This window comes from Pseudomonas sp. NFACC13-1 (genome assembly GCF_900104425.1).
In the GTDB taxonomy this organism is placed as follows: domain Bacteria; phylum Pseudomonadota; class Gammaproteobacteria; order Pseudomonadales; family Pseudomonadaceae; genus Aquipseudomonas; species Aquipseudomonas fluorescens_AA.
Map to the genome: position 1 here is coordinate 1 of NZ_FMXV01000034.1, position 57,671 is coordinate 57,671.

A 57,671-nucleotide genomic window follows, 5' to 3' on the forward strand; every position below is an offset into this window, starting at 1 on the left:
ATCCAGCAACTGATTGAACTGAGTTCATTGCTGGCAAACCGAGTGCTGGATAACGTCGACCCACACTAGTCGCTACAGCATCAATCCCGTGGCGAGGGAGCTTGCTCCCTCGTTACGGATCGCCTACACCTCAAAAGCATGCATGTAACCCGCTGCCGCCTTCGCGAGCAGGCTCGCTCCCACAGAGAATTGGTGGAGGGCGTCTGTTCGGTGGAACTCTGCTTTACTATTTTTCAGGTGTGCTGCGAGTTAAGAAAAAATCAGAAAAACCGCCTCAACTGAAGATTTTCTTGGCCCACTTAAGAAAATCCTGACCAAGGGCAGAGAATTAAGGATTTGCCACGGATACGCGGCTGGACGCATGTGGACTACAGGAATCGTGAAAGGCATCGACGATGCGGTCGAATGAACCTCAAATCACCTTAGCGACATCCCGACTGACATAACGTCTGTTTCATTCTCCCCATGATGAATCTCCCTCTAGCCGCGGACTGCAACCGGCCATATGAGATCACGTGCCTTCTCTGCGACCTGAATGAATGCCTATCGGATAGGCAGCAGAGCGCCAAAGGCCATGAAAAACCCACCACACACTCGATTGAAGCGCCGCCCAGCCCGCGCCATCCAAGGGCGCACCCGGTGGGCTGCACTGGCAACTAACCATTCAACTGCAAACTCCACGACGGCATAGGTCAATGCCATGACCGTTGCCTGCAGCACTAAGTTTTTATGCGGATCGATGAAGGGCGTGATGAACGCTGTGAAGAGCAATAGCGCTTTGGGATTTGAGATGGCAGACAGCAATCCTTGGCGAAACAGAGACCAATCGCTCAATTTGGGAATCGCTTCCAAAGAGAGCGCTACCGGCTCTGATCGCCAGAGATTGATGCCCAGCCAAATCAAATACAGTCCGCCAACGATTTTCAGAGCAGTAAGCCAGACGAGAGACGTCATTAGCAGAGCGCCCAGCCCCAGAACGCAAAGTGCGATCATCCCGACAAAACCGATCACTCCTCCGCTGATGGTAAACAGCGTCTTCCGGTTGCCATGAAGCGCTCCATGGGTCAGTACGAGCAAGGCGTTGGGGCCGGGAACTACCGCAATGCCAGCGCAGGTGAGTAGATACAGCAACCAAGTATCGATTTGCATGGTTTCTCCAGATTGAAGTCGACAGTGCGGCATACAAAGCATGGAGCAGCTACAACTGGACGGAAAGCGCATATTCTGGCAATCAACCATTCGAATATCGAATAGAGGACGTGAGATGGCTCTTGGGGATTTGCAGATCGACTGGCTCAAGTGCTTTGTTGCAGCGGTGGATTCCGGATCACTGTCGAGTGCTGCCAGCGAAGTCCATCGATCTCAGTCTGCGGTCAGCATGCAACTCAAGAAGCTTGAAGCTGCCCTGGGGAAGCAGGTACTCATCAGAGGGCCTAGACACCTTCAGTTGACCGAAGACGGCCAACTGCTCTTGGGCTACGCCCGACGCATGCTTGCGTTGCATGCAGAAACACAGGCGGCCTTTCGGGACGATCATTTGACCGGGCTGATTCGGCTGGGCGTCGCGGAGGATTACGCCGCGCATTACCTCACACCTGTCTTGAAACGCTTCGCTCCTCGGCATAGTGGCGTCGACATTGAACTGACGTGCGAGCAGTCGACCGCCCTCATTCCTCGCATCAACAGTGGAGAACTCGATCTGGCCTTGGTTTCGCGTGATGATTCAAGACGGGGTGCATTCATTTTTCAGGAAACGATGGTCTGGGTTGGCGCGGCGCCATTTGAGTTGTGGCGCAGAGATCCACTTCCTATTGCTGTCTATGATTCCGCTAGCCTGGCACGGCGCAGTGCCGTTGAAGCACTCAACAAACAGGGTCGGCGATTCAAGGTGGTCTACAACAGCTCAAGTCTGGCCGGTCAGATTGCTGCGGTCGAAAGCGGGATTGCTGTTGCTGTGCTGACCAAGTGCACAGTACCTATGCATCTTCAAATCCTGGGGCCAGAACATAATCTCGGTCCGCTGGAACCAATGGATGTTGCGGTTTACCGGAGCAAAGCGTCGCAGGGGTCCAGGGCAGTTGATAGTCTGCGGGGCTTTCTGATCGAAAACCTTCGTAACCACACCGCTCCAACGAGCTGACTGACGACCGCCCACGTCCGGTCAAACACAGCCGTTCCTGTGCGGCAGGTATCGGCCAAGAGCGGACGTTTCGAGCAGAGAAATAAATCTGTTCTCTTTTTCCAATGGACATCACCGCGGCGTACGCAGGGCTATCGCGTGGTGCGCGCAGCGCTCTCTACAAAGGCACCTGAGCACTTGGCGCCGCGCAATGAGGCGAAGCACGGACTTCGCGTACGCATAAGGTTATGCCTGAGCCAATGCATTAATGAACCACTCGTAGAGTGCCTGTGGGTGGTATTGGGGAAAATACACAACTAGCGCGGTTGTAGTTACAAGCACAAGCACCACCAACAGCCCGGTAAGTAGCGTTACCAACGTCGAGAGAGGTGGATTGGGCGGGCCGTATTTATTCATCGCTTTACGCCCCGGAAGCATGATGAGCGGAAGCGTTATCACAAAGCCGATAACAGGGACCAAGCAGAGAATTCCCCATATCGGACTCCAGCCTAGATCACGTGCCCTGCGTACCAGTAGAGACACGTCGAGCAGGATGGCAGGAACGACAACGGTGACACCGACTATCAGCAAAACCACCAGTTCATGGCGCAACCCCACCATAAAGAACGCCAGCAAAATGCACGGAAGAACCACCGCCAAGGGCACATGAATCAGCCAGAAGCGCGCCAGAGAAATACGCCCGGAAAAATCTAAAATCCTGGGTTTTGAAAACGTGACAACCTCGTCGTCAATCAGTTGGGCGTCGCCCGGTTGGTATGGGTTTTCGATTTCGCCGCTGATGCTGCCGAAAACGGGTTCTATTCTTGCCATTTAGTGCTCTTCCCTGTGTTTGATGGCGCTATTCATGTCACAACGTTTACGCCTCGTATCTAATCGAAGGCCAGCATCAAACTCAAGCAAAGACGCTATCGTGCAAGGGGGCTGTGTGCACCACAGCATGTGTGGGTCTGTCACATGGTGGGCGCAGTACACTTATGACAGCGAATTGATCCGTGGTGCTCTCCGGTACGCCATTGGTGAACCGTATACGCTGGATCTCGATTCCATCATTTATCGACGCCACCACCCATATGACGGCTGCGCCGTCGAGCGGGAGCAAGTTCACTCGCCACAGGAGATGGGTGGCGGCTGATACATCTGCGAGGAGTGAAAGGCTGTCATCGCGAGCAAGCTCGCTCCCACAGAGGATTGGTGGTGGGTGCCCAGTCAAGACACGTCTTGGACCCATCGACAATCACATCGCAATAAAATAACCATAATTCATATTATGAACCACAATTGACTAAATGGTTTTTAAGGTAGACGATGGTCCATCTCTTCTACTTCGGAGGAGCTTTCCCAGAGTCATTCCCTATGAACGATGTTGAAAAGGCCGAAACGGTCTCCTACACGCTGCGTAATTTGAGCAGCAGCCTGGACAGGACCATTGCCGCTGTCGCCAATACCCTTGGCAAATCGAAAAACGCCTTGATCCTGGAGACCTTGGAGCGGGAGTTCTACGCCTACATCTCCACCTACGCCCGGTCGAATCTGCTGGTTTCGGCGATGGATGCCGAGCTGGCGAAAAAGTTCGGCATCGAGATTCTTTCGGAATGGTATGAAAGCGACCACACCATTCGGTACGACCGCTACCTCAGCGGCGAACTCAAACTGGACAGCATCGATAAGGTGGATGCTATGTTCAAGGCGAACCTCCCATTGCTTGAACTGCGTGCCAAGCAACTTATAGACAAAGGTTACTTCCGGCTGCCACGGGGCATCTCTTTGACGTTTGCCGTGTTCATTGAGATCGCCAAGCAAGATGAGGCTCTCGTTCACAAGATCTACAGAGGGGCGTTCGGCAACACTGAGGATTTCTACGCGTCCTTGAACGCAATACGTGCAGCCCTTTCGCTTCCCGCTATCAAACCTGAATAGCCAATGCCCAGGGGGCTTCCCCCGTTAACCCGCGCATTCGTTCAGCTAACAAATGAACAAGGAAATATGACGCATGCTCCTCGATCACCTGAGTGAAATTACTGACAACCAGCACTACCTTGTAAAAACCAGCATTCATTACGACGAGTACCTACACGCGCTGAATAAAATCCTCAACTCGCTTCAAGCTAAGATAGGCGAGAAACCAGTCAAGCGTCTCATCCGAGATAAATTGCAAGTTCGCGCCGGGGTTTTTAACGAGAGTCAATATATACAGGCTGCTTGCGAGCTAACAGCCATGAGTGATTTTATCGACTACCCCAATGCGGCATTCGTCTACGAAGATAAAGTCACGTCGCCTAAAGATGTTGACTTCAGCGTAACTGTAAAAGGGGAAAAATATAATCTCGAAGTAAAATGTGCCTCTTACAAAGATGAAGTACGCCACCCTGACGAAGTGACGCTTACCTTTTCAAACAGAATGCCCCACAACGCACTCCGCGAGCAGGCGCTTAGAGAAGCGCGTGAGCGCTTGATGCCTCAAGGCAAGACAGTGAAAGAAGGGAAAAATCTAGATAACGTAATGAAGGATTTTCTGGAAACCACCCAAGCAAAAGTCAAGGAATGCAGAGTCGAAGACACCAACATATTAATTGTGTGCTGTCACAAAGAGATCGACATGCAACTGTGGCGTGGCTACCTGTTTGGTGAGGGTGGTTTTTTTACCGAAGACAGTCCAATTGGTCATGAACGATTCGATCTCGTGGATTTTGTCTTGCTCACCAATATCTACAACCGACATTTCAACTACTTCAATGACCCTAGGGTATCCAATCACTGGCGCCTTTCGTCCTCTTTCAATCTGTTGTACCCCAATAGATTTTCAAAGAAAAGCAAGTCCATAACCAAAGAAAATGGACGGAAAAAATTAAATGAGTTAAATGAGATATTTCCCAACCACAATGTAAAATTTGAAGACTTCCTAAAAAACCGGGACGATGTTCCTTCCGGAGAAAATGAAGCAATGAAGCATATTCTCGGCGTTGCTTGGTACGCCGACAAATTCAAGACCAACGGCGTTTTCTATTTTCAACAGAGCTGATCAAAAAATCTTGCATGATCAAAAGTATTATCCATTACAAGCAAAACCACTTGAGCACCTCTAGATGGCCTCTATCCCTGACGTTTTCATTATTGAAACACTCGACCCTGACGATGAAGGCAATGGTCGCTTCGAAGGCAGCGTGATTTCTTCAGTTTTGAGGCTACACGAAAAAAAACCAATATACCGCTATGTCAGGACACGAGATCAGTTCATCGAAGCCGTTACAGAGTTCGGGAAGTCGGGATATCGGTACCTGCACATCTCTGCTCATGGGAATGAAGATGGATTGTTCACGACCAATCAGAATGAGATCGGCTATACGGATCTTGCAAAAATACTAGAACCTCACCTGAAAAAACGTCGCCTGTTTCTATCCGCTTGCTCCATGATCCATGACAAGTTTTTATCTGCACTTTTCTCTACTACAAAGTGCATCTCAGTCGTGGGCCCTCGTGAAGACATCTATTTTTCGGACGCAGCTGTCACTTGGCCTGCCATTTACCACCTTATGTTTTCAGAAAACACTGACGGCATGGATAAATCACATCTTAAAGCACAGCTCACCCACATCCGCGCTCTTTTTAAAATCGACCTGGCTTACTACTCAAAATCAAAAAATAAATGCGGCTATACCCACAATCTCTAGTCTGATTAGCTCCCCATGCCCCAACCCCGCGCACACCCGCGCCAACAAGGGGCGATTTACGGTCAAACCTTTTGGCCATTTCGATCCCCTTTTGGCCTCTCCTGCCGTTCTCTGAAACGCCGCGCGCCGCAAGACTGTGTTCAAACCGACCAGCCTTGCGGAGAACAAAAAAATGCTGACGATCTACTCAGACGATCACCACCTGCACCACGGGCGTTGCGAGTTGATGGATGGGCAATTGATGCCTTGCTTCGAGATGCCGTCCCGGGCCGATCATGTGTTGGAGCGGGTCAAGGCGCAGGGGCTGGGGCCGGTGGAGGCGCCGCAGGATTTTGGCCTGGGGCCGATCCAGCGCATCCACAGTGCGGCGTACCTGGAGTTTTTCAAAGGCGCCTGGGACCGCTGGGCCAAGTACAACCGCGACGGTGATTTGTTGCCCTTCACCTGGCCGGCGCGAACCCTGCGCTCGGTCATCCCCACGAGCCTGCACGGCCAGTTGGGTTATTACAGTTTCGACGGCGGCGCGCCGATTACCGCCGGTACTTGGCAGGCGGCCTACAGCGCCGCGCAAGTGGCCCTCACCGCTCAGGCGGACATCCAGCGCGGCGCGCGCAGTGCCTTTGCGTTGTGCCGCCCACCGGGGCACCACGCCGCCGGCGATTTGATGGGCGGTTATTGCTACCTCAACAACGCGGCCATCGCCGCCCAGGCCTTTCTCGACCAGGGCCATCGGAAGGTCGCGATCCTGGATGTGGATTACCACCACGGCAACGGCACCCAATCGATTTTCTATGAGCGCAGCGACGTGTTGTTCGCCTCGATCCACGGTCACCCAGAGGCGGAGTTTCCGTTCTTTTTGGGGTATGCCGACGAGCAGGGCGAGGGCGACGGCGAGGGCTTCAATTTCAACTACCCTTTGCCAGCCGGCTCGGGCTGGGACACCTGGAGCGCGGCGCTGGAGCAGGCCTGCGGGCAAATCCGGGGTTACGACGCCGATGTCATCGTCGTGTCCCTGGGTGTCGACACGTTCAAGGACGATCCCATCTCGCAATTCAAGCTCGACAGCCCGGATTACCTGGCGATGGGCAAGCGCATCGCGGCGCTCGGCAAGCCGACGCTGTTCGTGATGGAAGGCGGCTACGCGGTGGCAGAAATCGGCATCAATGCCGTGAACGTTCTTGAAGGTTTCCAAAGCGCCCCATGAGGAATCACAGCATGAATAGACTCAAGCGTTTTATGGCCCCAGCCGTGTGCGCCGCGCTGCTTTGCGGCGCTGTCCAGGCCGAGGAGCGCACCTTGCGCGTCTACAACTGGTTCGACTACATCACGCCCAAGGCCTTGGACGATTTCAAGGCGCAGAACAGCCAGGTCAAGCTGGTCTACGACATCTTCGACACCAACGAGGCCCTGGAGGCCAAGTTGCTGACGGGTAACTCCGGCTATGACGTGGTGGTGCCGTCCAACGTGTTCCTCGCCAAGCAGATCGAAGCCGGGGTGTTCCAGCCCCTGGACCGCAGCAAGCTGCCGAACTGGAACCACCTCGATCCCAAGCTGATGAAGCTGATCGAAGCCAACGACCCGGGCAACAAGTTCGCCGTGCCCTACATGTACGGCACCATCCTGATCGGCTTCAACCCGGACAAGGTCAAGGCCGCCCTGGGCGACAACGCGCCGGTGGACAGTTGGGACCTGATCTTCAAGGAAGAGAACATCAGCAAGCTCAAGCAGTGCGGCGTGGCGCTGCTGGATTCGCCGTCGGAGATCCTGCCCTTGGCCTTGCAGCACCTGGGCCTGGACCCCAACAGCAAGAAGCCGGCGGACTACGCCAAGGCCGAAGCGCTGATGATGAAGATTCGCCCGCACGTCACCTATTTCCACTCGTCCAAGTACATGGCCGACATCGCCAACGGCGACATTTGCGTGGCCGTGGGTTACTCCGGCAGCTTTTCCCAGGCGGCCAACCGCGCCAAGGAGGCCAAGAACGGCGTGACGGTGGACATGCGCCTGCCCAAGGAAGGCGCGCCGATCTGGTTCGACATGCTCGCCATTCCCAAAGGCGCCGCCAACCCAGGGGACGCCTACGCCTTCATCAACTATTTGCTGCAACCGCAGGTGATCGCGCCGGTCAGTGATTTTGTCGGCTATCCGAACCCGAACAAGGACGCGACCGACATGGTCGACCCGGCGATCCGCAACAACCCCAACCTGTACCCGACCGAAGCGGCCATGACCACGCTCTACACCTTGCAACCGTTGCCACGGGATGCCGAACGGGCGCGGACGCGGGCCTGGACGCGGATCAAGTCCGGTCAGTGAGTTCATCAAGCTAAACAGAAAACCTGTGGGAGCGAGCTTGCTCGCGAAGACGCCGGCACATTCAACATCACCGGCGCCTGATACACCGCTTTCGCGAGCAAGCTCGCTCCCACAGGCGTTATCCACGTCCCATACATAGTTACCACCTTCCCCGTTTTGAGCCGCCCTAGCATGGAAAACCCCGAGCGTTTCGCTCCGGGAACGCCATGGATCACAAGACAGGGAGACTCAGATGACATCTACGTCTAACACCAGGCCCAAAGCCGACCCCAAGGAAGCGGTGTACAACCAGTTGCTCGCAGGGCCCACCTATCCAGAGGTCGCGGCCGTGCTCCTGAGCGATGGCCTCAAGAAGCTCTACCCCACGCTCAACCTCGATCCGCACAATACCTTGGTCGGCGAACCGTCCTGGGACATTGTCGATGACGAAATCGTGCGGCGCCCGACCCGCTACGAAACCCTCAGCGAGATGCTGGCCGGGCTGGTGAACGAAAAAAGCGACCCGCTGCTGCTGATCGAAGGCTTGCACTTCCTGACCCAATTACCGCTCACCGAGCCCGAAGTGCATTTGCCGGTGCGCATCGACCAGATCGGGCGCCTGCTCAACGAACTGGTACCGGCCATGCTGACGGCCTGTCAGGAGCAGCAACTGGCGTATTGGAATGCGCCGCAGGGCGAGTCCGGCCCACTCTGGCATGAACTCTCCAATACCTTGCGCAAGGCCTGGGATGTCGGGCGCATCAAGGGCTGGACGGCCACTGAATGCGCCATGGCCCGGCAATTGTTCCATTACCCCGACCGCAAGGACCGTAAGGACAACGACACTTATGACAGCCACGCGTACCTGATCGACATCGATAACGTCGATGGCCCTGAGGTCAGACGCCTGGGTGACACCTCGCTCGTGGTGCTGATCGGTACGGTCGATAAAAAGGAAGTCATCCTGGCCTACTCGCTCAACAACGGCTACGAGAAGTTCGATTCGCGGCAGGCTTTTGGGGAGTCCTTGCCGTCCCACTTCGTTCCGGGCAGCTACCGGAAACTCCAATGGCGGCTGTACGAGCCCGACGGCAATATTTTCGATCACAAGGCCTGCGGGATCATCGCCGAGCAAGTCAGGATACTCGGGACCTTTCCGCAAACATGGGCGATCTACGAAAACACATCGCCCGCGGCCAACGAAGAAACGGACGACGATGCGCTCGTGGCCTTGTTCCAGAAACAAATGCCCGATTGGTTGTTGGGGGCCTCGCCGACCGACCAGATCCTGTTCGCCCAGCACATGAAGCGCCTGTCGATATTGAATCAGGTCCATGCCGGCAAAACCTACCTGGATGAGATTCCTCCCCTCAAGGAATATGCGCTCGGCCTGCTGAGAAAGCGGATGGTCTCGAAGCATGCCGACGCCTCGAAGCTCGACCTGGAGGCCATCGAGATCGAGGTGCGCAGCCCCGTGGTCTGGGGCACCTTCGTGGTGCCCGGCAAGATCGAGACCACCCGGTTCAGCCTTGTCGAGCTCGCCTTGCAAAACCTCATCGCACTCCCCCTTGGCGACAAGATCGTCAAGTTCGTGGACGACACCGAGTTGCCCGACTGGATGACCGTCGAGTACGTCGAGAGCCTCATCACCCAGGTCGACATCGGCCGTGTCTACCCCGAACTGATCAAGCAAAAGCTGCTCGACGATCCGGCAGAGTCGAGGCGCCGCGAAAAGCTCTACACCTCCCAATTACGCATCCAGCTCCCGATGCTCGCGCTGGAATGCAAGATCCGTGGCCTGGGTCACCTGGACGATCGGGGCTACCGCTACGTCGCCGCACTGATGCAGCCCGAAGAAGCCAACCGCAAGGTGGACGGAAAAACCATCGTCCTGCGCAGGCTGGCCTTCGTGCCCGAGCTGCAACTGGGCGACGCGGAGGATGTCGTGGCCAACATGTTCATCATCGGCCCCGAGGATTCGAGCGCAGGGCCCTGCTTGCTATACCGCCCCATGATGCAGCCGCAGTTGAGCCAGTACCCGGCGTTCAGCAACCTGTTGTACGCGATCAGGCAAACCCCTTCTTTGCGTCAATCGGTGCTGGCGTGGTTGCCCGATGGGGTGCGCGACGATTACGGCCGGTTCGTCTTTCCTGACTTGCTGCCCTCCCCTTGGAGCATCGTGGCATTCGTGGCCGCCCCGTTGACGTCATTGGCCAATAGCGGCCCCGTCAGGTTGACCGACAAGACCCTCGGGGCGGATTTCCTGCCGCTGTTGTTCAAGGCCAACGCCGATGCCCTGGTGGAGCTGGCCGATCGGCAAGCGGTGTCCAACCGTGAAAATCGCTGGGAGACCTTCAAGCGGACAGGCTGGCTGATTTTCAACCTGGTCTTGCCTTACCTGGGGACCACCGTCGGCACCGCGGCCTGGCTCTGGCAGATCATGGACGACATCGACAAGCTGACGCAGCGCAACGACGAAGCCAATCGCCCGGCCAAGTGGGAGGCGTTCGCCGATCTGCTGCTGAACATCGCATTGGCGATCATCACCCACGCCATCGACCGCGCCAGGGCCGCCAGGAATTCGGATCGGGCACAGCCATCAAAGGAGGTGCGCGAACTCGAGAGCCTGCCAAAACCCGAACATCAACTGGTGATAGAACAGCTCGAACCGTTGTCGAGCACGGCGCTGCCAGCCGAACACTACGAGGCTATCCGTTCCAGTGGCGCCTTGATGGGACGCTCGAGGGAAAGCACCCGGCTCCTGGACGCCTTGAGCATCGACGAGCCCGCAGATCCCGGGCAACTCCAGGCCGAAGGCGCGCTAAAAGGGCTCTACGAACGAAGCGGGAACTGGTACGCAAAAATGGCGGGGAGCTGGTTCAAAGTGAAAGTCGAAGGCGAATCGGTCTCTATCGTCGACGGGAAAGATCCCACCCGCGAGGGGCCGCCCTTGATCAATGATACCCACGGCACATGGCATATCGATACGCGCCTGCGATTACGCGGCAGCGGCTCCAAAGGCGTCCGGCAAAAAGTCATCGCCGACGCGCAGCGACGCCGGACCGAGCTGCTGGCCTCCTTGAACCGGTTCGAAGAAAAGAAGCCGCAGAACCAGAAACTGCTGACCATGCAAGCCAAGGAAATGAACGAGGCTGCGGGGCCGGCCAAGGAAATAAAGCGCGACGAATATGTCGACCTGCTGAAAACACAGCGGGAAAACTACGAGAAAGCGTTGCGGACACTGATGGAATGGCCGCTCTTCCAGTCAAGGCCCGACTACGCTCGCACCCGGCTCGGCTACCTGAACGCGCAGATCGATTTCACCTTCGCCGAAATGGAGGCGCTCCAGGAACGATTCATACCGGCCTTGACCAAGGCCAAGGGCATGATCACCTCCGGGGTCGAGGTGCTGGAGCAACAGCACATCGACGCCGCCGAGAGCATGATCAGCGTCGGCGACGACATGATCGAACGCCTGGACTACATGGAAACGCGCTTCACCGAGCTGAAGACTGTGGGCTACGAAGGCTTCGAATTTGTCCATCGACACCGCAAGAAGATGCCGCTCTACACGGGCGCCGACCTTCGTATGATCAAGCTGGATATGTATCGCCATCTCTGTCTGTCGCTGGAAAGCGTCGAGTCGATGCCCGAAGGCTGGGAGGCGCTCAACCAGGTCGTCGATAACGCCACGGTGGCGTTCCAGAGCCTGCGTGACGCGATCGATGAGCGAAGCGTGATCCGGCTGGACGAGCGAATCGACGCATTCGGCAGCCTGGCCGAACAGTTCGCCGCCATCGGCGAGCACCTCCAATACCTGGGTAACGAATACAAGGGCAGCGTGCAGCCGCTACAACTGGCGCGACTGCGCTCGGGGATCGCCACGCTGGAGCAATGGACGCTGCGTCACCTGGGAGCCGCCTTGGAGGAAAGAAAGAATCAGCGAAGCTCGGGGGCGCCTTACGAACAACGGCCCAGGCCTCGGAAAAAATTCATCCGCGCGCGCTTCTGGGGCCTGGTCAGTGGCGAGCCGCGCTTGTCCAAGCTCATGGAGGAAACGGACTGGGTCGATGTGAAAAAACCTTTCTCGGGGGAGATCATCGTCACGTTCCACCGCAAGGAAACCGGCGAATGGATTCCCCACCTGAAGCCCGATGCGGCACCGGCCGCTGTGCCGGCGTTGAACATCAGCGTCGCCAAGGGCAATGACCTGATCAACGGCCTGGCGGCGTTCAAGGCGCAGATCGCAGAAACCGCAAAGACCCCCACCCAAACGCCCACCGGGCTCGGGATGATCCTCAACGCCCACGCCGGCAGGATGGAGAAAATCAGCGCGGCAATCAAAAAAGCGCTCGACCAGGCGCAAGGCGTGGCCTCCAACGAAACGTTCGAACTGCCGGCAGAGCAACGACGCGCGGCGGAAACCTTGCGCGCGCAACTCGAAAGGGAATCGAGCGCCCTTTACATCCTGGGCTTCGACACGGTCTTGAATCTCATCAAGCAACGCCCGCCGACCATGAGCAGCATCCTGTGGCTCAAGAGCCGCAACCAGATTTCCATCACCAAACAAAAGAGCCGTCAACGCATCAAGACCCCACCCCACGGCTATCTCGACCGATACGAGATCAAGGATGTGAAGACCAATAAAACCCTCTGGTTCGCGGATTTCCGTTACTCGAAAAGCTGGGTCCCCGCCTACGCATTTCTTTCTGCACGCTTGAAAACCATCGAGCAAGCCAGCCAGGAAGCCGTCGATGTCGAAGACACCCAGTCCCTCACCCAGCGTCAACTGGTCGACCATTACCGCAGCGAAATTGCCGTGGACCAGGCCAAGGAAGTGTTCTTTCATAAAGCCCGTTCATGAACCAAGGCCGGGGCATTTGCCGATGCTCCGGCCCCTCAAAGTGCCCAGGTTTTCTCCAGGCTCGCCAGTGCGGCAGCGATCGCTGCGGGCGGCACGGCCGCGAAGCCCAGCACTAGCCCGGCCCGCACCTGTGTCGAGGCCGTGGTCGGCAACCAATAGCTGCTCAAGCCATTGACTTCAACCCCCGCCGCCGTCGCCTGGGCAATCAGTTCGCGTTCCCGGGCGAGGCTGTCCACCGGCACCGTGACATGCAGCCCGGCCACGACGGTCGGCAAGGTGCCAACCCCTGGAATGTCTTTGGGCCAACCCGCCAGCAGCGCGTCCCGTCGGACCAGCGCGGCCCGCCGCATGCGCCGGATGTGGCGCTGGAAATGCCCGGCGGCCATGAACTCGGCCATTACGGCCTGGGTGCTGACTTCGGAATGGCGCACGTCCACGGCGCGACGCCGGGCGAAGGCGTTGACCAGGCCCGGCGGCAGCACCAGGTAGCCCAGGCGCAGGGCCGGGAACGCCACTTTGCCGAACGTACCGACGTAGAGCACCCTCCCCTGGCGATCCAGTGCCGCCAAGGGCGCCAGGGGCGCGCCGCTGTAGCGGTACTCGCCATCGTAGTCATCCTCGACGATCCAGCCGTCGTTGCGCTCGGCCCAGGCCAGTAGTTCCAGGCGCCGTGGCAGGCTCATGACCACCCCGGTCGGGTATTGATGGGACGGGGTGACGTAGGCCAGCCGGCAATGGCTCAGCCCACCGAGCGCCGTGCAGTCCAGGCCCTCATCATCGACCGGCACGCCTCTGACGTCGGCACCGGCGACGGCGAACGCATGCCCGGCCGCGCGATAACCGGGATTTTCCACCGCCACGACGTCGCCCGGGTCCACCAGCAGCTGTGCACAAAGGCTGATGCCCTGTTGTGCACCACTGGTGATCACAATTTGTTCAGCCGTGCAGTGCAGCCCCCGGGAGCTGCGCAGGTAAGCGGCGATCAGCCCGCGCAAGCGCGCATCCCCTTGGGGGTCGCCATAACACAGCTGTTGCAGATCCGGCTTGCGCCAGAAAGCCGCGTTCAGCTTGGCCCAGACGTCGAAAGGGAACAGATCGAAAGCCGGCACACCGACCCTGAATGCTCGCGGCGGGCCACTGGGCGGCTGGGGTAAATGGTGGTTTTCGACCCGATTCAGCGCATCGCTGTGGATAACTTCACTGGATGGAATCACAGGCAAATCGAGCCAATCTGTGGATAAGGCTGTGGATAAGCCTGTTGAAAACCCTGTGGATACTTTTGTGGATATGTTTTTCAGCGGCAGGGTCGTCGAGGACAGTTTCGCCACATAAGTACCGTCCCCTACCCGCCCTTCGATGAAGCCCTCGGCGTAGAGCTGATCGTAGGCCCGCACCACGCTGTTGCGCGAGATCGACAAGGCCGCCGCCAGGTCACGGCTGGCCGGCAGGCGCGTGCCGCTGGCCAGGCGTCCGTCCAGCACCCGGGCGCGCAACGCCTGGTAAAGCTGGCGGCTGAGCCCCTGGCGGCGATCCAGCTCGATGCCAGCGGGATTGAACGACAGTGGCGGCACGACGTTGTGCATGGCAGCCCTCGCGAATGGACCTATCGAATTGGCTAGAAGTGGCTCTTACAACAGACCAATAGCCTGCCTAGGATGCTCCCATTCGCCAAGGAAAATCATCATGTACAACCCCAAAGCCTTTGCCGTCGAAGACTTGCCCCAATTGCACCAGATGATGGGCGATTGCCGCCTGGCCGTGCTCGTCACCCACGGTGAACACGGTGTGCAGGCCAGCCATCTGCCGCTGTTGCTGGACACGCAACAGGGGCCGAACGGCACCCTTTACGGGCATATGGCCCGGGCCAATCCACAATGGCGCGACTTGCAAGCCGGTGCCGAGGCCCTGGTGATATTCGCCGGTGCCGAGGCCTACGTCAGCCCGGGTTTCTACCCGAGCAAGGCCGAACACGGCAAAGTCGTGCCGACCTGGAACTACGTGGCCGTACACGCCTACGGCAGCGCTGAGGTGTTCAGCGACGCGCAGCGCCTGCGCAACCTGGTCGGCGCCCTCACCGACCGCCACGAAACCGCTCGCGAGCAGCCGTGGAAAATCGACGATGCACCGCCGGAGTACATCGACAGCATGCTCAAGGCCATCGTCGGCTTCGCCCTGCCCGTCCAGCGCCTGGAAGGCAAGCGCAAGCTCAGCCAGAACCGCAGCCCCGCGGATGTCGCCGGGGTACGCAGCGGTCTTGCCGCCAGCCCCGACCCGCAGGACCAGACGCTCGCGCGGCTGATGCCTGATCCATCGTCCAAGGAGTGAACATGAGCCAGATTGAAATCCGCCGCGTCAGTGCCAACGATCACGCCGCGTGGCTGCCGCTGTGGCAGGCCTACTTGCGTTTCTACAACACCGAGCTGCCAGAGGCGGTCTGCCAAAGCACCTGGCAGCGCTTGCTCGACGACCGCGAGCCAACCCACGGCGCCCTCGCCTGGAACGGCGACACGGCAGTCGGCCTGGTACATTTCATCTACCATCGCTCGAACTGGAGCATCGAAAACTCCTGCTACCTGCAAGATTTGCTGGTGACAGAACCGAGCCGCGGCACCGGTGTGGGTCGCCAGCTCATCGAATTCGTCTACGCCGCCGCCAAGGCCGATGGCTGCTGCAAGGTGCACTGGTTGACCCACGAAACCAACGCTACGGCGATCCAGCTGTACGAGCGCATCGCCGAGCGCCCAGGCTTCATTCAATTTCGCAAAGCCCTTTAAGGAGCACCCCATGTCGTTTTCACTCGCTGATTGGAAAGGTGTCCCGGCGCCGTCTGCGCAGTTGCTCGAAGGGCGTTTCATCCGCCTGGAAAAACTCGATCCGGCGCGGCATGCCGACGGCTTGTGGCAAGCCCTCGAAGGCCCCGGGGCCGACCCGAAACTCTGGGATTACTTGCCCTATGGCCCGTTCAAGGATCGCGGCGCGTTCGATGCCTGGCTGAACAACCACGCCGCCAACACCGACCCGTATTTCTTCAGCGTGATCGACCGCGCCAGCGGCGAGGTGCAGGGCATTCTCAGCCTCATGTCCATCGTCCCGGCCCAGGGTCGCATCGAGATCGGCCACGTGACCTTCGGCGCACCGATGCAGCGCTCGCCGAAAAGCACCGAGGCGGTCTACCTGTTGGCCAAGGAGTCTTTCGCCCTGGGTTACCGCCGGCTGGAGTGGAAGTGCAACAACGGCAACGCTCGCTCCAAATACGCCGCCGAACGGCTGGGGTTCACGTTCGAAGGCGTGTTCCGCCAGCACATGGTGGTCAAGGGCCAGAACCGAGACACCGCGTGGTATTCGATGCTGGATTCGGAATGGCCCGCTATCGGCGCCGGGTTCGAGCGCTGGTTGAGCGACGAGAACCAAAGCGAGGGCGGCCAGGTACGTAGCCTGGCAGAGTGTCGCTCAGCCTGATGAATGATTGCCACCGCGCATCCGTTCGCGGTGGCGATCATTCAAGACGGCCTATCAGGACTCAGGCGGCTTCCTCGTGGCCAGGAACGGCTTGAGCACCTCGGGCGTCACCCCTCTTCGGGCATACGGCCAGGCCCATTGCGGTATGGCCCCATGGGCATTCACATAACTGGCGAAATTCAGCCGGCTGTGCCCCGCGTCCGCCCCTGAAAAATTGAAATTGTAGAGGAAGTACTGGGCTTGCCTGTCGCTCATGCTGTAGGCATCCAGAATCAGCCGATGTGCCTGCGCCTCGTCCTGGGTCAGGCTGTCGATCAAGGCGCTCGCGAACGTTGACTCGCTGTCGAGCGCACCGGGTCGGCCCAGCACGAACCGGATGTTGTCGTTGCTGAAGTGCGGCCCCATCAGATCCTGCCAAATGCTCCGGGCGCTTGCGCGCGTGATCCCGCGCATGGCGAGAATGGACCACCATAGGTCCGGCCTGTCGAACAGGACAGCGATCCGGCTATTGGAAAACGGCTGGCCCGGCGTACTGAACAACCTGGCGACAGCAGACAAGTCGCTGTCCCTGACGTATCGGGCCTCCAGCATATAGCCGGAGAACTCCAGCAGGGCCTTGCGATGCGTGAACAGGTTTTGCAGATTCCAATCATCGAACGGCTGCATCCAACGGATATCGACGCTGCCGTACAGCTCCAATTCGTCATAACGGCCCGTGAGATATTGGGCAATGAGTTCAAGCCGCGCCTCGGATAAGCCTGGGGTGCGTATCCATTGCGAAAGCAGGTTCAAGGGGAACAGCCCGCCCAGGTTGGAAGCGATCAAGGGGGACTTGAGCAGGATGGTCGCCCGCCTCGACAAGATAGGGAATCGTTGGAGGGCGACGGTCAGCAGGTCGACCAGGTCCTCGGCCCGATCGTATTGGATGAATTGCGCCAACAGATCTTCATCGTCGAACATGCTGCGGCCGGTTTCCTCCTTGAACCTTGTCCCGACCTTCTTCAAGTCGCTGCTGTCCACCAGATAGGCACCGTTGAGCGTGTTTTCGAGCTGTTCTTCGCTGAGATGACCATGCACGGCCTGGTCGTAGCGGACGTACGCCATGCTGTTCTTGGGGTGGTGATCGGTCAGGTCCCGGGCCTTGACCCCGTATTCGAGCATGATATGGAGCACGTCCTGGGAGAACATGAGGAATTCATTGTTGAGCAGTTCGGCCACTTCCGTAGGCTCGACAGGCGCCAGCAGCGTGTCCTCGAAAAAGCTCCGCAAGGACTGATCGTTCTGGGTGTAGTAGGGAATGCTGCTCAGCACCGGTCGCCCTGGAGCCCGGGGGGACAGGAAACTGCCGATGTGGCGCAGCATTTCCGGCGGCAAGGCGGCGTCCGATGCATGGTTCAGCAGCCTGCGCGCCATGTCGTCTGCATGCAGGTGCAAGAGCCTCAGCAGCGGTTGAAACAGGTTATGCGGGTTGCGCGTCCCGTAGACAATCTGGCTCAGGTCGAATACCGCCCCCTCGCCCAACAGGTTCTCCAAGGAACGGGCATTATCAACGAGCGCCTGCTGCAACCCGGTGGGCTGCGTCACCAGGTAATTGTTCAGTTCCGGGTGCTGATCGATGTAGGCGGCGGCTTCATTGCGCAGTCCCTGCATCGAAAACCTCGGCTGCGCCTGCCCGTCGTTCAAGCCCCGCGCGAGGGCGTTGAAAAAGCAATCGCCGTCGGCCGCGAACGTGACGTCCGTATCGTCGGCCAGCCTCAAGGTGTAATGGTTTTCCCCCGTGCGTATCAACACCACGTCGGTGCTTGACCTGAGCGGATGCGTGCCCGATGGGTAGCTGCTTTCGTACTGCCCTGGGGTGAAACGCACGGTCCAATCCCGGTGCCCATGGCGTCGGTCGATGATCAGCAAGCTGCGATTTCGCGGCCAACTCGCAATGCGGGTGATGAACGAAGGCACCAGTTCCATGATCTGGACGTCCCATACCCCCGGCGTACGGATCAGGTCGGAAACGGCGCGAAGCGATGGCGCCGATTGCTTGGGATCTGAAGGACCCGGCTGGGGAGAGCCTTGCGACGGCCGCTTGCCTCCTCCGCCCAGGCCATAACCTACGGCGCGCCACTCGCCATCGGGCCCACGGGCCACCGTGCTTCTCATCACGCCACTGGAGCGGATGCTCAACCCCGTGGCCGGGTCGACGATGGTGGCCTCGGTGGCCTTCAGCGACGTATGGTCGTGCACCCGGAACACCGTCCCATCGGGTTGCCGTACATACACCTGGCGCGTGACGCGGCCCGTGGCGACATCGGTGATGGCGGGGCGATAGAAGCCCCGGGCATCCGCTGACAGCCCACGGAGCAATGCGGTATCCGTCACGGCATAACGGCGATACAACGCGTCCTCCAAGGGCAATCCGAGCAGCGCTTCAGTCGAGTTCTGCCGAGCCGCTGCCGGCAGGAAAGTCCCCTGGCCTCGCACCTTGAATGGCACACCGCCGAGGCCTGGCGACCGTCGGGTGTTCGCCACCGCGTGCACGAACATCAGCGTGTCCAGGTGCGTGGGCACGGCACCGGTCTTGATCACCAGCAAACCCGTCTTGACCGCACGCGTCAGCATCTGGAAACCGGGGATAAGCAGCAGGCCTGCCAGGTCCATGACCAGCTCCACCACCATCATCGCCAGCCTCATGGCGGTTTGGTGGCTGATATCCCGGTTGCTGTTGGAGCGGTGATCGGCATGGGCGCTGTGGAAATTGACGTGGGCCCGGTGAAATTCTTCGAGGAAATGGCCATTGATCAGGTACCCACGGACCAGGGGGCGACCGCGATGTTGCCCCAACGCACGCTTGATCTCCTCCGGGTCGAGGATGGACATGCGCGAACGGAAGTACGTGCGCCATTCTTCTTGTTGCAGCAACCCCGTGACGCCGTCGCTCAGGTCCGAAAACTCATGGAAGTCATCGCCATGAGGGCTGTCCGGGAAATAGACGCCCACAGTTCCCGTAATCTGCGGCCCCGGCTGGTCTGAAAGAATCAGCACGCCATCGATGCTGATCGCGTTGCCCGTCGTGCCATGCTGCAAACCGACGGTGCCGCCCAAGAGAAGTCCGTAGACGCGCACGCTGCGCCCGCCGACCGATGCGCGCTTGGCGGCGGTGGGCGATTGCAACAGCGCCTCCAGCCAGCCCGCGACCCGCTTCTGCGCCTTCGGTGGGCTGGCGTCGGGATTGATCACAGTCGCCTTGAACACATCGTCGCCCCGCAGCCCGGCCGCGTAACCTTTGAACTCGAGGTTGGCCAGGTACGCCGCCTGCCAGGCCGCCTTGTAGTGCGGCGTATTCATTTGTTCGCGAAGCAGGGTTTCATAGCGGCCACCGGCATCGATGCTCGACGCCATCCGGGCCAGTTCGCTTCCGGTCACCGTGATCAGGAAACCGCTTGCCGGGTGCCGGACACGTTGACCATGCCGGTCGACCAAATCAACGGCCAGCACTTCTCTCATTGCGTTCGGGTACTGCGGTGCACGCAGATTATCGAGCATTAACTGCGTCAGGCTGCTGGTCCGGGACTGCCTCGGATTGGCCCGATCGCCGAAGAACAGCTTGACCATGGTCCGGTCCGGATCCGGCTCTATGCGCGGGTGGATGCTTTGCTGAAGGTATTGCCGGATCTTCTGGCGAGTGAACTGCACCAGCGTCGGGACACCGCTTCCAAGCGCATAGACGGCCTGGAATACCCGGTCTTCGAGCTGGCGATAGCGGGCCTGTTCGGCCCGCGTCGCGGCTTTGTAGAAAGCCGGGCGACGATTGTCCACCAAGGTTTCCTGGCGGGCCGCCAGTGGCCCGGTCAGGGACAACATAGGCAAGCCAAGGGCAGCTTCGGTTCGCTGGGCAAAGACATCCACCGGCACCGTTGCGTTGTCCGGTGCAGTCAACACCGCCTCCAGGGCGGCACTTTGCATCTGCAGCAAGTCCGCTGCCGCCGCCTCGAACACATGCCCGGCCAGTTCAGAGGACATATCCCGGATCGAGCGTTCCTGGCCGTCATGGAGCGGACGGACGTTGTCGACCAGGTCCTGGAAAGAATGAAATCGCTGCAGCCCGCGTTCCAGGGAATACAGGAACAACGAGGGCCGATCGGTGAACTTGATCACCATCGCCGCGGGCCATTTCTGCGGCGAAACCGTGCCCTGGTCGAGCAGGACGGCATAGACATGGGGAATGGGCGCCCGTAGCAGCCGGTTCCTGTCAGCCTGGGAAGGATGGGTGGTGATGAGGTCCAGCAGGCGATCGTCATCGGCCTGCTGGATGCGCGCAGCTTGGGTGAGTGGAGCGGCAGGATCCCGATCCGCTTTATACAAGTTGAACAGGTGCAGGAATCGTTGGGAAAGCAATTGGGCGAGGACCGCTTCAGCCGTGGACGGTGCGGTCGCCTCGCTGGCGTCGCCCCGGTTCTTGCCCAGGCGAAAGCGCGCCAGTTCGTCACGGAACTGACGTATTACCCGTTCGTTCGCGGTGGGCCGGGGAAAGTGGAACACCGACTCCAAGGCCCGTAGCATCTGCGCGTCCGGTTGCCGGGCGAATACACTGTCGGCCTCCTCCAGCGAGTCCGGACGGGTGAAGAAGCCGACGCCACCGTTCGTGAAATCAGGCGCCGTGTCGCTGAGCAAACCGTTGCGCAGGACATCGGTGAAACGCTCCGAGGACGTCAGGGCGCGATCACCGGAATGGTCCGTGGTAAAGCGGTTCACGTAGCAGTTATCCGGATCGATATCCGCGAGCTGCGATGGGCGGAATCTGTCGGCGGGAATCTTCGCCTTGAGCAGGCTGACCAGCAGGTTCCCAAGCACCCCGTCGAACGTGGGAAGGCCTGCAAACAACCGGGTGAGTTGAATCTGGTTGTTGTCCAGCAACTCCAGTTGCCTGAGTTGCACCCTTGCCTGGGCACTGAGCGGTTCGCCCTGGGGGACGACGGCGTTGGCCGGATCGCCTTTGGAGAAAGTAGCCATCTGAATGGTCCGGTTCTGATTGAAGAATCCGGACCCTATCGCGCCGTCGCCGCCCAAACGGCATACATATTTATAGCGTGGCTAGGCAGCCTGGCGAAAAACGTAATCCAACGTGTCGCCCTCTATCGATGGCCGTGGGGCCGGCCTGGCGTGAGGGCAGTTACCCGCCAGACGGCTCAGCCCAGTTGCTGCGCCAATACCGCAATATGCTCCGGCCCGATCCCGCAGCAGCCGCCCAAATGGCTGGCCCCGCGCTTGCGCCAGTCCGCCGCCCATTGCAGGTAACCCGGTGGATCGAGGTCTTCGCGCAGCGGGTCCAAACCGTCGTTGGCGGTCGCTTCTTTGGGTTGCGGCGGAAAGGCGTTGGCATAGGCGCCGATGTGGATCGCCACGCCCAGGCGCTCGAAGGTTTCGCGGGCAGCGTCAATCGCCGCGCCGATCACTTCCGGCTGGCTGCAGTTGAACAGCAGCACCTCGACGCCCAGTTCGGCCGCCACCGCCGCGGCCTCTGCCACCGGTTCGCCGGAGCGCAGGCGCGGCACTTCATCGGTGTCTTCGTCTTTCAGGGTGAACGACAGCCAGAACGGCTTGCCGTCCTTCGGCAAACCGGCGTGAATCGCCCGCGCTTCGACCGTGGAGCTTTGGGTCTCGGCCAGCCACAAGTCGATATGGGGGGCCAAGCCGTTTACCAGGGGCGTCAACAGTTCACTGGCGCGGGAAGCGTCGAACAGGTCCGGCCGATAGGAACCGAACAGCGGCGGCAACGACCCGGCCACGCGCACCGCTTTGCCTGAGGCCTGCACCGCCCGCTGCGCCAACTCGCCAGCCAATGCGGCCAGGGCCTGGCCTTCGGCGGCGAAACGCGCTTCGCCAATATGGAACGGCACCACCGCATAGCTGTTGCTGGTGATCACGTTGGCGCCGCTGGCAATGTAGGCCGCGTGCACGGCCTCTACCGCCTGGGGCGCTTCGCTCAAGGCCAGGGCCGACCACTCGGGCTGGCGGAACGGCGCGCCCCGGCGTTGCAGTTCGCGGCCCATGCCGCCATCGAGAATGACTGTCGTTGCTGCGCCCATATGCGATTCACTCATAAGCTTATGAAAAATACTCACTACCGGAGTTGTTCTTATAACTATTTAATACGCACCATTCAGAGAACTACAACTTATTTTTCTAACAGGCCCCTCACATGAAACGACAACCATTGCTGGCCTTGGGCCTGACGCTGCTGGCCGCCTCTTCGCAAGCGTTTGCCGGTGCCACACTGGATCGCATCGAACAGAAAAAAGAACTGGTCGGCGTGTTGATGGAAAGCTATCCGCCCTTCTCGTTCCTCAACGATCAGAACCAGCTCGACGGGTTCGACGTCGACGTGGCCAAGGCCGTCGCGCAGAAACTGGGGGTGAAGCTGCGCCTGGAGACGCCGTCCTGGGACGTGATCGCGGCCGGTCACTGGAGCGGGCGCTATGACATCTGCATTTGCTCCATGACACCGAGCAAGGCCCGCGCCGAAGTGTTCGACTTCCCGGTGCAGTACTATGCTTCGCCCGCGGTGATCGTGGTCAACGCCAAGGACGACCGTATCCAAGGTGCCAAAGACTTGAGCGGCAAGAAAGTCGGCCTGACCAGCGCCTCCAGCTACGAAAGCTACCTGAACAAGAACCTGGTGATCGAAGGCGCCGAAGATACCCAACTGAGCTATCCGTTCGAGGACGTGCAGGTCGCCCCGTACGACACCGACAACGTGGCGTTCCAGGACCTGGGCCTGGGCGCCGGGGTGCGCCTGGACGCGGTGCTGACCAACCTGGTGACGGCCCAGCCGCGCCTGACCGAAGACAAGCGCTTCAAGCTGGCCGGCCAGCCGCTCTATTCCGAACCGAACTCGGTGGCCATCGAAAAAGGCGACGCCCAGTGGGACAGCAAGGTGCGTGAAGTCTTCGCCCAGTTGAAACAGGACGGCACCTTGAGCAAACTCTCGCAAAAATGGATCGGCGCCGACATCACCCAATGACTTCTTTTCCACCCCCTCAGCCACCGCCATCGGTGGCTGAGTCACGCCTGCAGAAAATCTTCGGTTTCCGCACCCGGCTGTATCTGACCTGGGCGGCCATGCTGGTGCTGTTCGCGAGCTTTTTCCTGAGCTTCGACCTGAAGTTCTCCATCATCCTCGACAAACTGCCGAACCTGCTGGGTGTGCACCTGGCACCCAATGGCTTTCTGCAGGGTGCGGTGCTGACGTTGTTCCTGTGCCTGTGCTCGATCGTCGCCTCGTCATTACTGGGCTTCATCACCGCCCTGGCGCGGCTGTCCAGCAGCGCGGTGGCGTTCGGCATCGCCAGTTTCTACGCGTCGTTCTTTCGCGGCACGCCCCTGCTGATCCAGATCCTGCTGATTTACCTGGGCCTGCCACAACTGGGCGTGGTCCCGGGCGCCATCGCCGCCGGGATCATCGCTCTGTCGCTGAACTACGGCGCCTACCTGAGCGAAATCTTCCGCGCCGGCATCCTCGGCGTCCCCAACGGCCAACGCGAAGCCTCCCTCGCCCTGGGCCTGAGCGAAACCGTGATCTTCTGGCGCGTCACCCTGCCCCAGGCCATGCGCACCATCATCCCGCCGACCACCAACCAATTCATCTCGATGCTCAAGGACTCTTCCCTGATCTCGGTGATGGGGGTCTGGGAGGTGATGTTCCTGGCGCAGTCCTATGGTCGTTCCAGCTATCGCTATATCGAGATGCTGACGACGGCGGCGATCATTTACTGGTTGATGTCCATTGCGCTGGAGCTGATCCAGGCGCGGATGGAGCGGCATTATGGGAAGGCGTATCTGAATAACCGCTGAGCCGTTGCCAGAGTCGCCGGTATGACTCACCCACGGCCCGGTACAAAAACCTGTGGGAGCGAGCTTGCTCGCGATAGCGGTGAGGCAGTTTGCGGTGATGTTGGCTGTGCCGGCGTCATCGCGAGCAAGCTCGCTCCCACAGGAAATACGCGTTCGTTCCTGACCATGCAACGAGCCTAGGCGAGGTGCCTGCTCCGTCAAACGCCGGTCAAATAGAAAGGTCCGTGCGGGCTGTAAGGCAAAGCTTCGAACCATGAAAGCCAACGAACCGCCACGCTGATCACAGCATGAGCAGCCTACAGATTTCATCCGCTGAATCTTGCCCGCGGCGAGAAAGTGGCTGGCATCGCCGCCCAGGTGGAATTTTTAAAGTGCGACCTCTTCCATCAGAGGTCCCATTCGATGCCTACCCAACACCTGTTTCTGCCCCAGCATCTCGCGCTGGCAATTGCCTTGGCACTTGGTTGTGTCGAGGTTTCGATGGCACAGTCCGTTGACGGGCCACCCCGTCCATTCGAAACGACCGCCGAAATGCAGGCTCGCCTCAAGGCGTTCGCAGCTACGCCGGGCATCCATATCAAGCGGGTCACCAACGCCCAGGAAATGCCGCTGTCGCAGGACGACGGCGACGATCTGGTGCTTGTCAGCAGGCAGGGCGAACTCGTCGGGCTCACCGACGGTGGCGGCGGTGCCAATGTCTTGCAACTGGAGATCGCCAAAGGCGGCGAGTTAGGCGAGATACGCAATATCCAGGATGTATATTTGAAGCGAGGCGAATGGTCAAACGGCAAGGATTTCGACAGCCGCAGCCTGATTGATTCGAACGCCAAATTGATCAACACCGGCCGTATCGGTGGCGCGGTTCACGTTCTGGGTGAGTTCGCTAATCAGGGCTCCGTCGCCGGGCCGGTCTTCGTGGGGAAAAAGGCCAGGTTCAGCGGCAGCGGAACGGTCGACGCGCTGGACGTGGCGGGCTCGATGGAAGTCGGCCCTGACATGGGCGCCCCTTCAGTGGTCAACGACCTCAGGTTTTCCAAGGGCGCGACGCTGGTCTATGGCGTCGACGCAAAGAAAGGCAGCGCCACGATCAAGGTCGGCGGTACCGCTATCCTGGACAATGCCATCTTGAAAATCGCAGCCGTACCGGACGAATACATCGACACGAGCAGACACATCGTGATCGACGCGGACAAGGTCGAGGGGGAATTCGGGAAGATCGTCAATGACCTTGCGTACATGACGGCGACAGTGGACTACACCACAGGAAAACAGGTCGGCCTGACCTACACACGTAACAATGTCCCGCTCGAACAGGCCGCGACCACTGATAACGGCCAGGCACTTGCAGCCAGCATCCTGGCGCCGGCCCCAGAACCCGTCGTCACGACAACGGCCCCAAAACCGCCAGCCACCACCGAGCCGCAACCCCACCCCATCACACCCAAGCCCGCGGAACCCGCAAAAATCGCCAGCGCCACGCCCACGCCCGCCAGCCAAGCGCAAACCACCCAACCGGCCCCCAAGCCCAACGCCGCCATCAACGCCCTGCTCGGCAGCAACCTGGTCACTGCCGCCAATGCCCTCGACCAGTTGAGCGGATACGACACCGCCGACCTGGGCAACGCTACCCTGAGCAGTGTCGCGCCCATCAGCACCGGGATACTCGCGGCCATTGGCCAGAACACTTCGCAGGGCACCCATGGCAATGGGCAGGCCTGGGTCCAGGCCATCGGCAACAGTGGCCGCATCGGTAAGCATCTGGACGACTACGCGCTAAAGCATTCGACAACAGGTTTGCTGCTGGGAACCGACTGGGCGATCAACCCGACTTGGCGCCTGGGGGTCATCGGCGCCAAGAGCGAGACGCGGCTGGACGGTCATCGATTCGAGGGTCGACTCGACAGTTGGCATGTCGGTGCCTATGCCTTGCGCCAGGATGGGCCGCTGGCGCTACGCCTGGGCGCGGTGTATGGCGATCACGACGGCAGCACCAAGCGCCACGTGGCTTTCAACGGTTTCAGCGATCGGCTCAAAGGTCGTTACGACGCCAACACGCAGCAGGTCTTCGGGCAAGTCGGCTACAACCTGGACGTCGGGCATTTCGATATCGAGCCCTATGTCCAGTTGGGTTACCAGCGCTACCAACGCGATCGCTTCACGGAGAAAGGTGGCGACGCGGCGCTGCGGTTCGAGAGCCAGACCCAAGACCACTCCACCAGCGAGCTGGGCCTGCACCTCGCCCGCCCCTTCGTTCTTGACCAGGGAGCGCGGTTGACGCCGCGCCTGAATGTCGGCTGGAAACACCTCTATGGCGACGTCCGAGGCAGTTCTCGGCAGCGCCTGGTCGGCGGCGGCAAGACCTATACCGTCGAGGGCATCGAGCTGGACCGGGACAGCTTGCTCCTGGAAGCCGGCCTGGACCTGGCCGTTTCGCCACGACACACCTTAGGGGTGAGCTACCAGGGTGAAACCGGCCAGGACAATCGCAACGGCGCGCTGATGGGGCAGTGGCGGATGATGTTCTGACTATCCGGGTGATAGCGCCGCCATTTGTGTGGGAGCGAGCTTGCTCGCGAAAGCGTCGGCACATTCAACATTTTTGCTGACGGTCACACCTCTTTCGCGAGCAAGCCCGCGCCCACAGGGGGACTGCGGAAAATTGGGCAAAAAAAAGGGGAGCACATGCCCCCCCGAGGTTAAAGCGTTGTATCGAGGCTATTAACTCAGCCTTCGATCTCGATCAGGATCTCGCCCGGGTTGACCCGGTCGCCCTTGGCCACATGAATGGCGGTGACCTTGCCGGCGATGGCCGCCTGCACTTCGGTTTCCATCTTCATGGCTTCGGTGATCAGCACCGCTTGGCCGGCCTTCACCACGTCGCCTTCCTTGACCAGGACATCGACGATGTTGCCCGGCATGGTGGTGCTGACATGGCCCGGCGCGGTGGCTTGCTTGCGCTTGCTGCTGCCGCCGCTGACAAACTCGTTGAGCGGTTCGAACACGACCTCTTCCGGCATGCCATCGATGGACAGGTAGAAATGACGCTTGCCTTCGGCCTTGACGCCCACACCGGTGATGTCGACGCGGTAGGTTTCCCCGTGAACGTCGATGACGAACTCGGTCGGTACGCCTTCGCCACCCGCGGAGCTGACGCTGCCCGCCTCGGGGATTGGCAGCAGCACTTCCGGGGTCAGGGTGCCAGCGTCGCGTTCTTCGAGGAACTTGCGACCGATGTCAGGGAACATGGCATAGGTCAGCACGTCCTCTTCGGACTTGGCCAGCGCACCGATTTCGCCACGCAACTTGGTCATTTCCGGCTTGAGCAAATCGGCCGGACGCACGTCGATCACCTCTTCGCTGCCGATGGCCTGGCGACGCAGCTTTTCACTCACCGAACCCGGCGCCTTGCCGTAGCCGCCCTGCAGGTAGAGCTTCACTTCGTTGGTGATGGTCTTGTAGCGTTCGCCGGCCAACACGTTGAAGAATGCCTGGGTGCCGACGATCTGCGAGGTCGGGGTCACCAGCGGCGGGAAGCCGAGGTCTTCGCGCACCCGCGGGATCTCCGCCAGCACTTCGTTCATCCGGTTCAGTGCGCCCTGCTCTTTCAACTGGTTGGCGAGGTTGGAGATCATCCCGCCCGGTACCTGGTTGACCTGGACGCGGGTGTCCACTGCGGTGAACTCGCTTTCGAACTGGTGGTACTTCTTGCGCACGGCGTAGAAGTACAGGCCGATTTCCTGCAACAGCTCCAGGTCCAGCCCCGTGTCGAATTCACTGCCTTTAAGGGCCGCGACCATGGATTCGGTGCCCGGATGGCTGGTGCCCCAGGCGAAGCTGGAGATCGCGGTGTCAATGTGATCGGCACCGTTTTCGATGGCCTTGAGCTGGCACATCGCGGCCAGGCCGGCGGTGTCGTGGGAGTGGATGAACACCGGCAACGATTGCTCGGCCTTCAGCGCCTTCACCAGTTCGCCGGTGGCATACGGGGTCAGCAGGCCGGCCATGTCCTTGATCGCCACCGAGTCGCAACCCATGGACTCCATCTGCTTGGCCTGGGCCACGAACGCCTCGATGGTGTGCACCGGGCTGGTGGTGTAGGCGATGGTGCCCTGGGCATGCTTGCCGGCGGCCTTCACCGCTTCGATGGCGACCCGCAGGTTACGCACGTCGTTCATCGCATCGAAAATCCGGAACACGTCGATGCCGTTGACGGCGGCCTTGGCCACGAACGCCTTGACCACATCATCGCTGTAATGGCGGTAGCCCAGCAGGTTCTGGCCGCGCAGGAGCATCTGCAAACGAGTGTTGGGCAGCGCCGCACGCAGTTGGCGCAGGCGCTCCCATGGGTCTTCCTTGAGGAAGCGCACGCAGGCGTCGAATGTCGCGCCGCCCCAGACTTCCAGCGACCAATAGCCGACTTTGTCGAGCTTGTCGCAGATCGGCAGCATGTCTTCGGTGCGCATGCGAGTGGCGAGCAGCGATTGGTGGGCGTCGCGCAGGATTGTGTCGGTAACAAAGATCTTCTTGGACATGGTCATACTTTCCTTACAGGCCTGCGTGGGCGGCAATGGCGGCGGCGATGGCCAGGGCCAGCTCTTCGGGTTTGCGCTTGATCGAGTAGTTGGTCAGTTCAGGGTGGCTTTCAACGAAGCTGGTATTGAACTGGCCGCTGCGGAATTCCGGATTTCGCAGGATCTCCTGGTAATACGCGGCGGTGGTCTTGACCCCCTGCAGGCGCATGTCATCCAAGGCTCGCAGGCCACGGTCCATCGCTTCTTCCCAGGTCAACGCCCAGACCACCAGTTTCAGGCACATCGAATCGTAGAACGGCGGAATGGTGTAGCCGGTGTAGATCGCCGTGTCGGTGCGCACACCCGGGCCGCCAGGGGCGTAGTAACGGGTGATCTTGCCGAAGCTGGGCAGGAAGTTGTTTTTCGGGTCCTCGGCGTTGATCCGGAACTGCAACGCGAAACCCCGGTGCAGGATGTCCTCCTGCTTGACCGACAGTGGCAGCCCGGAAGCGATGCGGATCTGTTCGCGAACGATGTCGATACCGGTGATTTCTTCGGTGATGGTGTGTTCCACCTGCACCCGAGTGTTCATCTCCATGAAGTACACCTCGCCTTCGGCGAGCAGGAACTCCACGGTGCCGGCATTCTCGTAGCCCACGGCCTTGGCCGCGCGCACCGACAGGTCGCCGATGTAGGCGCGCTGCTCGGGCGTCAACTGCGGGCTCGGGGCGATTTCGATCAGCTTCTGGTTGCGTCGCTGGATCGAGCAATCACGCTCGAACAGGTGCACCACGTTGCCGAAACTGTCCCCCAGGATCTGCGCTTCGATGTGCTTGGGGTTAACGATGCATTTTTCCAGGAACACTTCCGCCGAACCGAATGCCTTGGTGGCTTCGGAGATGACCCGGGGGAAGGCCTGTTCGAGTTCTTCACGGCTGTTGCAGCGACGGATACCGCGACCGCCGCCGCCAGACGTGGCCTTGAGCATCACCGGGTAACCGATCCGATCACCTTCGGTCAGCGCCTCTTCAATGCCCGATACGTTGCCTTCGGTGCCTGGCGTGACCGGCACACCGGCCTTGATCATGCTGCGGCGCGCTTCGGTCTTGTCGCCCATGCGGCGAATGACTTCTGCCGACGGGCCAATGAATTTGATGCCGCGTTCAGCGCAGATGTCCGCCAGTTCGGCGTTTTCCGAAAGGAAACCGTAACCGGGGTGCAAGGCATCGCAGCCGGTTTCCACCGCCAGGTTCACCAGTTTGCGCGGGTTGAGATAGCCGGCCAGCGGATCGGCGCCGATGCTGTGGGCCTCGTCCGCGCGCTTGACATGCAACGCATGACGGTCCGCGTCGGAGTAGACCGCGACCGAGCGAATGCCCATCTCGGCGCAAGCGCGCACGATGCGGACGGCAATCTCACCGCGGTTGGCGATCAGGATCTTTGTTATCAATTGGAGGTTCCCTTGAGCCGGTGATACCACGGCCTGAGGTCCAGGCCGACGCGTGACCAGATGTAACAATTGGTCGCAGCTCCACACTAGTCCTGGCTGTGGATTAACAAAAATGAATAATTATTGGGTCATGCATAAGCAAAGACTTATAGTTGCGTTACCCGCCCCACCCCAGAGTACCTAGAAAATGCGTAAGTCATTGATGCGTATGACATTGCGTCAATTGCAGATTTTCAACGAGGTGTGCGACCTGAGGTCATACAGCCGTGCAGCCGACGAAATGTCTCTCACACAACCGGCCGTTAGCCTACAGATTCGATCCCTGGAGGAGCTGATTGGTCAGCCGCTGTTCGAGTATGTCGGCAAGAAACTCTACATGACCGAAGCCGCAGAAGCCCTGCAACGTGCCAGCCGAGACATCTTCGGGCGCCTGGAAAACCTCGATATGCAGCTCTCGGACATGCAGGGGTCGCTGCAAGGCCAATTGAAGCTGGCGGTGGAGTCCAGCGCCAAGTACTTCGTCCCGCACCTGTTCGCCGCGTTCAAGCGCCAGCATCCGGAGGTCAATCTGAACCTCACGGTGGTCAATCGTGGCCAGGTCATCCGACGCCTCTCGGACAACCGTGACGACCTGGTGATCATGTCCATGGTGCCCCAGGACATGGGCCTGGAGTTCCTGCCCTTTCTCAACAATCCGATCGTCGCCGTGGCGCCGCCCGATCATCCGCTGAGCCACCTGGGTCCGCTGCGCTTGCAGGACCTGGAGCCCTACACGCTGCTGTTGCGCGAACCGGGGTCCGGCACGCGACTGGCCTGCGAGGAGTACTTCAAGGAGAAACGGGTGCATTTCACCCAGACGCTGGAAGTGGCGTCGGCGGAAGCCCAGCGCGAATGCGTGGTGGCCGGGCTGGGCGTGGCGCTGTTGACGCGCCACGCCGTGAGCCGGGAGTTGTCGTCCGGCGCACTCATCGAGTTGCCGGTGGAGGAATTGCCGCTGTACCGCAGTTGGTGCCTGGTGCAGGCCAGGGCCAAGCGCCTGTCACCGGTGGCCCACGCCTTCCTGGCGTTCGTGCGCGGCGAGCGCGCTCAGATCATTGGCCTGGTTGAGCGTTTCGACGGGAAGCCGCCGACGATGCCTGCCAATAGTTGAATTCTGCCACGTCAGGAAATTCGCTGATCTCGGCCAGGAGCTGGCGCTGCTCATAGCGGTCTTCGATGGCACGACGGAACGCCATGCGGCGCTGATCTTCCTGCTGACGACGGGTTTTGACGGCGCTGCGTTCTTCGTAGGACTGGGTCATGTCGAGACTCCCAAGACGTATACGGGAGTTTCACGATGAAGGCGCGCGATGACCGTTTGGCGGCGCGGGGGTTACAGAACGATGAATTCGGGCGGATGACACCCTGTGGCAAGGGAGCTTGCGTAAACCTGCCAATGCGGCGTGTCTGGATAAGCGTTGGGGTCGCTTCGCAACCCAGCGGGAGCAAGCTCCCTCGCCACAAAAGCCCCTCAACCCAAAGCTCGGGACTTTTAGTCGTCCAGCGCCTTCACCGACTTGGGCGATAGCCGCAGGCTGCGAAGGCTGCGCTTCACGCTCTTGAGGTGGTTGACCAGGCTCGGGCCACGGGCCATGGCGACGCCCATTGCCAAGACGTCGATCACCACCAGGTGGGCGATGCGCGAGGTCAGCGGCGTGTAGATCTCGGTGTCTTCATGCACGTCGATGGCCAGGTTCACCGTGGAAAGCTCCGCCAGCGGCGTCTGGCTCGGGCACAAGGTGATGAGCGAGGCACCGCTTTCACGCACCAGGTTCGCGGTGATCAGCAGATCCTTGGAACGCCCCGACTGGGAAATGCAGATCGCCACATCGGTGGGTTTCAACGTCACCGCCGACATGGCCTGCATATGCGGGTCGGAATAGGCTGCCGCCGTCAGCAGCAACCGGAAGAACTTGTGCTGGGCATCGGCCGCCACCGCGCCCGAAGCGCCGAAGCCATAGAACTCGACACGCTGGGCCTGGGACATGGCCGTGACGGCTTTCTGCAACGCCACCGGGTCAAGCTTCTCGCGAACCTCCATCAGCGTATGCAGGGTGGTGTCGAAGATTTTCAGGCTGTAGTCCGCCACCGAGTCATCTTCATGGATCGCAAACTGACCGAAGCTCGCCCCGGCGGCCAGGCTTTGCGCCAGCTTGAGTTTCAGGTCCTGGAAACCCGAGCAACCGATGGCCCGGCAGAAGCGCACGATGGTCGGTTCGCTGATGCCGACGCTGTGGGCAAGATCGGCCATGGAGCTATGCATCACGGCCGCGGGATCGAGCAGTACGTGATCGGCGACTTTCAGCTCCGACTTGCGCAGCAAGTGGCGTGACTGGGCGATGTGTTGCAACAGGTTCAAGGGGCTGGACTCTTGTTATGGGCAAATGCCGGGATGTAGCAAGCTTGTAGTTATACTACAAGAATTGGCGCTTTGCCCGTCCAAAACGTAACTGGATTGCCGCGCCGCCCCTTTGTTTTGGCCGAGGATCGCCAGATGTAGCAGCCTGTGCCTTGCGCAAACCCTCTGCGTCGCCGCTCCACGGGTCCCCAGGCGTGACCTGAGCCCTGGCTGGGGAAAACCGTCTATTCAATCGCCGACTATTTGCTACTTCCCCAACAACATACTCCGGCGGTCATCGATAACATGACCAACGAAGCACCTGACAACTCACTCGGCAACTAACGTCTTCTTACAATACCCATCTCAATTTTCCAGACACTATCAAGTCAAAGTCGATATATTGGCTCCCGCAGGACGCAATCAACTTAACTACAGGAGTTACTCACATGAACATCACAACCAAAGATTGGACCGCACAAATCGATCGCATGCCAGGTGCCGCGTCGTTCCGTACCTTCGGCACTGTAACCGTACCCCACACCGGCATTACGCCAACGCTGGTACGGAGCCCGATGCAGGACAAGTCCTTTGATCTGCGACTGGAGTTGAAACTTGAATCCTCCAATGAAGTTTCACTGCCGGTCATCACCGACAAAGTCGTCGAATACAAAGTACCCGGCGAGTCTCATGTCAGCGGCGTGAGCATTTTTTTCGAAGGGCAGTTGCTGCATCACATTGATGAAGTACTCGTGACCAACTAAGCGCATGTTAACAACTTCCCGCCAGACACTAAAAGCGTCTGGCGGGAAGTTCCAAATCGAAGATCGGGTTCATTCCGCCAAGTGCTGCATCCGCAACAACCCCGCCAACCCGTCAGCTTCCACTGGCCGACTGATCAGATACCCCTGCACCTCATCGCAACGCTCGTTCCTGAGGAAATCGAGCTGCTCCTGCCGTTCGACGCCTTCGGCCACTACCTTGAGCGACAGCCCATGGGCCATTGCAATGATTGCCCGGGTAATGGCGGTATCCACGCTGCCCTCGCCCAGCCCGCGAATGAATGCCTGATCGATCTTCACGTAGTCCACCGGGATACGCTTGAGGTAGCTCAGGGAAGAGTAGCCGGTGCCAAAATCGTCGATCGCCAGCTTGACCCCGAGGTCACGCAATTGCTGGAAAGTGGCGATGATGTGTTCAACGCTGTCGAGCAACTGGCTCTCGGTCAACTCCAGCTCCAGGTACTGGGGCGCCAGACCGGTTTCTTCCAGCACTTGTCGCACCAGGCTGACCAGCTTGCCCTGGCGCAATTGATGCACCGACAGATTGACCGACACCCTGATCGGCTCGAGCCCCTGACGCTGCCACTCGCACGCCTGCCAACAGGCCTGGCGCAACACGAACTCGCCAATCGGCCCGATCAACCCGGTCTCTTCGGCCAGGCCGATGAAATCCCCCGGCGGAACCCGCCCCATGGCCGGATGATCCCAGCGCACCAGCGCCTCGGCGGCGTTGAGGCGACCGGTGGCCAGACACAGTTTCGGCTGGTAAAAGACCTTCAGTTGTTGCTCTTCCAAGGCCTTGCGCAGCTGGTTTTCCAGTTGCAGGCGCTCCAGCGTGCTGGCCTGGAGGCTCTCGGTGTAGAACTGGAAGTTGTTGCCCCCCAAATGCTTGGCGTGCTGCATGGCCATGTTCGCCTGGCTGACCAGCGTGGCAATTTCCCGCGTGTTGTCAGGCAACAAACTGATGCCGATGGAAGCACTGAGCACCAGTTCATGACCTTCGATGGTCAACGGCACCCGCAGTTTGGCGGCCAATCGGGTCGCCACCCGCGCCAGGCTTGAAAGGTTGCCGTAGGCATCGAACAACACCGCAAACTCATCGCCGGACAACCGGGCGATGGTATCCGCCTCGGGCAGCGCATTGATCAGGCGCCGCGCCATTCTCTGCAACAACTGGTCAGCGATGTCATGGCCGAGGCTGTCGTTGAGCAGTTTGAAACGGTCCAGGTTGATATGCAGCAACGCCAGGCTGCGCCGTCCACCCTGGCGCACCCGCTGATGCGCTTCGTTCAGGCGTTCGCGAAACAGCGAACGATTCGCCAACCCGGTCAATTCGTCGTAATGGGTCAGGTAGCGCATCCGCTCTTCGGATTCGCGCCGTGCCGAAAGATCGGCGAAGAAGCCCACGATGTGGCTGACGTTCCCCCGAGCATCACGCACGACGTTCAGTTGCAGCCACTGCGGATACAGCTCGCCGTTGGCCCGCGCCTCCACCAACTCCCCTTGCCAGGTGCCGTGCTGCTTGAGCGATTGGCGAATGACGGAGTAATGCCGGCGCGCGTCGCGGCTGCACGGCAGGTCGACCACGTTGCGACCGAGCATGTCCTGGATATTGAAACCGGTGACCCGCGTGAACGCCTGATTGGCGGCGAGCAACAGGTAGCTGGGGTCGAAAATCACAATGCCTTCGCTGGCGGCCTCGAACACCGTGGCCGCCAGCTGGCGTTGCTGCTCGAGTTCCTTGCTGACGCTGATGTCGCGCCGGGTGCCGACCATGCGCAGCACCCGTCCGCTCGTGCTGCGCTCCACGGCCCGGCCACGGTCTTCGATCCAGACCCAGTGACCATCGCCGTGACGCACACGGTATTCGATCTGGTAATCCTCGCTACGCCCCTTGAGGTGTTCGACCAGGGCCCGCTTGAGCGCCGGCACGTCCTGGGGGTGCAGGCGCGGGGTGAGGTGGCTGAGCATCGCCGTGACATATTCGGGCTCCAGGCCGAACAGCTCCTTGAGCTGGGTGTGATGGACTTCGTCAGTCTGCAGGTTCCAGTCCCACAACCCCAGCTCACTGGCCTTGAGGGCCAGGGCCAGGCGCGCCTCGCTCTTGCTCAGGGCCTGGCTGGCAACCTCCAGTTCAAGGCTGCGTTGCGCGACCCGCGCCTCCAGGCCAACCTGGGCCGCCCGCAGTTTCTCCTCGGCCGAACGACGTTGCTCGACCTCCCGGGCCAGCGCCTCGTTGAGTGACGCACTGCGGGTTTGGGTTTGCTGCAGGTGCTCGATCAGGGCCTGGTTCTGGAAGCGTCGCAGCATGCCACTCTGGATCAAGCGATTGACTTGCCAGGCCACCACGATCAGGGAAACCAGCACAATCAGCCCCAGCCAGCCCCAGCCACGTTGCTGCTCGTCGCCGCCCCAGAAGAGATAACCGATGGCCGGTAACAGGCAGGGCAAGGTGAAGGACAGGAACGCTGGAAGGCTCACGGCATAGGCCACACTGGCCGACAGCGCCGCCGCGCCGATCAGGCCGAACACCCAGGCCTGCTGCTGGAAGCTGTCGGCCGGGACCAACGCGATGCCGGCCCCGGCCAGCGTCAGGCCGGTCATCGCCGAGCCCAGCAAAAACATGCGCAGCCAGATCGGGTGCGCCTGGCGGCTTGGCATCGCCGAATCGAAAGCCGCCACTTGGATCACCCGCAGCGCCACCAGCGACAACAACCAGACGAGCCAGACGCTCACCAGGAAATAGCGCCGCGGCTCCCATAACAGCGCGGCGCAGACCAGACCATTGAGCAGCATGAACAGCGTGGGCAGCAGTGAGCCTTGATACAACAGACGTGTGCGCTCGACCGCCATCTCCGTGGCGTACTGCTTGCAGATGACCCGCGGTTCCACACAGGGGCCCGCCGGATCGGAATTGAGGGTCATTGGCACTGTTCTTGTTCTTATTCAGTCAAGCATGGAGAACCCGAAACGAGCACCGAGCATACACAAGCCATGGGCCATCCCACACTGCCCCAGCTCATAAAAACAGGGAAAAAAGTCGCTATTTCATTGGGTGGCGCCGCTCCCGAGCGAGTCCCGCCAACGCCTGTAGCCTGTGACCCGCCGGTCATCACCCAGTGGTCTTTTATCGGCTGATGCAAAGCTCGGTTTGCCCGGGGTGGCGCCGCACCCTAGAATGCCCCGATGCGCGATGATCTCTCCCTTCTGCTGAACTCCCTCAACGATGCCCAACGTCAGGCCGTAGCTGCCTCCGTGGGTCGTCAGTTGGTCCTGGCCGGTGCCGGCTCCGGTAAAACCCGAGTGCTGGTGCACCGTATCGCCTGGTTGATCCAGGTCGAGAACGCCTCGCCCCATTCGATCCTGTCGGTGACGTTCACCAACAAGGCCGCGGCCGAGATGCGCCATCGCATCGAACAACTGATGGGCATCAACCCCGCCGGTATGTGGGTCGGCACCTTCCACGGCCTGGCGCACCGCTTGTTGCGGGCGCACTGGCAGGAAGCCGGGCTGAGCCAGACCTTCCAGATCCTGGACAGCGACGACCAGCAGCGCCTGGTCAAGCGCGTGATCCGCGAGCTGGGCCTGGACGAACAGCGCTGGCCGGCCCGCCAGGCCCAATGGTTCATCAACGGTCAGAAAGACGAAGGCCTGCGCCCGCAGCACATCCAGGCCAGCGGCGACTTGTTCCTGGCGACCATGCGCAGTATCTATGAAGCCTACGAGGCGGCGTGCCAGCGTGCCGGGGTGATCGATTTTTCCGAGCTGCTGCTACGGGCCCTCGACCTGTGGCGCGACCATCCAGGCCTGCTGGCCCACTACCAGAAGCGCTTCCGGCATGTACTGGTGGACGAATTCCAGGACACCAACGCCGTGCAATACGCCTGGTTGCGCTTGCTCGCCAAGGGCGGCGACAGCCTGATGGTGGTGGGTGACGACGATCAGTCGATCTACGGCTGGCGCGGCGCCAAGATCGAGAACATTCACCAGTACTCGGCGGACTTTCCTGACGCCGAAGTCATCCGCCTGGAACAGAACTACCGCTCGACCGCCGGCATCCTCAAGGCCGCCAATGCCCTGATCGCCAACAATACAGGGCGACTGGGCAAGGAACTGTGGACCGACGGCGGCGAAGGCGAGGCGATCAACCTCTACGCCGCCTTCAACGAACACGATGAAGCCCGCTACGTGGTGGAAACCATCGAGAGCGCGCTGAAAACCGGCCTGGCCCGCAGCGACATCGCCATCCTGTACCGTTCCAACGCCCAATCGCGGGTGCTGGAAGAAGCGTTGCTGCGCGAACGGATCCCGTACCGCATCTATGGCGGCCAGCGCTTCTTCGAGCGCGCCGAAATCAAGAACGCCATGGCCTACCTGCGCCTGCTCGAAGGTCGCGGCAACGACGCGGCCCTGGAGCGGGTGATCAACGTACCGACGCGAGGCATCGGCGAAAAAACCGTCGAAGCGATTCGCGATCACGCGCGACACAGCCATGTGTCCATGTGGGAAGCCATGCGCCAGTTGGTGGCCAACAAAGGTGTGACCGGTCGCGCCGCCGGCGCCCTGAAGGCCTTCATGGACCTGATCGAAGACCTGGCCGCCAAGTGCGGGGAGATGCCGCTGCACTTGATGACCCAGACCGTCATCGAGCAGTCCGGCCTGATCGCCTACCACGAAGCGGAAAAAGGCGAGAAAGGCCAGGCCCGGGTGGAAAACCTCGAGGAGCTGGTCAGCGCCGCGCGCAACTTCGAGAACACCGAAGAAGACGAAGACCTGTCGCCACTGTCGGCTTTCCTGGGGCACGCCTCCCTGGAGGCCGGCGACACCCAGGCCGACGAACATGAAGACAGCATCCAGCTGATGACCCTGCACAGTGCCAAGGGCCTGGAATTTCCCTACGTGTTCCTCGTGGGCATGGAAGAAGGCCTGTTCCCTCACAAGATGAGCCTGGAAGAACCGGGACGCCTGGAGGAAGAACGGCGCCTGGCCTACGTTGGTATCACCCGGGCCATGCAGAATCTGGTGCTGACCTACGCCGAAACCCGACGCTTGTATGGCAGCGAGACCTACAACAAGGTGTCGCGCTTCGTACGTGAAGTGCCGAAGGGCCTGATCCAGGAAGTGCGGCTGTCCAACAGTGTCAGTCGACCATTCGGTGGCGGCCAGCAACAAAGCACCAGCAGCCTGTTCGGCGGCAGCGACATCCCGGAAACCGGCTTCAGCCTCGGCCAGACCGTGCGGCACTCGGTGTTCGGCGATGGCGTGATCCTCAATTTCGAAGGCGCCGGCGCCCAGGCCCGGGTGCAGGTGAACTTCAGCGAAGGCAGCAAGTGGCTGATGCTGGGGTATGCCAAGCTGGAAGCGATCTGAAGATTTATGTAGGCCCCTGTGGGAGCGAGCTTGCTCGCGATAGCGGTCGATCAGTCATTATTGATGCTGACTGACACACCGTTATCGCGAGCAAGCTCGCTCCCACAGTTGTTCTGGGAAACATTTCCGATAGAACTTGTTCCTCTTTCCTACAGCCCAAAGCGAACAGGCCCTCTTGCATAGCTGAAGCTGAACCTCACCTGTCACGCAAAAGCCCGAAACACTCTGCCGCTAGCCAGCAACAGTTCAGCTGTGCAACATGGCGCGCGTGCTATCCACAAATGGGAATGCCTTTATATGAAACGTTTTCTTAGCATCGCCATGGCGTTGTGCATCGGCCTGACGATGGCCATCGACGCCAATGCCGCCAAGCGCTTTGGCGGTGGTAAAAGCTCGGGGGCAGCCCCGACTCACCAGACCAGCCAGATGGCGCCGTCTTCTGCCGCCGGCTCCACCGCTGCCACCGCAGGTGCGGCCGGTGCAGCTGGTGCCGCCACCAAGGCCAGCGGCGCTTCGCGCTGGCTCGGCCCCCTGGCCGGCATCGCCGCCGGTGGCCTGCTCGCCTCCATGTTCATGGGCGACGGCTTCCAGGGCATGCAGATCTTCGACATCCTGATCATGGCGGTCATCGCCTTCCTGGTCTTCCGCTTCATTGCCGCCCGTCGTCGCAAGCAGCAGGAGCAACTCGCTCCAGCCGGCCATGCTCCGATGCCGATGCAGCGTGAAGTGTTCAACCAGCAGCCCGCCAGTGGTTCGATCTTCGGTGGTTCGGCAGCGCCTGCGGCCGCTCGTCCGGTGATCAATGCGCCGGCCTGGTTCAACGAGCAGCGCTTCATCGAAGCCGCCCGCAACCACTTCATGGCCCTGCAGCAGCATTGGGACGCGAACGAAATGGACAAGATCGCCGAGTTCGTGACCCCGCAACTGCTGGAGTTCCTCAAGCGCGAGCGAGCCGAGCTGGGCGATGGCTTCCAGTCCACCTACATCGATAACCTGCAGGTGCAACTGGATGGTGTCGACGATCGCGCCGACAAGACCATCGCCACCCTGACCTTCATCGGTGTGTCGAAGGATTCCCGCTTCGACAAGGGCGAAGCGTTCAGCGAAAGCTGGAACATGGAACGCGCCCAGGGCGATGACCAGCCTTGGCTGGTGGCAGGTATCCGCCAGAACGGTTGAACCTTTGCCCGTTTTGCATGTTGAAATAAAAGAACCCCGGCCCAGGCCGGGGTTTTCTATTTCGCGGTTGCATCTATAGCGAGCTACTGTATAAACCGCTTCATATGAAACCGCGCCATCGAGAAAGAGGATCCCCGGACGTGGAAGAAATCATCGAACAATTGCGTGAAGCCAACGAGCCCGTACCGGTCCCGCTGGAATTGCCCGACGAAGACTTGCTGGTAGAGATCGAAGAGCAGCTGTTCATCGATATCCCATTCGTCTTCAGGGAGTTTTTGCTGACCGTCAGCGATGTCGTCTACGGCAGCCTGGAGCCGGTGACCGTCACCGATCCACAATCCCACACCTACCTGCCGGACGTGGCCGCCAACGCCTGGGATGCCGGTGTCGACCGCAGCCTGATCCCGATCTGCCAGGACGGCGACGATTATTACTGCGTCGAAGAGGACGGCACGGTGGTGCTGTGGCAGGCCGAAGAAGAACTGATCGCCGAAGAAACCTGGGAATCGGTCTGGCACTGGGCCCGGGACGTCTGGCTGGAAAGCTGAGCCCCGCCGCCGGTCAATGCCCGGACGACTCCTTGTGGTTGTCCAGGGTTTCAAGCAGGGCCACCTGCATCCGCGTATGCAGGCGGATGAACCAGCGCCAAAGCAGTGCCGCCACGGCAGTCGCCACCACGGCGATCAGTACGAGCAACTTGTTGGTCGGCAGGATGCTGGCCGACAAGGCCGCCAATAGCAGGAAAATCACCAGCAGCGAGAGAATCGGGATCACTTCGGCGATCACCCGACGCACACGCTGGGTGTGGCGGCCAGCCATCTCCGGCTTCACGCCCATTTCCGCCAGCAGCATCGACAGCGCCTTGAGCTTGCGGTACGCGGCGATCAGGAACGGTAGCGACAGCAGCAACGCCCCGCCCCAGATCAATGCTTTCTGCCAGCTCGGGTCGCTGATCCATGCTTGCAGGTAAGCCGACATCCGCTCGGCGAAAAAACCACCCGAAACAAAAATCGCAATCACCAGCGCCAGATTGACGCCGACCTGCAGCAAAATCCGCCGGATCATCGACGCCACCATCGCCCCTTCTCCGTGGGGTTGGATGCTACGCAGCCATTCGCCATACATCCCCAGCACTCGCGTCAGCCGTTTCGGCATGACCGTCGCCAACTTGACGGACAGCGGGTCGGCAGCCCGGATCAAGTACGGTGTCAGCAGCGTGGTCAACACCGAGACGGCGACCGCGACCGGATAGAGGAAATCGCTGGTAACCTGCAGGGTCATCCCCAGCGACGCGATGATGAAGGAAAACTCGCCGATCTGCGAAAGACCCATCCCTACGCGCAGCGAGGTGCGTCCATCGTTGCCGGCAATAAAGGCACCGAGGCCGCAGGACAACATCTTGCCGAGCACCACCGCGCCCGTGATCACGGCAATCGGCCAGGCATACTGCAGCAGTATCGCAGGATCGAGCATCAACCCGATGGCGACGAAGAAGATCGCGCTGAACAGATCACGCACCGGCTCCACCAGGCGCTCGATCTTCAGCAGCTGCCGGGACTCGGCCATGATCGCACCGATCAGGAACGCCCCGAGCACCATGCTGTATTCCAGTTTCACCACCAGCAGGCAGAAGCCGAAACACAAGCCCAGTACGGTAATCAGCAGCATTTCGTTGCTGTCGAACTTCGCCACGTAGGCCAGCACCCTCGGCACCAGCAGAATACCGATGACCAACGCGACGATCATGAACAGCGACAACTTGCCGACGGTGGAAAATACCTCGCCGGAACTCACGGTGCCGCTGACGGCAATGCTCGACAGCAAGGCAATGATGCCAATGCCCAGGATGTCCTCGACGATCAACACCCCGAAAATCAGCTGGGCGAAGCGCTCGTTTTTCATCTTCAGGTCGTTGAGCGCCTTGACGATGATCGTGGTGGAGGAAATGGCCAGGATGGCACCGAGGAACAGCGAGTCCATGGTGCTCCAGTCGAACCAGCGGCCGATTTCGTAGCCGATCCAGATCATCAGCACAATTTCGAGGAACGCCGCGATGAAGGCCGTGGCGCCGACCTTGAACAGTTTGCGCAAGCTGAATTCCAGGCCGAGGCAAAACATCAGGAAGATCACCCCGAGCTCGGCCAGGGTCTTGATCGTGTCTTCGTCATGGATAAAACCGAACGGTGGCGTATGCGGGCCAATGATGAAGCCGGCCACGATGTAGCCCAAGACCACCGGTTGTTTGAAACGATGAAAGAGTACGGTCACCAACCCCGCCGCCATCATGATGATCGCCAAATCCTGGATGAAACTGATGGCATGCATGTCGGGGCTCCCTGTTCAAAATGACTCACTGCAGAGCTGGAGAAATCCGTTTCCTCTGTAGGAATTGCCCTCGCAACGGGCTTTTGAAGGGTAACACCGCGACTTCCGACAAAAAGACGGTGCAATATATGGAAACAGATCCATCGGCGCGTGACGGCAACCACAGGCGCAGCGTCCCGATATCGGTGGTTTTTAAAACCTGGTGACCTGTTCGCAGGCCACTCCCCAGCGCCCGCAGAGGTGCACTCCCGAATGACTGCCTTGAACCGTGAGTACGTTATGGAACCTGGAAACGCCCAGCTGTCGATGACGGTGTTGATGACCCCCGATATGGCCAACTTCTCTGGCAATGTCCATGGCGGCACCTTGCTCAAATACCTCGACGAAGTCGCCTATGCCTGCGCCAGCCGCTACGCCGGACGCTACGTGGTGACCCTGTCGGTCGACCAGGTCATCTTTCGTGAGCCGATTCATGTCGGCGAACTGGTGACCTTCCTGGCCTCGGTGAACTACACCGGCAACACGTCGATGGAAGTGGGCATCAAAGTCGTGACCGAAAATATTCGCGAACGCTCGGTGCGCCACACCAACAGTTGCTTCTTCACCATGGTTGCGGTGGATGACCAACGCAAACCCGCGACCGTGCCGCCCTTGCAGCCGCAAAACAGCGAAGAAAAACGCCGCTACGAACAAGCCCAGCAACGCCGGCAGATCCGCCAGGAACTGGAGAGGCGCTACCAGGAGATCAAGGCGGACGGGCCTTAGGCGGGCGCCGAAAAGCAACGGTGGGAGCGCTTGCTCGCGATGGCGGTGTCACAGCCAGCATCGATGTTGAATGTGATGGCCTCATCGCGAGCAAGCTCGCTCCCACAGGGATTTGCAGCATTTTCACGGGGGCGATCAGAGGCTGATTGGCACAGCCTCGAACCGCACCCGTGGATGGGCGATCCGGTCCTGGGCGCGGACCAGTTCCAGCTCATAGCTGGTGCAGGCCTGGGTCTCCAGCAGCACTTCGTGCACCGCCGCGGCGGTGAATTCGAATGCCGCGACCAAACTGTCCCCCAGCAGAATCCTCGCCAGGAACAAGCCCGACGTCAGGTCGCCCACGCCCACCGGCTGGCGCGGGAAAGCCAACAGGGGACGACGCAGGTGCCAGCTGTCATTGGCGGTCACCAGCAGCATTTCGAAACTGTCATCGGGTTTGCCGGGGTAGGCCAGGTGCTTGACCAGCACCGCCTTCGGGCCACGGGCCAGCAACGCGCGGGCCATGGCCAGGCAGTCCAGCAACGACTGCGCCTTGCGCCCCGAAAAACTGTCCAGCTCCAGTTGGTTCGGGCACATGAGGTCCGCCACGGCAGCGGCTTCTTCCAGGAGAAATTCGCTCACCTCGGGCGCCACGATGCAGCCCTTCTCAGGGTGCCCCATGACCGGGTCGCACAGGTACAGCGCCTTGGGATTGGCAGCCTTGATCCGCGCCACGCCCGTCAGGATCGCTCGCCCCTGAGCCGCGCTGCCCAAGTAACCGGACAACACCGCATCGCAATGCCCCAGCTCACCGATAGCGGCAATGCCTTCTACCAATGCCGGTATCTGCTCTGGCGCCAGCACCTCACCGGTCCATTGGCCGTACTGGGTGTGATTGGAAAACTGCACGGTATTGAGCGGCCAGACGTTCACGCCGACCCGCTGCATCGGAAACACTGCGGCGCTATTGCCAGCGTGACCGAACACCACGTGGGACTGAATGGCAAGCAGATGAGGCGTACGTTTCATGCGGGAAGTTTCCGTAAAACGATTGAAATTCAAGCCGCGCAGTATGCGACTAAACGCAGCCTGTACGACAGACCGGCGAGACAGTTAAGCTGACAGCAACTTGTTGGAGCACTTCGTTCATGCTGACCCTTGGAAACATCTTCGTGCTGATGCTGCTGGCTACCGGCGGCGCCTGGCTGTGGCACAACCATGGCTTGCGCGAACGGGCGTTGGCGAGGGTCATGCAGCATTGCGCCAACCTCAAGATCGAGCTGCTGGACGGCAACGTGGCGCTGAAAAAAATCGGCTTCGTGAGGGACGCCAACGGTCGACGACGCCTGGCTCGCGTCTACAACTTCGAGTTCACCGTCACCGGCGAAAGCCGCCATTCGGGCACCATCACCCAGTTTGGTGCCCACAGCGCACACATCGAGCTGGCGCCCTACCCGATGCCCTTCGAAGAAACACCGCCAGCGCCCATCGAACCGGTCCAGGCCAGGCCCAGGGCTGAAGTCATCGAATTGAGCCAGTGGCGCCAGGAACACAACAAGTGGAAACCTTGAAACAAGGCTGATTCAGGAACATCGACAACTCACCAGACCGGTTTTCAGGCGATCGACGTCTTGCGGTTGATCGAAAATCAGCTCGACCCGAGAATCCTGGCGCCACTCGCTGGCTTGCCAGCCCAGCGCCGCCCCCTCCAACGCATTGGCTGAAACCCAGCCGTCGCGGCTGTGGATAACCATCTTCGCCCGTTTCCAGCCCTGGTCTTGTAGCCATCGCGTCAGCGCCGGCGCGTCGAATCGTTGGCTTGGGTGCCAGCGCCAGCCGATACTCCAGCCTCCGTCCTGCTGCTGATACAGGCAGATGGGTTGCGTCGGGTCGGTCCAGATCGTCGGGATCTGCCCCAGACTCTTGGGCAGGTTCACGTTATCCACGGCCCCGCTGCCCTGGGCCGCAAGGCCTGGTAATCGATCAATCGGTAATGCCGCGTGTTGCGTCCAGTACAACGCAGACCCTGGCAGTTGCGCCGTCAGCCGTTCGCGATCGGCTTGCGTGAGGCTCTCGGATTTGTTCAGCACCAGCAGTCCGGCATCCGCCAGGGTTTGTCGCTGCGCTTCGGGCAAGGGTTTGCCGTCCGCCATCGCCCGGGCATCCAGCACCAGCACACAGGGTTGTACCGCGAGCACGCCGAGCCAGGGCGCTTCACTCAGTTGCCGCATCAACTGTGCCGGATGCCCCAGGCCCGACGGTTCGATGAACAGCCGATCCGGCCGGGCCTTGCGCAGCAGACGTCCAAGACCGATCTGAAACGGCGCACCATTGACGCAGCACAAGCAGCCGCCGGCCACTTCGCCCAGTGCGATACCATCGCCAGCCTGGGTCAGCAGCGCGGCATCCAGGCCGATCTGGCCGAACTCGTTGATCAGCACCGCCCAGCGCTCATTGGCCGGGCGCTGGGCCAGCAGATGCCTGATCAGGCTGGTCTTGCCGGCACCCAAAGGGCCGGCGATGACATGGGTAGGAATGTGCTGCAACATAATCGACGGCTTTCGATGGAGGTGAACATGCGATTGATCGGCTGGTTGTTACTGGCATTGACGTCAGACCAGGCGCTGGCGCAGGCCTGCGTGGTCCACAGCCAGGCGGAGCGACTCGATGTGAAAGTCTGCCAACAGAACCGCAGCATTCCGCAGAAACTGTTTGCCGATGGCTTCTGCCAGCCAAACCTTGCCGGCCAGAAGGTCGAGGTGCAATACGTCGATCAATGCCCCGGCGGCGCGTTCGGCGTTTGCAGCAACGCCCAGGTCGCCAATATGCCTTACCGCCAGGATATTCACTATTACGGCGTGGCGACCGATGCCGCGTACCTGCAGCCATTTTGCGAAGGGCAGAGCCAAGGCACCTGGCTCAAGCCTTAAGCCAGCCAATCCAGTGTGAGCATCAGGCGACGCTTTCCCGGCGCAGGCGCAGGCGAGCGATGGATCAGGCCGAACCCCTCATTACCGTGCCATTTCTCGCCTTTAAGCAAGCCGACATCACCGCAACCAAACTGCTGGATCACGCGCGGATCAACCGGCTCTGCCTCAGGCTGTGCCAGATGCCGGCGGTCCATGGCCTCTTCCTTGAGCCACTGGCTGCCGACGCCCGCATAGGTGGTCAGCAGCCGTACCGGTACGTGGTCAACGTGGAAGCGTGGGCACATGGCCTTGTCCAGCGTGCGCAGACGCAGACCGACACGTTGCGCGCCCAACAGGCAGGCAAACGCACAGACCAGCCAGGAAACATCGGCGATAAAGCCTTCATAGCCCTGCAGGTCGCTGAAACCCGCGGCCAGACCGTGCAGCGCTGGCTGGGTGTCTTCCTCTGGCAAGTCGAGCACCCGTGATTCAGCCAGGGGCTGATCCATCGCCAGCACCATAGCCGCAAAATCGCTGATGTGTGCGGGAAGCTGACGCTGCCAGACCGCCAGGTTGGTGCCGTCGTCCAGGATCTGCGTGAATACCCCTGGCGTATCACCCTGGACCTGTCGTATCTGCGTCGCTCGTTTCAGACTGGGCGCCAGCATCACGCTGCAACCTCTTCATGCCACGGTCCGAACGGATCCGGCAACCATCGCCAATTTTCGACCCCGAGGGCCATTTCCGCATCGGTGAGCAGGCAGGCGTCCAGTTCAGCGGCGAGTTGGCCGAAATCAATGTCCTGACCAATGAAGACCAGCTCCTGACGGCAATCGCCTGTGCCAGCCAACCAGTTCTTCATGATCGCCGCGGTGCTTTCTTCATCCTGCGGCCATTGGTTTTTCGGCACGAACCGCCACCAGCGCCCGGCGAAACCATGTCGCATCAAGCCGCCAGCCTGAGACCAGCTGCCCGCCTCCTCAGGCTTGCTGGCCAGCCAGAAGAACCCCTTGGAGCGCAGGAGTTTGCCATTGGGCCACGGCCGGTCGATGAAGTTGAAGAACCGCTGGGGATGAAACGGCCGGCGAGCCCGATAAGCGGTCGAGGCGATGCCATATTCCTCGGTTTCTGGCACATGCTCACCCCGCAGTTCCTGTAGCCAGCCAGGTGCCTGGGCGGCGCGTTCGAAGTCGAAAAGACCTGTGTCGAGGATTCTGCCCAGTGGCACCTGCCCCATGACCATAGGGATGATCTGCGCCTGGGCGTTGAGACACTGCAGAATCGCGGTCAACTCTTCCCGCTCATGCTGGCTGATCAGGTCGATCTTGCTGATCAGAATCACGTCGGCAAACTCGACTTGTTCAACCAGCAGATCGGTGATCGAGCGCTCATCCTCCTCACCCAGGGTTTCGCCCCGTGACGCCAGGCTTTCGGCGGCCTGGTAATCCAGCAGGAAATTCACCCCATCGACCACCGTGACCAGGGTGTCGAGTCGCGCCACATCGGCCAGGCTTCGGCCCTCTTCATCACGAAATGTAAAGGTTTCCGCCACTGGCAGCGGTTCGGAGATACCGGTGGACTCGATGAGCAAGTAGTCGAAACGCCCTTCCCTGGCGAGTTGCCCGACTTCTTCGAGCAAGTCCTCACGCAACGTGCAGCAGATACATCCGTTGCTCATTTCCACCAGTTTCTCTTCGGAACGATTCAGGGTGACATCTCGCTGGACTTCGCTGCCATCGATGTTGATCTCGCTCATATCGTTGACGATCACAGCAACCCGCAGGTTGTCGCGATTACGCAGGACGTGATTGAGCAGCGTGCTTTTACCGGCACCGAGGAATCCGGAAAGTACGGTGACGGGAAGACGATTGGGCATCAGGTATATCCTCATCGGGCGGCCGCTTCGATGACGGCTCGTTTTCAGGGCTTGGTTGTCTTTATGTTATAGTATAACAACACAGTTCAACCAGCCCCGCCGCTCCTCATTCGTCTGAGATCCATCCATGCGCACTCCTCTGAAATTTGTTCTTGCGGGCCCGCTGTTGCTGTTGGCGTTAGGCGCTGCTGGGCAGAGTCCACTCTTGGCAAACTGCACCCGTAGCGCGAATTTGCTGGCGTGCGTGGATATGCAAGGTAATGCCTATAGCGTTGCGACGGCTGGAAACACTCTTTATTTGCGCGGTTTTGAAGCCGCCAGTCGCCGCTATTGGGCGCAAACGAACAGCCGTTACGGTCAGCTCACGTTCTTTACCGGACTGGCGTCGGACGGAGAAAGTTGGGTTGGATACAGCCGGCGTGTGGGCTGGACAACCCTCAATCGTTTTTCCAGCTCGGGCGGTAGCACCGGTGCATTTACATGCGGCCGCATGAACGGGTGCCAGGATTCATCGCGTTAATGTTTCACGTGGAACGTGAACATTCAGGGAGATGAAACTCCTTTCATGGAAGAGGCTTCTTAAAATTAACTGTTATACTATAACATCTAATTTTAATCTTCGATGGGCCTTGCCATGAATGCGTTAACGTTGCCCGACGTGGCTGCGCAGGTTTCACGTCACACCCTGCCCCTTGATTGGGTGGGCATGTGTGGCATCGTAACGCCGGTGTTGATTGAGGGCCAGCGCCTCAGCGCAACGGTCGACGCCGGGGTGAGCCTCGATGACGGTGAGGCGCGCGGCATTCACATGTCGCGCTTATACCTGGCGCTGGGGTTGCTGGAAGAGACGCCCCTTTCGCCCGCGCTATTGCGCCGAATCCTGGAACAATTTCTCGATAGCCATGAAGGCTTATCCCGTGCGGCTTCGCTCACTGTGCATACCGATCTGCTGCTCAAACGTCCGGCGCTAACCAGCCCGTTGGCAGGCTGGAAAGGTTATCCGGTGAGCATCGAAGCTCAGTTGAAAAACACAATGTTCCACGTGGAACTGAAAATTCAGATCCCCTATTCCTCGACTTGCCCATGTTCGGCAGCCCTTGCCCGGCAGTTGATCCAACAGCAATTTGTCGACGACTTCGCTAACAAGAGACTTGAGCACGCCGAAATTCTCACGTGGTTGGGCTCATCGAACGGCATTGTCGCCACCCCCCATAGCCAACGCAGCACGGCGACTTTGACGCTGCGTCTGGACGCCGCTGTCGACGAATTGCCGCTGCAGTGGTTCATCAACCAAGCCGAAGCAGCCCTTGGCACCGCCGTGCAGACCGCCGTGAAACGCGCCGATGAACAAGCCTTCGCCCTGGCCAACGGGCAAAACCTGATGTTTTGCGAAGACGCCGCGCGACGATTGAGCACGGCCCTGGCCCGCTCATCGGAGATCACCGCCCTGGATGTACGCGTCGTCCATGCCGAAAGCCTTCATGCCCATGACGCCGTGGCGCGAAGCCGCTGGACCCGGGAGCCCTCATGATCGACTGCCAGGCACTGCGCTGGGGGGCACCCGGACAGCCCCTCACGCCGCCCCTCGCCATGGAGCGACCGGCAGGCAGCCTCACCGCCATCATCGGTGCCAACGGCTCCGGCAAGAGCAGCCTGTTGAAAGTGCTCGCGGGGCTGCAAAAGCCGCTAGCCGGTAAAGTCACCTTAAATGTTCCACGGCGTGGTGGCGTTTCATTCATGCCCCAGCAGCAACATCTGGATCGACAATTTCCCATCAACTTGCAAGACCTGGTGGCTGCCGGCGCTTGGGGCAATCGCCACACGCCAGCCATGCGCAGACAGTTGTTGCAGGCCGTACTGGACGATTGGGCATTGACCGGCCTTGAGCAACGTCCGCTAATGGCGCTGTCGGGAGGCGAACTGCAACGCGCCCTGCTCGCTCGCCTGAGCCTGGCCGAAGCGCCGTTGCTGTTGCTCGACGAACCCCACGCCGCCCTCGACGAACAAGGCCAGGCGCTACTGTGGAAACACATTCATCGCTGGCACGCGGCGAGCAGGACCCTCGTGGTGGTGTGTCATGATCTGGCAGCGGTACGCCAACACGTCCCCCATACGCTGCTGATCAAGAACACCGGCTGCGTGCTAGGTCGCAGTGTCGATTTGATCGCCCAACAACCCCATGCGTGGGTGGCCTGATGCTCGCGGCCACACATTTCTGGCAACCCTTCCAAGAGTTTGTCTTCATGCGTCGGGCCCTGCTGGGTGGCCTGGTGTTGGCGTGCAGCACGGCGCCGCTGGGTGTGTTCCTGATCCTTCGGCGCATGAGCCTGATCGGTGACGCCGTGGCACACGGCATCCTGCCTGGCGCCGCCCTGGGCTTCTGGTTCGCCGGGCTGAGCCTGCCGGCCTTGACCCTGGGCGGCCTGGGGGCGGGCTTGAGCATGGCCGGGCTCGCCGCCTGGGTTACCCGGCGCACGGGCCTACGAGAGGACGCCAGCCTCGCGGCGATTTATCCCATTTCCCTGGCGGCCGGGGTGTTGATCCTCGGCATGGCCGGCAAACGCTTGGACTTGTTGCACCTGCTGTTTGGCTCGGCCTTGGCGGTGGACGGCCCCACACTCAACGGCATGCTGTGGGTTTGCGGCGTTAGCCTGGTGGCGATGGCGTTGATTTATCGACCGCTGCTGCTCGATACCCTCGACCCACTGTTCCTGCAAACCGTCAGTCGTCTCGGCCCGTTGGCCCACGGCGTGTTCCTGACCCTGGTGGTGCTGAACCTGGTGATCGGTTTCCAGGCCATCGGCGCGTTGATGGTCGTCGGCCTGATGATGCTGCCGGCCGCCGCGTCGCGATTCTGGAGCCGGCGCCTGCCGCTGCTGATGCTGATCGCCGCGCTGCTCGGTTGCCTCTCGGTCTGGTTTGGCCTGCTGTTGTCGTTCTATTACTCACTGCCCAGCGGACCGTCCATCGTTCTGGTGGCGGGCGTTTCGTATCTGCTGTCGGTGGTATTCGGGCCGGTGCACGGTTTGCTGCGCCGCCCGCCCTTGCTCACATCCCAATGAGGTGTTTCCCGATGCGCGTACTGCTCGTGCTAATCAGTCTGATGCTGTCCATGTCCCTGTCCGCGGCCGAAAAACTTCAGGTAGTGACCAGCTTCAGCATCCTCGCCGACATGACCCGACAGGTCGGTGGTGAGCATATTCAAGTCACCAACATGGTCGGGCCGGACGCCGATGCTCACACCTACGAACCCACCCCAGACGACGCCCAGGCGTTGCTCAGGGCAAAACTGATCATCAAGAATGGCTTGGGCTTCGAGCCGTGGCTGGACCGCCTGGTGACCAGCACCGGAACCAGCGTCCCGGTGATCAGCGCCAGCCATGGCGTCATCCCGCGGTCACTGGATGAGGACGGCGAGACCATCCCCGACCCGCACGCATGGCACAACCTGGCGAATGCCGAGCTGTATGTCCGCAACATCGCCAAGGCACTGGAAGCTGCCGACCCGGCCAACAAGGCCGACTACGAACGCAACAGCCAGGCATACCTGAAGAAAATCTACGCCCTACTCGCTGAAGCCAAGGCCAAGCTCGGCGCATTGCCTGCCGGTAATCGCAAGATCGTGACGTCCCATGATGCATTCGGTTACCTGGGCCAGGCCTATGGCATCGAGTTCATGGCGCCCCAGGGGTTATCCACCGAACGTGAACCGTCGGCGGCAGAAGTCGCGGCGCTGATTACCCAGATCCGTCAGGCGAAAGTCAAAGCGGTGTTCATGGAAAACATCAAGGACGCGCGCCTGCTCAAGCAGATCGCCGACGAGAGCGGCGCTCACATCGGCGGCACGCTGTACTCCGACGCACTCGCCGCCAGCGGACCGGCCAGCACGTTCACTGGCCTGTTCGAATACAACCTCAATACGTTGTACGAGGCACTGAGTCGGCCCTAGAAAATGTGTGGGAGCAAGGCTTGCCCGCGATGAACGGTGACGTCCTCGGCGACTCACCGAATTGTCCGCATCGCGAGCAAGCTCGGCTCCCACAGGCTTACCAAGCGGTTACTTCAAACGAGCTTCAAGCCCTCGGCTTGACCGTCCCGCAATCCTGCCCCAGCCATACCGCGCGAGTGTCAAGGCTACCGTTCTGCTGGATGCCGGTGGCATTGAACGTGCCGTTGACCTTGGTGGTGAATTCACGATCACTCTGGAATGTCGCGACCCCGGCACCCTGGGCTTTCGGGCAACTGAAGCGAAACTTCCACTGATTACCGGTGCGTTCGGTGATCTGCTGCTTGCAACCCGACTGCGGGTCTTGCAGCGGAATATCATTGGTTTGAACCTGCGCCGGGGTCAGGCACACGCGAATGCCTTTGCCACCCATGGTAATCCCCTGCTTTTCCAGCATCGCCCGTTGCTCCGGGGTCATTTGGGTTTGCAGCTGGCCGAGGATCAGTTGCAGGTCCGGCAGGTTCTGGTTATCGACCTTCATATTGCTGGTGGTCAATTCCCACAAACCCGGCTGGAGCATCTGCGCCTGAACCGCCATCGGAACCGACAAACCCATCGCCAAGGCCACACCCAGCAGACGAACATTCATTACACGAACTCCAGAGGACAAGTGGCCGTTAGACGCCGTCCACGGGCTTCGGTTCAGGGCCTGAACCTGTGAATTAAATAGCGACATTCGCCACGGAACATGGTCTGTTAAGCATTGAAACTTCAGGAGCAAGGCTGCCCCATGGATTATTTCGGCCCGCATGTTTTCGGTTACCTGATCGCGCTGCTCCACACCCTGGGCTCCATTGCCGCCGTCCACGCCGTGCTGACGGTGCGCACCGCCCAGGGCTCGATTGCCTGGGCCCTGTCGCTGACCTTCATTCCCTACCTGACGTTGATTCCTTATCTGGTGTTCGGCCGCAGTACGTTCGATGGTTACATCAAGGCGCGCCGGCAAGCCAACGAAGAAATGCGCAAGGCAATCTCTGAATTGAACTGGCGCCCCTGGGTAGAAGAAGCCCTGACCGCTCGGGCCTCCCAAGCCTACGCCTCGCTACGGGCTATGCCGAAACTGGGACGCACACCGTGCCTGGCCAATAATCAGGTGCGTTTGTTGGTCAACGGCCACGCCACGTTCGAGGCGATTTTCCAGGCCATCGAACAGGCACGCGAGGCCGTGCTGATCCAGTTCTTCATCGTCCATGACGACCGCCTCGGTCAACGCCTGCACACGCTGCTCTTGAAGAAAGCCGCCGAAGGCGTGGCCGTGTACCTGCTCTATGACCGCATTGGCAGCCACTCCCTGCCCCACCGCTACGTGCAAGCCTTACGCGACGGTGGCGTCCACGTAAAAGCGTTCGCCACCCGTAGCGGCTGGCTCAACCGATTCCAAGTCAACTTTCGCAACCATCGCAAGATCGTGGTGGTGGACGGTGTGCAAGGGTTCGTCGGCGGGCACAACGTCGGTGACGAATACATGGGCGATAAACCACCCTTGGCGCCGTGGCGCGACACCCATGTGCAAGTGCGCGGGCCGGTGGTGGCGAGCATGCAAGAGTCGTTCGCCGAAGACTGGTTCTGGGCGGCCCGTTCCCTTCCCCCGCTGATCCTGCCGGACAGCTACCCGGACGATGGTGTGCTTTGCCAGTTGCTGGCCAGCGGCCCGGCCGACGCCTATGAAACCTGCTCGCTGTTTTTCGTCGAGGCCATTCACGCCGCCAGCGAACGCGTCTGGATCACCACGCCCTACTTCATCCCCGACGAAGCGGTATTCGCAGCCTTGCGCCTGGCGGTACTGCGTGGCGTGGATGTGCGCATCCTGCTGCCCTCGCGGCCCGACCACAAGATCGTCTACGCAGCGTCCAGCCTGTACGCGTTTGAAGCGGTACGGGCCGGTGTGCGGATGTTCCGTTACGGGCCGGGCTTCCTGCATCAGAAAGTGGTGTTGATCGACCGGGAAATCAGCGCCATAGGCAGTGCGAACCTGGACAACCGTTCGTTCCGCTTGAACTTCGAAGTCATGCTGCTCACCGTGGATATCCCGTTCGCCACCGAGGTCGAGCGAATGCTCGAAGAGGACTTCGCCCAGGCCCAGGAAATCGACAAACAGGAAAGCCGGGAGACCCACCGCCTGCAGGAGGTCGGCATGCGGATCGCCCGGCTTATTTCCCCGATTCTCTAAGGGGTATAGATGTCGTCGCGGGTCCATGGCAGCTCATGGCTACCGTCGGCATGGGCCTTCACCGCCAGGATCTGGTGCAGGTTGATCCAGCCCTTGGCGAACGCGTAGGCGCAGCCGGCCAGGTACAGACGCCAGATCCGCAGTGCCTGCTCCGACACTTCCTTCGACGCTGCCTCGAGATTGTCCTCCAGGCGTTCGCTCCAGTGATCGAGCGTGCGTGCATAGTGCATGCGCAAGCTTTCCACATCGACGATCTCCAGGCCCGCTTCACTGATCTGCGCGGAAATCATCGACAGATGCGGCAGCTCGCCGTTGGGGAATACGTACTTCTCGATGAACTCGCCCGCGCCGCGACCGACCGGACGCCCGTCGGTATGCTTGGCCGTGATGCCATGGTTCATCACCAGCCCACCCTCGCGCACGGCGCCGAACAGCGTCTTGCAGTACTGCGCAAGGTTGGCGTGGCCGACATGCTCGAACATACCCACGCTGACCACTTTGTCGAAGCGGCCGTCCTGGGGCAGGTCGCGGTAATCCAACAGTTGCAACTCGACCTGATCCTCCAGGCCTTCGGCCTTGACCCGTTCCCGGGCCAGCGCCAGCTGCGCCTTGCTCAGGGTAATGCCGAAGACCTTGGCACCAAACTCCCGCGCGGCATAACGCGCCAGGCCGCCCCATCCGCAACCGACATCCAGCAGGTAGTCACCCGGTTGCAATCGCAGCTTGCGACACAGGTGGCGGAACTTGGCTTGCTGGGCCTGCTCGAGGGTTTCGCTGCCTGTCTCGAAATAGGCACAGGAATAGGCCATGTCGCTGTCGAGCCATAGCTGATAAAACGCGTTGGAAAGATCGTAGTGGTAGGAGATCGCCTTGGCGTCGGTTTCTTTGTCGTGGACCGAGCGCACCGGCTGGTTGTCGGGATCGTCCTCGACCAAGGCCTGGCTCAATTCATCGCAGACCCGAATGACTTCGTGGATCGGGCCTTCAAGTTCCAGTTTGCCTTCGACAAACGCCGACCCCAATGCGTCCAGGCTGGGGTGGGTGAATTGCGCGACCATTTGTGGGTCCTTGACCACAATCGTGACGCTGGGGTCGGCCCCCAGTGAAAATTCATGGCCGTCCCAGAGCCGCAGCCGAAGCGGTAGATGCAGATTCTGTAAGGCCGGTGGAAGTTGCGCGAGCATGGAAAATCCCCCTTTGTTTCAGACGTCTGAAATGAGGGTAGACCATGCTAGAAAAATAGCAGGCTATCGAATTTATAGCCTTTTTCTATCGCTGTCCCAAATCACTCCTGTGGGTGGGTCACTCCTGCGCTGGCACGCCCTCTCCAATAGCAGACTGCAAGTACAGCGCGCAGTTCGCTGACCCTATCCAACGGTGCCCTTGGCTTGGATCTTGAGCAGTGGCTCCTGGAACCGCAGCAAGCGCCCGGCATTACCTAACACTAGCAGGGTACTGAGATTGTGCAGCAGCGCCGCGATCATCGCCCCCGCTGCGCCCAGCCAGCCGAAGGCGGCAAAGGCAACGATGGCCAGTGTCCAGCCCAGGCCGATGATCACGTTGACCTGCAACGTGCGCCGACACTGGCGACTCAGTCGCACGCAAGTGCCGAGGCGCCGCAGATCGCTGCCGATCAGCACGATGTCCGCCGACGCCAGGGCGATGTCCGCACCGCCGGCTCCCATGGCGACGCCCACCACACCGGCCTTGAGCGCCAGGGAATCGTTGATGCCATCGCCCACCACCATCGGGCGGAACCCATGATCGATTTCAGCCATGACCCGCTTGAGTTTGTCTTCCGGCAAGGCCTGGGCCTGCACATCGCCGATACCGACATCCCGTGCCAGGACCGTGGCCACGCTTTGGCGGTCGCCGGTCAACAGCAACTGACGGCCCAGACCCAACTCGCGCAGCTCGGCCATGGCCACCTGTGCCTCCGGCTTGACGCTGTCGGCCAACAGCAGCCAGGCGAGGAACTGCCCATCCAGCGCCAGACCGGCAATCGGGCCGTCGTGCTCAGGAACCGCCAGGGTGTGAATGCCCAACTGGGCAAACAACTCCGGCCGACCGAGTGCCGCTTCGCCCTGAGCCGTCATCGCGACCACACCCAGCCCCTGGCGCTCACGAATGTCCGTCAGGGGCAGGCAATTGTCCTGTTCCACCAGCCCCGCCAAGGCACGACTGACCGGATGACTGCTGGCTGAACCGAGGCTGGCAGCCAGCGGCAGCAACAACGACGGTTGAGCATCCTGGGCAGGTTCGATGGATTGCAGGCGCAACACGCCATAGGTCAAGGTGCCCGTCTTGTCGACGACCAACGAAGTCAGGTCCGCCAGTTCTTCCAAAAAGGCCGAGCTGCGAATCAGAATCCCGTGGCGCGCCGCCACCGCGATCCCGGCAATGGCGGTGGCCGGCGCCGACAGCACCAACGCGCAGGGACACGCCGCCACCAATACCGCCAACATCGCCTGGGCATCGTTGGTTACGAACCAGGTCACTGCCGCCAGCAACAACACCAATACCAGGTAACTGCCGGCGTAGCGTTCCAGCAAACGGGTGATGGGTGGCTTGGAGCGTTCAGCGTTTTGCATCAGGGCGATGACCTTGCCCAAGGTGGACGCTTCGCCAGTACGGGTCACTTCCAGGCGCAGCAGGCCATCGAGGTTGATCGCGCCACCGAAGACTTCCGTGCCAACCACCGCCTCCAGCGGCACCGATTCACCAGTGATGGGCGCAGTGTCGAGGCTGGCCTGGCCGGACAACACCCGACCATCGGCCGGCACTCGGTCACCGGCACGCACCTCCACGACATCGCCGGCCTGGAGCGTCGCGTTGTCGACGTCGATGATCGAGCCGTCGGCCTGTACCTTGCGACCCTGGCTGCGGGTCAGTTGGCCAAGAGCATGAATCGCCTCTTGGGAACCGATGACGCTACGCTCCTCCAGCACATGGCCGAAGATCATGATGATCGGCAGTAACGCCGCGGTCAGCAGATCGCCGGTGGCCCAGGCGCCGAGCATCGCCAGGGCGATCAGTTGGTCAGTGATTCCGTGCAGGCTCGGGTACCGCAAGCTGTACCAGGCCGAACGCATCACCGGCACCGCCACCAACAGCGAGGCGAACCCCAACAGCAGTTGGCTGACGCCGCTCTGCTCCGGCGACCAGCCGCGCCATGCCAGGCCCAATGCGAGCAAGCCGAGAGCGAGCATCGCCAAGGTCAGTTGCCGGGCGGCGATGCGTTGCTCTGCCGAGGACAACATCGGTACAGCAGGCGTTCGAGCGGTCATTGGCCGGCTCCCTGGATGATCAGGCGAGAATCGTCTTTCGGGTCGACCGTGGTCACTGAGCCGGCTTGGCGAAGGATGGCGGGCATGCGTTCGCGATACAGGCGCAGCAGCATTTGCGGATCGCTGCCTTGGGTCTTCGCCAGCCCGAGCACCGTGGCCGTATCGGCCGAAGCCTTGGCGAGCCGCTCGCTGGCCTGGGCATGGGCGACTTGCACGGCACGGTCGGCGTCCTGGCGGGCGACCTGGGTGAGTTTTTCCGCTTCAGTCCGGGCGTTGGCCACGGCTTTGTCGGCCTGCTGGCTGGCGGTCAGTACCGCGTTGAAAGCACTCACCGCCGGCCCGGGCAGACTCGATTGCACATCGACCCGCACCACTTCGATGCCCAGCCCCTGCCCCGTCGCCGCCAGGTCAGCC

46 protein-coding genes (1 of these 46 running past the window's edge) are annotated in these 57,671 nt (G+C 60.5%); 27 read left to right on the top strand and 19 right to left on the bottom strand.

Annotated features, from left to right (window positions below):
• Window positions 1-543: 543 nt before the first annotated feature.
• Entirely contained in the window at window positions 544-1,149 is a 606-nt protein-coding gene (locus tag BLQ55_RS27805) for a LysE family translocator (RefSeq protein ID WP_092200414.1), read from the bottom strand.
• 115 nt (window positions 1,150-1,264) lie between these two features.
• Between BLQ55_RS27805 and BLQ55_RS27810 the strand changes: the two genes are divergently transcribed.
• Complete coding sequence (locus BLQ55_RS27810; protein ID WP_092258647.1) at window positions 1,265-2,140, top strand: LysR family transcriptional regulator; 876 nt, start codon at window positions 1,265-1,267, stop codon at window positions 2,138-2,140.
• Window positions 2,141-2,365: 225 nt separating this feature from the next.
• Here the strand turns inward: BLQ55_RS27810 and BLQ55_RS27815 are convergent, their stop codons facing one another.
• Window positions 2,366-2,950: a DUF805 domain-containing protein gene (locus tag BLQ55_RS27815; RefSeq protein WP_092200408.1), complete on the bottom strand. Its 585-nt coding sequence runs from the start codon at window positions 2,948-2,950 to the stop codon at window positions 2,366-2,368.
• Between the two features lie 543 nt (window positions 2,951-3,493).
• On the opposite strand from BLQ55_RS27815, the gene BLQ55_RS27820 reads away from it, so the two are divergent.
• The 6 genes from BLQ55_RS27820 (at window position 3,494) to BLQ55_RS27850 (ending at window position 12,967) form a co-directional block, all read left to right on the top strand.
• Complete coding sequence (locus tag BLQ55_RS27820) at window positions 3,494-4,057, top strand: hypothetical protein (RefSeq protein ID WP_092258650.1); 564 nt, start codon at window positions 3,494-3,496, stop codon at window positions 4,055-4,057.
• A gap of 73 nt (window positions 4,058-4,130) precedes the next feature.
• On the top strand, window positions 4,131-5,159 hold the full coding sequence (locus BLQ55_RS27825; RefSeq protein ID WP_092258653.1) for a hypothetical protein: 1,029 nt from the start codon (window positions 4,131-4,133) through the stop codon (window positions 5,157-5,159).
• Between the two features lie 64 nt (window positions 5,160-5,223).
• Window positions 5,224-5,808 carry a hypothetical protein gene (locus tag BLQ55_RS27830; protein ID WP_092258656.1) on the top strand — a complete coding sequence of 195 codons (585 nt, stop codon included), beginning with the start codon at window positions 5,224-5,226 and terminating at the stop codon, window positions 5,806-5,808.
• A gap of 172 nt (window positions 5,809-5,980) precedes the next feature.
• On the top strand, window positions 5,981-7,012 hold the full coding sequence (locus BLQ55_RS27835; protein WP_092258659.1) for a histone deacetylase family protein: 1,032 nt from the start codon (window positions 5,981-5,983) through the stop codon (window positions 7,010-7,012).
• Window positions 7,013-7,023: 11 nt separating this feature from the next.
• Complete coding sequence (locus BLQ55_RS27840; RefSeq protein WP_092258662.1) at window positions 7,024-8,124, top strand: polyamine ABC transporter substrate-binding protein; 1,101 nt, start codon at window positions 7,024-7,026, stop codon at window positions 8,122-8,124.
• A 232-nt stretch (window positions 8,125-8,356) separates the two neighbouring features.
• Window positions 8,357-12,967, top strand: a complete 4,611-nt coding sequence (locus BLQ55_RS27850) for a dermonecrotic toxin domain-containing protein (RefSeq protein ID WP_092258665.1) — start codon at window positions 8,357-8,359, stop codon at window positions 12,965-12,967.
• Between the two features lie 35 nt (window positions 12,968-13,002).
• Here BLQ55_RS27850 and BLQ55_RS27855 read toward each other — a convergent pair whose 3' ends face one another.
• The gene (locus tag BLQ55_RS27855; protein ID WP_092258668.1) at window positions 13,003-14,550 is read right to left on the bottom strand and encodes a MocR-like pyridoxine biosynthesis transcription factor PdxR; all 1,548 of its coding nucleotides are present in this window, start codon (window positions 14,548-14,550) and stop codon (window positions 13,003-13,005) included.
• A gap of 100 nt (window positions 14,551-14,650) precedes the next feature.
• Here BLQ55_RS27855 and BLQ55_RS27860 point away from each other — a divergent pair, with 100 nt between their 5' ends.
• The 3 genes from BLQ55_RS27860 to BLQ55_RS27870 are packed head-to-tail and all read left to right on the top strand — an operon-like array spanning window position 14,651 to window position 16,426.
• On the top strand, window positions 14,651-15,292 hold the full coding sequence (locus BLQ55_RS27860) for an FMN-binding negative transcriptional regulator (protein ID WP_092258671.1): 642 nt from the start codon (window positions 14,651-14,653) through the stop codon (window positions 15,290-15,292).
• A gap of 2 nt (window positions 15,293-15,294) precedes the next feature.
• Window positions 15,295-15,741 (top strand): GNAT family N-acetyltransferase, encoded by a 447-nt coding sequence (locus BLQ55_RS27865; RefSeq protein ID WP_092258674.1) that lies wholly within the window; start codon window positions 15,295-15,297, stop codon window positions 15,739-15,741.
• 10 nt (window positions 15,742-15,751) lie between these two features.
• The gene (locus BLQ55_RS27870; RefSeq protein WP_092258676.1) at window positions 15,752-16,426 is read left to right on the top strand and encodes a GNAT family N-acetyltransferase; all 675 of its coding nucleotides are present in this window, start codon (window positions 15,752-15,754) and stop codon (window positions 16,424-16,426) included.
• A gap of 54 nt (window positions 16,427-16,480) precedes the next feature.
• On the opposite strand, the gene BLQ55_RS32635 is transcribed toward BLQ55_RS27870, so the two are convergent.
• Window positions 16,481-21,430 carry an OTU domain-containing protein gene (locus BLQ55_RS32635; protein WP_256326659.1) on the bottom strand — a complete coding sequence of 1,650 codons (4,950 nt, stop codon included), beginning with the start codon at window positions 21,428-21,430 and terminating at the stop codon, window positions 16,481-16,483.
• A gap of 176 nt (window positions 21,431-21,606) precedes the next feature.
• The gene (locus BLQ55_RS27880) at window positions 21,607-22,506 is read right to left on the bottom strand and encodes a homocysteine S-methyltransferase family protein (protein ID WP_092258678.1); all 900 of its coding nucleotides are present in this window, start codon (window positions 22,504-22,506) and stop codon (window positions 21,607-21,609) included.
• Between the two features lie 113 nt (window positions 22,507-22,619).
• On the opposite strand from BLQ55_RS27880, the gene BLQ55_RS27885 reads away from it, so the two are divergent.
• The 3 genes from BLQ55_RS27885 to BLQ55_RS27895 all read left to right on the top strand — a co-directional run bounded on the left by BLQ55_RS27885 (window position 22,620) and on the right by BLQ55_RS27895 (window position 26,797).
• The gene (locus BLQ55_RS27885) at window positions 22,620-23,441 is read left to right on the top strand and encodes an ABC transporter substrate-binding protein (protein WP_092258681.1); all 822 of its coding nucleotides are present in this window, start codon (window positions 22,620-22,622) and stop codon (window positions 23,439-23,441) included.
• Window positions 23,438-24,271 (top strand): amino acid ABC transporter permease, encoded by an 834-nt coding sequence (locus BLQ55_RS27890; RefSeq protein WP_060739974.1) that lies wholly within the window; start codon window positions 23,438-23,440, stop codon window positions 24,269-24,271. Before BLQ55_RS27885 ends, BLQ55_RS27890 begins: the two co-directional genes overlap by 4 nt.
• Window positions 24,272-24,751: 480 nt before the next feature.
• A complete protein-coding gene (locus BLQ55_RS27895) occupies window positions 24,752-26,797 on the top strand; it encodes an autotransporter domain-containing protein (protein WP_371128554.1) in 2,046 nt (681 codons plus the stop codon).
• 197 nt (window positions 26,798-26,994) lie between these two features.
• Here the strand turns inward: BLQ55_RS27895 and oadA are convergent, their stop codons facing one another.
• Window positions 26,995-28,803 carry a sodium-extruding oxaloacetate decarboxylase subunit alpha gene (gene oadA, locus BLQ55_RS27900; protein ID WP_072407549.1) on the bottom strand — a complete coding sequence of 603 codons (1,809 nt, stop codon included), beginning with the start codon at window positions 28,801-28,803 and terminating at the stop codon, window positions 26,995-26,997.
• 13 nt (window positions 28,804-28,816) lie between these two features.
• On the bottom strand, window positions 28,817-30,232 hold the full coding sequence (locus tag BLQ55_RS27905; RefSeq protein ID WP_025216234.1) for an acetyl-CoA carboxylase biotin carboxylase subunit: 1,416 nt from the start codon (window positions 30,230-30,232) through the stop codon (window positions 28,817-28,819).
• Between the two features lie 187 nt (window positions 30,233-30,419).
• Between BLQ55_RS27905 and BLQ55_RS27910 the strand changes: the two genes are divergently transcribed.
• The gene (locus BLQ55_RS27910; RefSeq protein WP_092200361.1) at window positions 30,420-31,382 is read left to right on the top strand and encodes a LysR family transcriptional regulator; all 963 of its coding nucleotides are present in this window, start codon (window positions 30,420-30,422) and stop codon (window positions 31,380-31,382) included.
• On the opposite strand, the gene BLQ55_RS27915 is transcribed toward BLQ55_RS27910, so the two are convergent.
• Entirely contained in the window at window positions 31,324-31,533 is a 210-nt protein-coding gene (locus tag BLQ55_RS27915; RefSeq protein ID WP_092200358.1) for a PA3496 family putative envelope integrity protein, read from the bottom strand. The two genes, BLQ55_RS27910 and BLQ55_RS27915, sit on opposite strands and share 59 nt — an antisense overlap.
• 230 nt (window positions 31,534-31,763) lie before the next feature.
• On the bottom strand, window positions 31,764-32,630 hold the full coding sequence (gene hexR / locus BLQ55_RS27920; RefSeq protein ID WP_003187110.1) for a transcriptional regulator HexR: 867 nt from the start codon (window positions 32,628-32,630) through the stop codon (window positions 31,764-31,766).
• 428 nt (window positions 32,631-33,058) lie between these two features.
• On the opposite strand from hexR, the gene BLQ55_RS27925 reads away from it, so the two are divergent.
• Window positions 33,059-33,373 (top strand): hypothetical protein, encoded by a 315-nt coding sequence (locus BLQ55_RS27925; protein ID WP_092200355.1) that lies wholly within the window; start codon window positions 33,059-33,061, stop codon window positions 33,371-33,373.
• A gap of 69 nt (window positions 33,374-33,442) precedes the next feature.
• Here the strand turns inward: BLQ55_RS27925 and BLQ55_RS27930 are convergent, their stop codons facing one another.
• The gene (locus tag BLQ55_RS27930) at window positions 33,443-36,316 is read right to left on the bottom strand and encodes a putative bifunctional diguanylate cyclase/phosphodiesterase (RefSeq protein WP_092258686.1); all 2,874 of its coding nucleotides are present in this window, start codon (window positions 36,314-36,316) and stop codon (window positions 33,443-33,445) included.
• A gap of 261 nt (window positions 36,317-36,577) precedes the next feature.
• Between BLQ55_RS27930 and uvrD the strand changes: the two genes are divergently transcribed.
• The 3 genes from uvrD (at window position 36,578) to BLQ55_RS27945 (ending at window position 40,488) form a co-directional block, all read left to right on the top strand.
• Window positions 36,578-38,761, top strand: coding sequence for a DNA helicase II (gene uvrD / locus BLQ55_RS27935; protein WP_060739967.1), 2,184 nt, complete (start codon window positions 36,578-36,580; stop codon window positions 38,759-38,761).
• Window positions 38,762-39,058: 297 nt separating this feature from the next.
• Window positions 39,059-39,940 carry a Tim44 domain-containing protein gene (locus BLQ55_RS27940; protein ID WP_092200349.1) on the top strand — a complete coding sequence of 294 codons (882 nt, stop codon included), beginning with the start codon at window positions 39,059-39,061 and terminating at the stop codon, window positions 39,938-39,940.
• Window positions 39,941-40,080: 140 nt separating this feature from the next.
• Complete coding sequence (locus BLQ55_RS27945; protein WP_003187120.1) at window positions 40,081-40,488, top strand: SMI1/KNR4 family protein; 408 nt, start codon at window positions 40,081-40,083, stop codon at window positions 40,486-40,488.
• A gap of 13 nt (window positions 40,489-40,501) precedes the next feature.
• On the opposite strand, the gene BLQ55_RS27950 is transcribed toward BLQ55_RS27945, so the two are convergent.
• The gene (locus tag BLQ55_RS27950) at window positions 40,502-42,265 is read right to left on the bottom strand and encodes a cation:proton antiporter (RefSeq protein ID WP_092200346.1); all 1,764 of its coding nucleotides are present in this window, start codon (window positions 42,263-42,265) and stop codon (window positions 40,502-40,504) included.
• Window positions 42,266-42,544: 279 nt separating this feature from the next.
• Here BLQ55_RS27950 and BLQ55_RS27955 point away from each other — a divergent pair, with 279 nt between their 5' ends.
• A complete protein-coding gene (locus BLQ55_RS27955; protein WP_060739964.1) occupies window positions 42,545-43,030 on the top strand; it encodes an acyl-CoA thioesterase in 486 nt (161 codons plus the stop codon).
• A 135-nt stretch (window positions 43,031-43,165) separates the two neighbouring features.
• On the opposite strand, the gene pdxY is transcribed toward BLQ55_RS27955, so the two are convergent.
• Window positions 43,166-44,038, bottom strand: a complete 873-nt coding sequence (pdxY, locus tag BLQ55_RS27960) for a pyridoxal kinase PdxY (protein WP_092200343.1) — start codon at window positions 44,036-44,038, stop codon at window positions 43,166-43,168.
• Between the two features lie 119 nt (window positions 44,039-44,157).
• Here pdxY and BLQ55_RS27965 point away from each other — a divergent pair, with 119 nt between their 5' ends.
• Window positions 44,158-44,580 (top strand): DUF3301 domain-containing protein, encoded by a 423-nt coding sequence (locus BLQ55_RS27965; RefSeq protein WP_092258689.1) that lies wholly within the window; start codon window positions 44,158-44,160, stop codon window positions 44,578-44,580.
• Window positions 44,581-44,592: 12 nt separating this feature from the next.
• Here the strand turns inward: BLQ55_RS27965 and BLQ55_RS27970 are convergent, their stop codons facing one another.
• Entirely contained in the window at window positions 44,593-45,558 is a 966-nt protein-coding gene (locus BLQ55_RS27970) for a CobW family GTP-binding protein (RefSeq protein ID WP_092258692.1), read from the bottom strand.
• A gap of 27 nt (window positions 45,559-45,585) precedes the next feature.
• Here BLQ55_RS27970 and BLQ55_RS27975 point away from each other — a divergent pair, with 27 nt between their 5' ends.
• Window positions 45,586-45,939: a hypothetical protein gene (locus BLQ55_RS27975; protein ID WP_060739960.1), complete on the top strand. Its 354-nt coding sequence runs from the start codon at window positions 45,586-45,588 to the stop codon at window positions 45,937-45,939.
• Here the strand turns inward: BLQ55_RS27975 and BLQ55_RS27980 are convergent.
• Both BLQ55_RS27980 and zigA read right to left on the bottom strand, forming a co-directional pair.
• A complete protein-coding gene (locus BLQ55_RS27980) occupies window positions 45,936-46,586 on the bottom strand; it encodes a DUF1826 domain-containing protein (RefSeq protein ID WP_092200334.1) in 651 nt (216 codons plus the stop codon). The genes BLQ55_RS27975 and BLQ55_RS27980 overlap by 4 nt on opposite strands.
• Window positions 46,586-47,794, bottom strand: a complete 1,209-nt coding sequence (gene zigA / locus BLQ55_RS27985; RefSeq protein ID WP_092258695.1) for a zinc metallochaperone GTPase ZigA — start codon at window positions 47,792-47,794, stop codon at window positions 46,586-46,588. Before zigA ends, BLQ55_RS27980 begins: the two co-directional genes overlap by 1 nt.
• Before the next feature lie 127 nt (window positions 47,795-47,921).
• Here zigA and BLQ55_RS27990 point away from each other — a divergent pair, with 127 nt between their 5' ends.
• The 5 genes from BLQ55_RS27990 to BLQ55_RS28010 all read left to right on the top strand — a co-directional run bounded on the left by BLQ55_RS27990 (window position 47,922) and on the right by BLQ55_RS28010 (window position 51,743).
• Window positions 47,922-48,314, top strand: a complete 393-nt coding sequence (locus BLQ55_RS27990) for a glutamine synthetase (RefSeq protein ID WP_092258698.1) — start codon at window positions 47,922-47,924, stop codon at window positions 48,312-48,314.
• Between the two features lie 114 nt (window positions 48,315-48,428).
• Complete coding sequence (gene folE2, locus BLQ55_RS27995) at window positions 48,429-49,325, top strand: GTP cyclohydrolase FolE2 (protein ID WP_092258701.1); 897 nt, start codon at window positions 48,429-48,431, stop codon at window positions 49,323-49,325.
• Window positions 49,322-49,990, top strand: a complete 669-nt coding sequence (locus BLQ55_RS28000; protein WP_092258704.1) for a metal ABC transporter ATP-binding protein — start codon at window positions 49,322-49,324, stop codon at window positions 49,988-49,990. The genes folE2 and BLQ55_RS28000 overlap by 4 nt, the downstream gene beginning before the upstream one ends.
• Window positions 49,990-50,856: a metal ABC transporter permease gene (locus BLQ55_RS28005; protein ID WP_092200320.1), complete on the top strand. Its 867-nt coding sequence runs from the start codon at window positions 49,990-49,992 to the stop codon at window positions 50,854-50,856. The genes BLQ55_RS28000 and BLQ55_RS28005 overlap by 1 nt, the downstream gene beginning before the upstream one ends.
• 11 nt (window positions 50,857-50,867) lie before the next feature.
• A complete protein-coding gene (locus tag BLQ55_RS28010) occupies window positions 50,868-51,743 on the top strand; it encodes a metal ABC transporter substrate-binding protein (protein WP_092258707.1) in 876 nt (291 codons plus the stop codon).
• Window positions 51,744-51,867: 124 nt separating this feature from the next.
• Here BLQ55_RS28010 and BLQ55_RS28015 read toward each other — a convergent pair whose 3' ends face one another.
• Complete coding sequence (locus BLQ55_RS28015) at window positions 51,868-52,389, bottom strand: DUF3617 domain-containing protein (protein WP_092258710.1); 522 nt, start codon at window positions 52,387-52,389, stop codon at window positions 51,868-51,870.
• 141 nt (window positions 52,390-52,530) lie between these two features.
• Between BLQ55_RS28015 and cls the strand changes: the two genes are divergently transcribed.
• Window positions 52,531-53,970: a cardiolipin synthase gene (cls, locus tag BLQ55_RS28020; RefSeq protein WP_092258713.1), complete on the top strand. Its 1,440-nt coding sequence runs from the start codon at window positions 52,531-52,533 to the stop codon at window positions 53,968-53,970.
• Here cls and cfaB read toward each other — a convergent pair.
• The 3 genes from cfaB to hflK form a co-directional block, all read right to left on the bottom strand.
• Window positions 53,967-55,154 (bottom strand): C17 cyclopropane fatty acid synthase CfaB, encoded by a 1,188-nt coding sequence (gene cfaB / locus BLQ55_RS28025; RefSeq protein ID WP_092200308.1) that lies wholly within the window; start codon window positions 55,152-55,154, stop codon window positions 53,967-53,969. The genes cls and cfaB overlap by 4 nt on opposite strands.
• Window positions 55,155-55,337: 183 nt before the next feature.
• Window positions 55,338-57,257, bottom strand: coding sequence for a heavy metal translocating P-type ATPase (locus BLQ55_RS28030; RefSeq protein WP_092200305.1), 1,920 nt, complete (start codon window positions 57,255-57,257; stop codon window positions 55,338-55,340).
• Window positions 57,254-57,671, bottom strand: partial view of a protease modulator HflK gene (gene hflK / locus BLQ55_RS28035; protein ID WP_092258716.1) — the end only. The gene runs 635 nt beyond the window's last position; the window shows 418 of its 1,053 coding nt (coding positions 636-1,053); the start codon falls outside the window, past its right edge — the gene reads right to left on this strand; it ends in the stop codon at window positions 57,254-57,256. The genes BLQ55_RS28030 and hflK overlap by 4 nt, the downstream gene beginning before the upstream one ends.

Bases quoted from the DNA above. Each gene is read 5' to 3' on its own strand.
- BLQ55_RS27805 (WP_092200414.1), bottom strand. From the start codon at position 1,149: ATGCAAATCGATACTTGGTTGCTGTATCTACTCACCTGCGCTGGCATT.
- BLQ55_RS27810 (WP_092258647.1), top strand. From the start codon at position 1,265: ATGGCTCTTGGGGATTTGCAGATCGACTGGCTCAAGTGCTTTGTTGCA.
- BLQ55_RS27815 (WP_092200408.1), bottom strand. From the start codon at position 2,950: ATGGCAAGAATAGAACCCGTTTTCGGCAGCATCAGCGGCGAAATCGAA.
- BLQ55_RS27820 (WP_092258650.1), top strand. From the start codon at position 3,494: ATGAACGATGTTGAAAAGGCCGAAACGGTCTCCTACACGCTGCGTAAT.
- BLQ55_RS27825 (WP_092258653.1), top strand. From the start codon at position 4,131: ATGCTCCTCGATCACCTGAGTGAAATTACTGACAACCAGCACTACCTT.
- BLQ55_RS27830 (WP_092258656.1), top strand. From the start codon at position 5,224: ATGGCCTCTATCCCTGACGTTTTCATTATTGAAACACTCGACCCTGAC.
- BLQ55_RS27835 (WP_092258659.1), top strand. From the start codon at position 5,981: ATGCTGACGATCTACTCAGACGATCACCACCTGCACCACGGGCGTTGC.
- BLQ55_RS27840 (WP_092258662.1), top strand. From the start codon at position 7,024: ATGAATAGACTCAAGCGTTTTATGGCCCCAGCCGTGTGCGCCGCGCTG.
- BLQ55_RS27850 (WP_092258665.1), top strand. From the start codon at position 8,357: ATGACATCTACGTCTAACACCAGGCCCAAAGCCGACCCCAAGGAAGCG.
- BLQ55_RS27855 (WP_092258668.1), bottom strand. From the start codon at position 14,550: ATGCACAACGTCGTGCCGCCACTGTCGTTCAATCCCGCTGGCATCGAG.
- BLQ55_RS27860 (WP_092258671.1), top strand. From the start codon at position 14,651: ATGTACAACCCCAAAGCCTTTGCCGTCGAAGACTTGCCCCAATTGCAC.
- BLQ55_RS27865 (WP_092258674.1), top strand. From the start codon at position 15,295: ATGAGCCAGATTGAAATCCGCCGCGTCAGTGCCAACGATCACGCCGCG.
- BLQ55_RS27870 (WP_092258676.1), top strand. From the start codon at position 15,752: ATGTCGTTTTCACTCGCTGATTGGAAAGGTGTCCCGGCGCCGTCTGCG.
- BLQ55_RS32635 (WP_256326659.1), bottom strand. From the start codon at position 21,430: ATGGCTACTTTCTCCAAAGGCGATCCGGCCAACGCCGTCGTCCCCCAG.
- BLQ55_RS27880 (WP_092258678.1), bottom strand. From the start codon at position 22,506: ATGGGCGCAGCAACGACAGTCATTCTCGATGGCGGCATGGGCCGCGAA.
- BLQ55_RS27885 (WP_092258681.1), top strand. From the start codon at position 22,620: ATGAAACGACAACCATTGCTGGCCTTGGGCCTGACGCTGCTGGCCGCC.
- BLQ55_RS27890 (WP_060739974.1), top strand. From the start codon at position 23,438: ATGACTTCTTTTCCACCCCCTCAGCCACCGCCATCGGTGGCTGAGTCA.
- BLQ55_RS27895 (WP_371128554.1), top strand. From the start codon at position 24,752: ATGGCACAGTCCGTTGACGGGCCACCCCGTCCATTCGAAACGACCGCC.
- oadA (WP_072407549.1), bottom strand. From the start codon at position 28,803: ATGTCCAAGAAGATCTTTGTTACCGACACAATCCTGCGCGACGCCCAC.
- BLQ55_RS27910 (WP_092200361.1), top strand. From the start codon at position 30,420: ATGCGTAAGTCATTGATGCGTATGACATTGCGTCAATTGCAGATTTTC.
- BLQ55_RS27915 (WP_092200358.1), bottom strand. From the start codon at position 31,533: ATGACCCAGTCCTACGAAGAACGCAGCGCCGTCAAAACCCGTCGTCAG.
- BLQ55_RS27925 (WP_092200355.1), top strand. From the start codon at position 33,059: ATGAACATCACAACCAAAGATTGGACCGCACAAATCGATCGCATGCCA.
- BLQ55_RS27930 (WP_092258686.1), bottom strand. From the start codon at position 36,316: ATGACCCTCAATTCCGATCCGGCGGGCCCCTGTGTGGAACCGCGGGTC.
- uvrD (WP_060739967.1), top strand. From the start codon at position 36,578: ATGCGCGATGATCTCTCCCTTCTGCTGAACTCCCTCAACGATGCCCAA.
- BLQ55_RS27940 (WP_092200349.1), top strand. From the start codon at position 39,059: ATGAAACGTTTTCTTAGCATCGCCATGGCGTTGTGCATCGGCCTGACG.
- BLQ55_RS27950 (WP_092200346.1), bottom strand. From the start codon at position 42,265: ATGCATGCCATCAGTTTCATCCAGGATTTGGCGATCATCATGATGGCG.
- BLQ55_RS27955 (WP_060739964.1), top strand. From the start codon at position 42,545: ATGGAACCTGGAAACGCCCAGCTGTCGATGACGGTGTTGATGACCCCC.
- pdxY (WP_092200343.1), bottom strand. From the start codon at position 44,038: ATGAAACGTACGCCTCATCTGCTTGCCATTCAGTCCCACGTGGTGTTC.
- BLQ55_RS27965 (WP_092258689.1), top strand. From the start codon at position 44,158: ATGCTGACCCTTGGAAACATCTTCGTGCTGATGCTGCTGGCTACCGGC.
- BLQ55_RS27970 (WP_092258692.1), bottom strand. From the start codon at position 45,558: ATGTTGCAGCACATTCCTACCCATGTCATCGCCGGCCCTTTGGGTGCC.
- BLQ55_RS27975 (WP_060739960.1), top strand. From the start codon at position 45,586: ATGCGATTGATCGGCTGGTTGTTACTGGCATTGACGTCAGACCAGGCG.
- BLQ55_RS27980 (WP_092200334.1), bottom strand. From the start codon at position 46,586: ATGCTGGCGCCCAGTCTGAAACGAGCGACGCAGATACGACAGGTCCAG.
- zigA (WP_092258695.1), bottom strand. From the start codon at position 47,794: ATGCCCAATCGTCTTCCCGTCACCGTACTTTCCGGATTCCTCGGTGCC.
- BLQ55_RS27990 (WP_092258698.1), top strand. From the start codon at position 47,922: ATGCGCACTCCTCTGAAATTTGTTCTTGCGGGCCCGCTGTTGCTGTTG.
- folE2 (WP_092258701.1), top strand. From the start codon at position 48,429: ATGAATGCGTTAACGTTGCCCGACGTGGCTGCGCAGGTTTCACGTCAC.
- BLQ55_RS28000 (WP_092258704.1), top strand. From the start codon at position 49,322: ATGATCGACTGCCAGGCACTGCGCTGGGGGGCACCCGGACAGCCCCTC.
- BLQ55_RS28005 (WP_092200320.1), top strand. From the start codon at position 49,990: ATGCTCGCGGCCACACATTTCTGGCAACCCTTCCAAGAGTTTGTCTTC.
- BLQ55_RS28010 (WP_092258707.1), top strand. From the start codon at position 50,868: ATGCGCGTACTGCTCGTGCTAATCAGTCTGATGCTGTCCATGTCCCTG.
- BLQ55_RS28015 (WP_092258710.1), bottom strand. From the start codon at position 52,389: ATGAATGTTCGTCTGCTGGGTGTGGCCTTGGCGATGGGTTTGTCGGTT.
- cls (WP_092258713.1), top strand. From the start codon at position 52,531: ATGGATTATTTCGGCCCGCATGTTTTCGGTTACCTGATCGCGCTGCTC.
- cfaB (WP_092200308.1), bottom strand. From the start codon at position 55,154: ATGCTCGCGCAACTTCCACCGGCCTTACAGAATCTGCATCTACCGCTT.
- BLQ55_RS28030 (WP_092200305.1), bottom strand. From the start codon at position 57,257: ATGACCGCTCGAACGCCTGCTGTACCGATGTTGTCCTCGGCAGAGCAA.